The organism is Streptomyces sp. NPDC033845 (assembly GCF_055576225.1).
Genome location: NZ_JBVIRI010000011.1, coordinates 1 through 55,492, shown reverse-complemented (window position 1 = coordinate 55,492; position 55,492 = coordinate 1). Strand labels below are relative to the sequence as shown.

Annotated in this window: 55 protein-coding genes (1 of these 55 cut by a window edge); 35 read left to right on the top strand and 20 right to left on the bottom strand. The window is 74.4% G+C overall.

All coding sequences use genetic code 11. The features are described 5' to 3' along the window. Together ACZ50K_RS23355 and ACZ50K_RS23350 are read left to right on the top strand one after the other, a co-directional pair. Positions 1–1,477: the 3' portion of an FAD-dependent monooxygenase gene (locus ACZ50K_RS23355; RefSeq protein ID WP_468906166.1), read on the top strand. The gene continues 323 nt to the left of window position 1, outside the view; 1,477 of the gene's 1,800 nt are visible here — the last part of the coding sequence; its start codon lies off the left edge, out of view; its stop codon occupies positions 1,475–1,477. 158 nt (positions 1,478–1,635) lie between these two features. After that, positions 1,636–2,307: an HAD family acid phosphatase gene (locus ACZ50K_RS23350; RefSeq protein WP_468906164.1), complete on the top strand. Its 672-nt coding sequence runs from the start codon at positions 1,636–1,638 to the stop codon at positions 2,305–2,307. A gap of 29 nt (positions 2,308–2,336) precedes the next feature. Here ACZ50K_RS23350 and ACZ50K_RS23345 read toward each other — a convergent pair whose 3' ends face one another. Further along, positions 2,337–2,735: a cupin domain-containing protein gene (locus ACZ50K_RS23345; RefSeq protein WP_468906162.1), complete on the bottom strand. Its 399-nt coding sequence runs from the start codon at positions 2,733–2,735 to the stop codon at positions 2,337–2,339. A gap of 103 nt (positions 2,736–2,838) precedes the next feature. Between ACZ50K_RS23345 and ACZ50K_RS23340 the strand changes: the two genes are divergently transcribed. After that, positions 2,839–3,477, top strand: coding sequence for an alpha-ketoglutarate-dependent dioxygenase AlkB (locus tag ACZ50K_RS23340; protein WP_468906160.1), 639 nt, complete (start codon positions 2,839–2,841; stop codon positions 3,475–3,477). 23 nt (positions 3,478–3,500) lie between these two features. Here ACZ50K_RS23340 and ACZ50K_RS23335 read toward each other — a convergent pair whose 3' ends face one another. The 3 genes from ACZ50K_RS23335 to ACZ50K_RS23325 all read right to left on the bottom strand — a co-directional run bounded on the left by ACZ50K_RS23335 (position 3,501) and on the right by ACZ50K_RS23325 (position 6,481). Continuing rightward, a complete protein-coding gene (locus tag ACZ50K_RS23335; protein ID WP_468906157.1) occupies positions 3,501–4,313 on the bottom strand; it encodes an SDR family NAD(P)-dependent oxidoreductase in 813 nt (270 codons plus the stop codon). A gap of 2 nt (positions 4,314–4,315) precedes the next feature. After that, positions 4,316–5,770: an MFS transporter gene (locus tag ACZ50K_RS23330; RefSeq protein WP_468906154.1), complete on the bottom strand. Its 1,455-nt coding sequence runs from the start codon at positions 5,768–5,770 to the stop codon at positions 4,316–4,318. 126 nt (positions 5,771–5,896) lie between these two features. Further along, positions 5,897–6,481, bottom strand: coding sequence for a TetR/AcrR family transcriptional regulator (locus ACZ50K_RS23325; protein ID WP_468906151.1), 585 nt, complete (start codon positions 6,479–6,481; stop codon positions 5,897–5,899). Between the two features lie 191 nt (positions 6,482–6,672). Here ACZ50K_RS23325 and ACZ50K_RS23320 point away from each other — a divergent pair, with 191 nt between their 5' ends. Beyond that, the gene (locus ACZ50K_RS23320; protein WP_468906148.1) at positions 6,673–7,500 is read left to right on the top strand and encodes an endonuclease I family protein; all 828 of its coding nucleotides are present in this window, start codon (positions 6,673–6,675) and stop codon (positions 7,498–7,500) included. Here the strand turns inward: ACZ50K_RS23320 and ACZ50K_RS23315 are convergent. Next, positions 7,484–7,828, bottom strand: coding sequence for a hypothetical protein (locus tag ACZ50K_RS23315; protein ID WP_468906146.1), 345 nt, complete (start codon positions 7,826–7,828; stop codon positions 7,484–7,486). The genes ACZ50K_RS23320 and ACZ50K_RS23315 overlap by 17 nt on opposite strands. 115 nt (positions 7,829–7,943) lie before the next feature. Then, positions 7,944–9,053 (bottom strand): glycerol dehydrogenase, encoded by a 1,110-nt coding sequence (locus ACZ50K_RS23310; protein WP_468906144.1) that lies wholly within the window; start codon positions 9,051–9,053, stop codon positions 7,944–7,946. Positions 9,054–9,281: 228 nt separating this feature from the next. Here ACZ50K_RS23310 and dhaK point away from each other — a divergent pair, with 228 nt between their 5' ends. The 8 genes from dhaK to ACZ50K_RS23270 all read left to right on the top strand — a co-directional run bounded on the left by dhaK (position 9,282) and on the right by ACZ50K_RS23270 (position 16,948). Continuing rightward, a complete protein-coding gene (dhaK, locus tag ACZ50K_RS23305; protein ID WP_468906141.1) occupies positions 9,282–10,277 on the top strand; it encodes a dihydroxyacetone kinase subunit DhaK in 996 nt (331 codons plus the stop codon). A gap of 48 nt (positions 10,278–10,325) precedes the next feature. Next, the gene (dhaL, locus tag ACZ50K_RS23300; protein WP_468906138.1) at positions 10,326–11,627 is read left to right on the top strand and encodes a dihydroxyacetone kinase subunit DhaL; all 1,302 of its coding nucleotides are present in this window, start codon (positions 10,326–10,328) and stop codon (positions 11,625–11,627) included. Positions 11,628–11,911: 284 nt separating this feature from the next. Beyond that, positions 11,912–12,925 (top strand): monodechloroaminopyrrolnitrin synthase PrnB family protein, encoded by a 1,014-nt coding sequence (locus tag ACZ50K_RS23295; RefSeq protein WP_468906136.1) that lies wholly within the window; start codon positions 11,912–11,914, stop codon positions 12,923–12,925. 27 nt (positions 12,926–12,952) lie between these two features. Further along, positions 12,953–14,350, top strand: a complete 1,398-nt coding sequence (locus ACZ50K_RS23290; RefSeq protein WP_468906133.1) for an FAD-dependent monooxygenase — start codon at positions 12,953–12,955, stop codon at positions 14,348–14,350. After that, complete coding sequence (locus tag ACZ50K_RS23285; protein WP_468906131.1) at positions 14,347–15,195, top strand: class I SAM-dependent methyltransferase; 849 nt, start codon at positions 14,347–14,349, stop codon at positions 15,193–15,195. The genes ACZ50K_RS23290 and ACZ50K_RS23285 overlap by 4 nt, the downstream gene beginning before the upstream one ends. 87 nt (positions 15,196–15,282) lie before the next feature. Then, entirely contained in the window at positions 15,283–15,552 is a 270-nt protein-coding gene (locus tag ACZ50K_RS23280; protein ID WP_468906129.1) for a hypothetical protein, read from the top strand. 81 nt (positions 15,553–15,633) lie between these two features. Next, positions 15,634–16,218 (top strand): PepSY domain-containing protein, encoded by a 585-nt coding sequence (locus tag ACZ50K_RS23275; RefSeq protein WP_468906126.1) that lies wholly within the window; start codon positions 15,634–15,636, stop codon positions 16,216–16,218. A gap of 37 nt (positions 16,219–16,255) precedes the next feature. Beyond that, positions 16,256–16,948 carry a pyridoxine/pyridoxamine 5'-phosphate oxidase gene (locus ACZ50K_RS23270; protein ID WP_468906124.1) on the top strand — a complete coding sequence of 231 codons (693 nt, stop codon included), beginning with the start codon at positions 16,256–16,258 and terminating at the stop codon, positions 16,946–16,948. 37 nt (positions 16,949–16,985) lie between these two features. On the opposite strand, the gene ACZ50K_RS23265 is transcribed toward ACZ50K_RS23270, so the two are convergent. After that, entirely contained in the window at positions 16,986–17,606 is a 621-nt protein-coding gene (locus ACZ50K_RS23265) for an L-threonylcarbamoyladenylate synthase (protein WP_468906121.1), read from the bottom strand. Between the two features lie 70 nt (positions 17,607–17,676). On the opposite strand from ACZ50K_RS23265, the gene ACZ50K_RS23260 reads away from it, so the two are divergent. After that, positions 17,677–18,390, top strand: coding sequence for a hypothetical protein (locus tag ACZ50K_RS23260; RefSeq protein ID WP_468906119.1), 714 nt, complete (start codon positions 17,677–17,679; stop codon positions 18,388–18,390). A gap of 52 nt (positions 18,391–18,442) precedes the next feature. Here the strand turns inward: ACZ50K_RS23260 and ACZ50K_RS23255 are convergent, their stop codons facing one another. Then, entirely contained in the window at positions 18,443–19,351 is a 909-nt protein-coding gene (locus ACZ50K_RS23255) for a glycoside hydrolase family 19 protein (RefSeq protein WP_468906116.1), read from the bottom strand. Positions 19,352–19,518: 167 nt separating this feature from the next. On the opposite strand from ACZ50K_RS23255, the gene ACZ50K_RS23250 reads away from it, so the two are divergent. The 4 genes from ACZ50K_RS23250 to ACZ50K_RS23235 all read left to right on the top strand — a co-directional run bounded on the left by ACZ50K_RS23250 (position 19,519) and on the right by ACZ50K_RS23235 (position 23,269). Further along, a complete protein-coding gene (locus tag ACZ50K_RS23250; protein WP_468906114.1) occupies positions 19,519–20,229 on the top strand; it encodes a hypothetical protein in 711 nt (236 codons plus the stop codon). Between the two features lie 125 nt (positions 20,230–20,354). Then, positions 20,355–20,597, top strand: a complete 243-nt coding sequence (locus ACZ50K_RS23245) for a ferredoxin (RefSeq protein ID WP_468906657.1) — start codon at positions 20,355–20,357, stop codon at positions 20,595–20,597. Beyond that, a complete protein-coding gene (locus ACZ50K_RS23240) occupies positions 20,590–21,984 on the top strand; it encodes an NAD(P)/FAD-dependent oxidoreductase (RefSeq protein WP_468906112.1) in 1,395 nt (464 codons plus the stop codon). Before ACZ50K_RS23245 ends, ACZ50K_RS23240 begins: the two co-directional genes overlap by 8 nt. A gap of 40 nt (positions 21,985–22,024) precedes the next feature. Further along, positions 22,025–23,269: a cytochrome P450 gene (locus tag ACZ50K_RS23235; RefSeq protein ID WP_468906110.1), complete on the top strand. Its 1,245-nt coding sequence runs from the start codon at positions 22,025–22,027 to the stop codon at positions 23,267–23,269. On the opposite strand, the gene ACZ50K_RS23230 is transcribed toward ACZ50K_RS23235, so the two are convergent. Together ACZ50K_RS23230 and ACZ50K_RS23225 are read right to left on the bottom strand one after the other, a co-directional pair. Beyond that, positions 23,239–24,120 carry an SGNH/GDSL hydrolase family protein gene (locus ACZ50K_RS23230; RefSeq protein WP_468906108.1) on the bottom strand — a complete coding sequence of 294 codons (882 nt, stop codon included), beginning with the start codon at positions 24,118–24,120 and terminating at the stop codon, positions 23,239–23,241. The genes ACZ50K_RS23235 and ACZ50K_RS23230 overlap by 31 nt on opposite strands. Before the next feature lie 5 nt (positions 24,121–24,125). Beyond that, a complete protein-coding gene (locus tag ACZ50K_RS23225; RefSeq protein ID WP_468906106.1) occupies positions 24,126–24,695 on the bottom strand; it encodes a PadR family transcriptional regulator in 570 nt (189 codons plus the stop codon). Between the two features lie 110 nt (positions 24,696–24,805). Between ACZ50K_RS23225 and ACZ50K_RS23220 the strand changes: the two genes are divergently transcribed. The 4 genes from ACZ50K_RS23220 to ACZ50K_RS23205 all read left to right on the top strand — a co-directional run bounded on the left by ACZ50K_RS23220 (position 24,806) and on the right by ACZ50K_RS23205 (position 28,741). Then, positions 24,806–25,228 (top strand): nuclear transport factor 2 family protein, encoded by a 423-nt coding sequence (locus ACZ50K_RS23220; RefSeq protein ID WP_468906104.1) that lies wholly within the window; start codon positions 24,806–24,808, stop codon positions 25,226–25,228. A 2-nt stretch (positions 25,229–25,230) separates the two neighbouring features. Further along, positions 25,231–25,803: a GNAT family N-acetyltransferase gene (locus ACZ50K_RS23215; protein ID WP_468906102.1), complete on the top strand. Its 573-nt coding sequence runs from the start codon at positions 25,231–25,233 to the stop codon at positions 25,801–25,803. Next, complete coding sequence (locus tag ACZ50K_RS23210; RefSeq protein WP_468906100.1) at positions 25,800–26,990, top strand: winged helix DNA-binding domain-containing protein; 1,191 nt, start codon at positions 25,800–25,802, stop codon at positions 26,988–26,990. The genes ACZ50K_RS23215 and ACZ50K_RS23210 overlap by 4 nt, the downstream gene beginning before the upstream one ends. Before the next feature lie 254 nt (positions 26,991–27,244). After that, positions 27,245–28,741, top strand: coding sequence for an MFS transporter (locus ACZ50K_RS23205; RefSeq protein ID WP_468906098.1), 1,497 nt, complete (start codon positions 27,245–27,247; stop codon positions 28,739–28,741). 31 nt (positions 28,742–28,772) lie between these two features. Here ACZ50K_RS23205 and ACZ50K_RS23200 read toward each other — a convergent pair whose 3' ends face one another. Then, on the bottom strand, positions 28,773–32,255 hold the full coding sequence (locus ACZ50K_RS23200; RefSeq protein WP_468906096.1) for a molybdopterin-dependent oxidoreductase: 3,483 nt from the start codon (positions 32,253–32,255) through the stop codon (positions 28,773–28,775). Between the two features lie 195 nt (positions 32,256–32,450). On the opposite strand from ACZ50K_RS23200, the gene ACZ50K_RS23195 reads away from it, so the two are divergent. Further along, positions 32,451–33,623, top strand: coding sequence for an FUSC family protein (locus tag ACZ50K_RS23195; protein WP_468906094.1), 1,173 nt, complete (start codon positions 32,451–32,453; stop codon positions 33,621–33,623). 32 nt (positions 33,624–33,655) lie between these two features. Here the strand turns inward: ACZ50K_RS23195 and ACZ50K_RS23190 are convergent, their stop codons facing one another. Continuing rightward, entirely contained in the window at positions 33,656–34,705 is a 1,050-nt protein-coding gene (locus ACZ50K_RS23190; RefSeq protein ID WP_468906092.1) for a phosphotransferase family protein, read from the bottom strand. 188 nt (positions 34,706–34,893) lie between these two features. Here ACZ50K_RS23190 and ACZ50K_RS23185 point away from each other — a divergent pair, with 188 nt between their 5' ends. Further along, entirely contained in the window at positions 34,894–35,460 is a 567-nt protein-coding gene (locus tag ACZ50K_RS23185; RefSeq protein ID WP_468906089.1) for a hypothetical protein, read from the top strand. An 88-nt stretch (positions 35,461–35,548) separates the two neighbouring features. On the opposite strand, the gene ACZ50K_RS23180 is transcribed toward ACZ50K_RS23185, so the two are convergent. Together ACZ50K_RS23180 and ACZ50K_RS23175 are read right to left on the bottom strand one after the other, a co-directional pair. Next, positions 35,549–36,208: a DUF4232 domain-containing protein gene (locus ACZ50K_RS23180; protein WP_468906086.1), complete on the bottom strand. Its 660-nt coding sequence runs from the start codon at positions 36,206–36,208 to the stop codon at positions 35,549–35,551. 136 nt (positions 36,209–36,344) lie between these two features. Beyond that, entirely contained in the window at positions 36,345–36,821 is a 477-nt protein-coding gene (locus ACZ50K_RS23175) for a hypothetical protein (RefSeq protein ID WP_468906083.1), read from the bottom strand. A 242-nt stretch (positions 36,822–37,063) separates the two neighbouring features. On the opposite strand from ACZ50K_RS23175, the gene ACZ50K_RS23170 reads away from it, so the two are divergent. After that, positions 37,064–37,561: a peroxiredoxin gene (locus ACZ50K_RS23170; RefSeq protein ID WP_468906081.1), complete on the top strand. Its 498-nt coding sequence runs from the start codon at positions 37,064–37,066 to the stop codon at positions 37,559–37,561. 43 nt (positions 37,562–37,604) lie between these two features. Here ACZ50K_RS23170 and thpR read toward each other — a convergent pair whose 3' ends face one another. Both thpR and ACZ50K_RS23160 read right to left on the bottom strand, forming a co-directional pair. Next, on the bottom strand, positions 37,605–38,204 hold the full coding sequence (thpR, locus tag ACZ50K_RS23165; protein WP_468906078.1) for an RNA 2',3'-cyclic phosphodiesterase: 600 nt from the start codon (positions 38,202–38,204) through the stop codon (positions 37,605–37,607). Between the two features lie 83 nt (positions 38,205–38,287). Continuing rightward, positions 38,288–38,803, bottom strand: a complete 516-nt coding sequence (locus ACZ50K_RS23160; RefSeq protein WP_468906655.1) for a DUF6328 family protein — start codon at positions 38,801–38,803, stop codon at positions 38,288–38,290. A 168-nt stretch (positions 38,804–38,971) separates the two neighbouring features. Here ACZ50K_RS23160 and ACZ50K_RS23155 point away from each other — a divergent pair, with 168 nt between their 5' ends. The 7 genes from ACZ50K_RS23155 to ACZ50K_RS23125 all read left to right on the top strand — a co-directional run bounded on the left by ACZ50K_RS23155 (position 38,972) and on the right by ACZ50K_RS23125 (position 46,938). Next, on the top strand, positions 38,972–39,733 hold the full coding sequence (locus tag ACZ50K_RS23155; protein WP_468906076.1) for a hypothetical protein: 762 nt from the start codon (positions 38,972–38,974) through the stop codon (positions 39,731–39,733). Positions 39,734–39,858: 125 nt separating this feature from the next. Continuing rightward, entirely contained in the window at positions 39,859–40,374 is a 516-nt protein-coding gene (locus tag ACZ50K_RS23150; RefSeq protein ID WP_468906074.1) for a toxin-antitoxin system, toxin component, read from the top strand. A gap of 7 nt (positions 40,375–40,381) precedes the next feature. Beyond that, a complete protein-coding gene (locus tag ACZ50K_RS23145; protein WP_468906071.1) occupies positions 40,382–41,596 on the top strand; it encodes a DUF6545 domain-containing protein in 1,215 nt (404 codons plus the stop codon). A gap of 480 nt (positions 41,597–42,076) precedes the next feature. Next, entirely contained in the window at positions 42,077–42,913 is an 837-nt protein-coding gene (locus ACZ50K_RS23140; RefSeq protein ID WP_468906068.1) for a polysaccharide deacetylase family protein, read from the top strand. Positions 42,914–43,027: 114 nt separating this feature from the next. Next, complete coding sequence (locus ACZ50K_RS23135; protein WP_468906067.1) at positions 43,028–43,999, top strand: zinc-binding dehydrogenase; 972 nt, start codon at positions 43,028–43,030, stop codon at positions 43,997–43,999. 106 nt (positions 44,000–44,105) lie between these two features. Then, positions 44,106–45,488 carry an MFS transporter gene (locus tag ACZ50K_RS23130; RefSeq protein ID WP_468906065.1) on the top strand — a complete coding sequence of 461 codons (1,383 nt, stop codon included), beginning with the start codon at positions 44,106–44,108 and terminating at the stop codon, positions 45,486–45,488. Between the two features lie 130 nt (positions 45,489–45,618). Continuing rightward, positions 45,619–46,938 carry an anhydro-N-acetylmuramic acid kinase gene (locus ACZ50K_RS23125; RefSeq protein ID WP_468906652.1) on the top strand — a complete coding sequence of 440 codons (1,320 nt, stop codon included), beginning with the start codon at positions 45,619–45,621 and terminating at the stop codon, positions 46,936–46,938. Here ACZ50K_RS23125 and ACZ50K_RS23120 read toward each other — a convergent pair. Both ACZ50K_RS23120 and ACZ50K_RS23115 read right to left on the bottom strand, forming a co-directional pair. After that, positions 46,919–47,425 (bottom strand): carboxymuconolactone decarboxylase family protein, encoded by a 507-nt coding sequence (locus tag ACZ50K_RS23120; RefSeq protein ID WP_468906063.1) that lies wholly within the window; start codon positions 47,423–47,425, stop codon positions 46,919–46,921. The two genes, ACZ50K_RS23125 and ACZ50K_RS23120, sit on opposite strands and share 20 nt — an antisense overlap. Before the next feature lie 123 nt (positions 47,426–47,548). Next, entirely contained in the window at positions 47,549–48,091 is a 543-nt protein-coding gene (locus ACZ50K_RS23115; RefSeq protein WP_468906061.1) for a heme-binding beta-barrel domain-containing protein, read from the bottom strand. Between the two features lie 209 nt (positions 48,092–48,300). Between ACZ50K_RS23115 and ACZ50K_RS23110 the strand changes: the two genes are divergently transcribed. After that, on the top strand, positions 48,301–49,134 hold the full coding sequence (locus tag ACZ50K_RS23110; protein ID WP_468906059.1) for an SDR family oxidoreductase: 834 nt from the start codon (positions 48,301–48,303) through the stop codon (positions 49,132–49,134). A 34-nt stretch (positions 49,135–49,168) separates the two neighbouring features. Here ACZ50K_RS23110 and ACZ50K_RS23105 read toward each other — a convergent pair whose 3' ends face one another. Beyond that, complete coding sequence (locus tag ACZ50K_RS23105; protein WP_468906056.1) at positions 49,169–50,524, bottom strand: NHL repeat-containing protein; 1,356 nt, start codon at positions 50,522–50,524, stop codon at positions 49,169–49,171. A gap of 279 nt (positions 50,525–50,803) precedes the next feature. Here ACZ50K_RS23105 and ACZ50K_RS23100 point away from each other — a divergent pair, with 279 nt between their 5' ends. Continuing rightward, positions 50,804–51,700 carry an alpha/beta fold hydrolase gene (locus ACZ50K_RS23100; RefSeq protein WP_468906053.1) on the top strand — a complete coding sequence of 299 codons (897 nt, stop codon included), beginning with the start codon at positions 50,804–50,806 and terminating at the stop codon, positions 51,698–51,700. A 35-nt stretch (positions 51,701–51,735) separates the two neighbouring features. Here ACZ50K_RS23100 and ACZ50K_RS23095 read toward each other — a convergent pair whose 3' ends face one another. Beyond that, entirely contained in the window at positions 51,736–53,352 is a 1,617-nt protein-coding gene (locus ACZ50K_RS23095; protein WP_468906051.1) for an FAD-binding oxidoreductase, read from the bottom strand. Between the two features lie 64 nt (positions 53,353–53,416). On the opposite strand from ACZ50K_RS23095, the gene ACZ50K_RS23090 reads away from it, so the two are divergent. After that, complete coding sequence (locus ACZ50K_RS23090) at positions 53,417–54,067, top strand: TetR/AcrR family transcriptional regulator (protein WP_468906049.1); 651 nt, start codon at positions 53,417–53,419, stop codon at positions 54,065–54,067. Between the two features lie 460 nt (positions 54,068–54,527). Further along, the gene (locus tag ACZ50K_RS23085; RefSeq protein WP_468906047.1) at positions 54,528–55,295 is read left to right on the top strand and encodes an NPP1 family protein; all 768 of its coding nucleotides are present in this window, start codon (positions 54,528–54,530) and stop codon (positions 55,293–55,295) included. Positions 55,296–55,492 lie beyond the last annotated feature (197 nt).

Below are 55,492 nucleotides of genomic sequence, written 5' to 3'. Positions count from 1 at the left end.
GCTGGCCCTGCCGCCCGAGGTGCCGTACGCCTTCGCCGCGCTCCCGCAGTACGAGACCGAGCGCGTCCTGGAGGAGTTCCTGGCCCGCTTCGGCACCCGGATCGAACGCGGCACCGAACTGCGGTCCTTCACCCAGGACGCCGACGGGGTCACCGCCCGGCTGGCCCCGGTGGACGGCGGGCCCGAGGAGGAGGTCCGGGCCCGCTATCTGGTGGGCTGCGACGGCGCCCACAGCAGCGTCCGCAAGGAGCTGGGCCTCGCCTTCGGGGGCGGGGCCTTCCCGGAGGAGTACATGCTGGCCGACGTGGAGCTCGACTGGGACCTCCCGCCCGGCTACGGGGTCCGCTCGATGCACCGGGACGGCGGGGGGCGGGTGGACGACGTGCTGGTCTGCATCCCGCTGCCCGGCCGGGGCCGCTACCGGGTGTCCATGCTGGTGCCGCCCGAACTGTCCGCGGCCCGCTCCGGGGCCGGAGCCGGGGCCGGAGCAGGGTCAGGGTCCGGGTCCGGCGATGGCGGGGGTGCGGCGGCGGACGCGGCGGCGGACGGGGTGGCCCATGGGCTGGAGGGCGGCCGCAGACCCGGACTCCCGCACATCCAGAGCGTCCTCGACCGGCTCTCGCCCCGTCCGGCCACGGCCTCCGCGATGCGCTGGTCCTCGGTGTTCCGGATCAGCCACCGGATCGTGGACCGCTACGCGGCGGGACGGGTCTTCGTCGCCGGGGACGCCGCGCACATCCACCCGCCCACCGGCGCCCAGGGCATGAACACCGGGATCCAGGACGCCTACAACCTGGCCTGGAAGCTGGCCCTGGCGGTGCGGGGGGCAGCCGCGCCCGGTCTGCTGGAGAGCTATGACGCGGAGCGCCGGCCGATCGGTGAGGAGGTGGTGGGCCGCACGGTCCGGAACGCGGCCGAGGGGGTCCACGCCGATCCGGACGACCCGGAGGCGGTGCTGCTGCGCGAGGCCCAGCTGCTGGTGCACTACCGGGACAGCCCGCTGCTGGCCGCCGGTCCGGCGGCGGACCCGGGCCTCTCGGAGCCTGCGGGCGGTCCGGGTCCGGGGGAGCGGGCCCCGGACTGCGCCGGCCTGACCGAACAGATCGCCACCTATCCGCTGCGGCTGTTCGACCTGCTCCGGCAGCAGGACCACGTCCTGCTGCTGCACCGGACCGCGCACACCGGACCGGACGATGCCGGTCTGGTGGAACTGGCCGCGCTGGCCGCGGAGATGTCCCAGGGGCTGGTGGTGACCCGGGTGGTGCTCGGGGAGGGGGCGGAGGTGCCGGCGGGGCTGCCGGTGCCGGTCTGCCGGGACACCGCCGGGGAGTTCGCCCGGCTCTACCGGTCCCGGGGCGGAACGGCCTTCCTGATCCGCCCGGACGGCTACCTGGGCGCCCGCCTCCACCCGCCCACCGGACCCGCGCTGGCGGCCGCGCTCGCCCGGGTGTTCACCGCCCGGCGGCGCCCGGCCTGAGCCGCCGGACGGGCCGGCCGATCCGCCCGCGGGCACGGGACGATCCGTGGGGTGTCACCGGAGATCCACCAAAAGTTTCCTACCGGCCAGTAGACATCCGGCCCCTTCATGCCGAGGCTTGGCCATGTCCATGCCACCGCATGTCATTGGAGACACCCATGCGCACCCTCCGCATCCGGATGCCCCGACCCGCCGCCACCGCCGCCACCGCGGTCGCCGCAGCGGCGGTCCTCGCCCTCCTCCCGACGGCCGCCGCCGAGGCCGCCCCCGCGCCGACCGCCGCCCCCGCGGCCAAGGCCTCGGCCCCGGGCGGCAACGCCGCCATCCTGGGCATCGACTACGGAGCCTGGCAGCGCGACGTGTCCGCGGTGGTGGACGTGGCCCGCCCGTACGTCGAACAGCGCATCGCCGCCTCGCCCGCGGGCGAGAGGCCGGCCATCGTCCTCGACATCGACAACTCCTCGCTGGAGACGGACTTCCACTACTTCTGGACGTTCCCGACCCCGGCCATCGCCAAGATCCGCGACCTGACCCGCTACGCGCACGACCGCGGTGTGGCGATCTTCTTCGTCACCGCCCGCCCCGGCATCATCCAGTCGCTGACGAACTACAACCTCAAGGCGGTGGGCTACCCGGTCTCCGGTCTGTACGTCCGCGACCTGCCCGACCTCTTCGAGGAGGTCAGTGCCTACAAGACGGCCAAGCGCGCGGAGATCGAGGCCCGCGGATACACGATCATCGCGAACATCGGCAACAAGCAGAGCGACCTGGTCGGCGGCCACGCCGAGCGCACCTTCAAGCTGCCGGACTACGACGGCAAGCTCTCCTAGCACCTGCTCCGGGGGGGCAGGACCTGCTCTCAGGGGTCGACGGGGTCGACGGGGTCGATGGGGTTGACGGAGGTGAGCAGCACCGCCGTATCCGTCAGCGCCGTCACCGAGTGGCGGGTGTCCGGCAGCAGGAACAGCGCTCCCTCCGGCAGGTCCACCGCCTCCCCGTCCGTGGTCACCCGGGCCGATCCCCGCAACACCTGGAGCGATGCCGCGGGCGGTCCGGTGTGCTCGCCGAGCCGGGTGCCGGCGGCGAGCCCGATCACCGACTGGCGCAGTGGGGCCTCCCGCAGGATCAGCCGGGCGCTGCGCCCGTGGCCGTCGGCCCGGGCGGCGGAGATCCGTTCCTCGGCGAGTTCGCCGAGGCCGAGCCGTTCACCGGCCGCGCGCTGGGCCGTGCTGCTGTGCGGCCGGATGCGTCCGTCCATCGTCCGCTCCACTCGCTCGGGAGTTCACTGACGCGCGGCTGCCCGGGGCGCCCCCGCCCAAACCTATTCGTGCACGCGTTCGAATGAGGCGTACGCTGGGAGCATGCACGCACCGCACGCACCGCTGCAGGGCTCCCTGTTCGACCAGACCGACGCGCCGGCCCTCGGCCCGCTGACCGGGACGGTCCGCCGGGAGCTGGGCCGGGGCGCCTGGCTGGACCGGCTCCCGGGCTGGCTCGACGGCTCGGACGGGCTGTTCGAACAGCTGGCCGCCGAGGTGCCGTGGCGGGCGGAACGCCGCCGGATGTACGACCAGGACGTGGACGTGCCGAGGCTGCTCGCCTTCTACGGCGCCGACGACCACCTGCCGCACCCCGTCCTGACCGAGGCCCGCGACGCACTCTCCGCGCACTACGCCGCCGAACTCGGGGAGCCCTTCGTGACCGCCGGCCTCTGCTTCTACCGGGACGGCCGCGACAGCGTCGCCTGGCACGGCGACCGCACCGGCCGCTCCTCCACCGAGGACACCATGGTGGCCATCCTCTCCGTCGGAGACCCCCGGGACCTGGCCCTGCGCCCCCGGGGCGGCGGCCCGGCCGCCCTCCGGCTGCCGCTGGGCCACGGGGACCTCGTCGTGATGGGCGGCTCCTGCCAGCGCACCTGGGAACACGCCGTCCCCAAGTCCGGCCGCGCCGTCGGCCCGCGCATCAGCATCCAGTTCCGCCCCCACGGCGTCCGCTGACCCACCCGGCCCCGGGCGCACGCTCAGGCCGAGGCCCCGCCGTCGATGACCAGGTCGGTGCCGACCACCGAACCGGCGGCGTCCGAGGCGAGGTAGAGGACGGCCGCCGCGACCTCGGCGCCGGAGGAGATCCGGCCCAGCGGGGACTCGTCCTTGATCCGCTCCGCGCGGTCGGCCTCGGTCTCGCCGGGCCGCAGGGACATCGAGGACTCGGACGGGCCGGGGCTGACCGCGTTGATCCGGACGCCGTCGCCGATGTGGTCGATCGCGGCCGCCCGGGTCAGCGCGGACACCGCCGCCTTGGTGACCGCGTACCCGGCCACGCCCGGGATCCGCAGGTGCGCGCCCAGGTTGGAGGAGATGTTGACGATGGCGCCGCCGCCGTGCGCCCGCATGTGCGCCACCTGGGCCTGAAGGGACAGCAGGACGCCGGTCACATTGGTGTCGAGGAGGGTCCGCCAGTCCTCCTCGGCGAGGTCGGCGACCGGACCGCCGCCCCGGAACACCCCGGCGTTGTTGACGGCGATGTCGAGCCGGCCGAACCGCTCCACGGCCGCCCGGACGAGCTCCCGTACGTCCTCGGCGCGGCTCACGTCGGCGGTACGGGCCGCCGCGGTGCCCCCGGACCGTTCGATCAGGGCCGCGGTCTCCGCCAGCGGCTCGGCGCTCCGGCCGGCCACCAGGACGTTCGCCCCCTCGGCGGCGAACGCGAGGGCGATCGCCCGGCCGAGCCCGGACCCGCCTCCGGTGACCAGGGCGGTACGCCCGGCGAAGCGGGGAGCGGCGGCAATGGCAGTGGTGGCAGAGGCGGCAGTGGTGGTTGTGGTGGTGGTCATGGTCACTCCTCGGAGTAGGACGGGACGGACGGGACGGACGGGACGGGGGAAGGGCGGTGGGACAGGGCCCGGGACGGCGCGGGCGCCGGCGCCGGCGCCGGTGGGTAGGGGCGGGTGCGGGTGGCCAGTGAGACGGCGGCGAGGGCGGTGAAGAGCAGGGCGGCCCCGGCCAGTGCGGCGGTGTCGCCGCCCAGGGCCAGCAGCAGGGCGAACAGCACCGTGGCCCCGGCCTCCATGGCCGTGTTGAGCACCCCGCCGGCCAGCCCGGACTGCCGCCCCGGCACCCCGGCGGTGGCCAGGACCGCGGCCCCGGCGAAGGCCAGGGCGCCCCCGGCGGGCAGCAGCACCAGTCCGGGCAGCAGCGAGGAGGCGTAGGGCAGTCCGGGATCGAAGCCGGTGGCCGCCAGCAGTCCCAGGCCCACCGCGCCCAGGGCGAACCCGGCGCCGGTGGTCCGGGCGGGGCCGAAGCGGCCGATCAGCCGGGGTGCCGCCCGGCCCGCGCCCAGCAGGGCGACGGCGAACGGCAGGAAGGCGGCGGAGGTGACCAGGGCCGAGTAGCCGCGCTGCTGCTGGAGGGCCAGCGAGAGCAGGACGAACACGGTGGCGGTCCCCGCCGCGGCGCAGGCGATCGAGGCCAGGCCGAGACCGCGCCGACGGTCGGTGAGGAAGCCCGGCGGGAGCAGCGGGTCGGGCCGCCGTCGTTCCACCGCGGGGAACACTGCCAGCAGGACGGTGCCGGCCAGCAGCGGTACCAGGACCGCGGTCGAGGCCCAGGAGCGGTCCTCGGTGAGGACCAGTCCGGTGCCGGTCAGGGTGATTCCGGCGGTGGCGAGCAGGGCGCCCGGCAGGTCCGGGGCGCGGCCCGGGTCCGGGGGAGCGGGGGGCAGCAGCCGGTGTCCGAGCGGTAGTGCCAGCGCCGCCACGAGCACCGGTACGGCGAAGGTCCAACGCCAGGACAGCAGGGCGGAGATGACCCCGGACAGCAGGTTCCCGGCGGTGGCGCCGAGCACCGACAGTCCGCCCCAGGTGGCCATGGCCCGCGCATGGTCGGCCGGTCCGGGGTAGAGGGTCCGCAGGATCGCCATCGCGGCCGGGGCGACCGCGGCCGCGCCGATGCCCTGGGCGAACCGGGCGGCGAGCAGCGCCTCGTAGGCGGGGGCGAGGGCGGCGAGCAGGGAGGCGGTGCCGAACAGCGCCAGTCCGGCGCCGAGGGCGGGGCGGCCGCCGTACCGGTCGGCGAGTCGTCCGCCGTAGAGCAGCAGTCCGGCGAAGGACAGGCCGTAGGCGGCCGTCAGCAGGATCAACTCGGTGCGGTCCAGGCTGAATTCGGCGCCGATCCGGGGCAGCGGCACGGCCACCGAGGCCAGGGTGAAGATCAGTACCACCTGCACGGTGCCCAGCAGCGCGAATCCGGCCCCGGGCCCCCGGAGGGTCTTCCGGGTCGTCACTTTCCTCATCCCCCGTTCGTTTGCTTCGAGATTTGATTCGAGACTGAACATTCCAGAATCAAGGCACGGCCCGGTCCGCCCCCGGATGCCGGCCGGCCGGGCGGGCCCGGCACGGCCGCCGTCGCCGGATTCCGGTCAGTCCAGCAGGGCGAGGGCCTGTTCGGCCGCGTCCCGGACCCTTGCCGGGTCGGCCGAGGACTTGCCGACCACCCGGATCCCCTGGAGCAGTACCAGCAGCATCCGGGCCAGCGCCCGCGGGTCGCGGTCCGCCGGGATCTCGCCCTGTGCCCGGGCCCGGACCAGCGCCGAGTGCAGCGGGGTCTCCAGCGCGTCCCAACTGCGTTCCACCATCCGGTTGGCGGCCGGATCGTGCGGTCCCAGCTCGGCCGCCGTGTTGGTGACCAGGCAGCCGAGCAGTCTGGTCCCGTCGGTGCTCGCCTCGGCGGCGAACCGCCGGACCAGCTCGCGCACGGCGGGCAGGGCCGGTCCCGGCTGGGAGAGTTCGGCGACCAGGGGCGGGTTGCGGTCCTCGCCGTAGCGGTCGAGGGCCTTCAGGTACAGATCGTGCTTGCTGCCGAAGGTGGCGTAGAGGCTGGCCCGTCCGATCCCCAGGTGTTCGACCAGGTCCGCGAGGCTCGTCTCGGCGTAGCCGCGCCGCCAGAACAGCTCCAGTGCCGCCAGCAGTACCGCGTCCGGGTCGAATTCCTTGGTCCTGGCCATGAGGTGAATCCTAGATCGTTCTGGAACGGTCGGTCAAGTATGGATCTCGGTTACCTCTCGGGGGTTTCAGGATCCGCGTGTTCGACATGTGGTCTTCATCTGTACGGCACATGACAATGTGAGCCTCGCTCTGCCACCTGACATCCCGCCAACTCCACTGGTGGGAGCGGTGCGTGTGTAGGGACCCCCACATGAAGAGAATCCCCCGCCGGACGCCCTGGGCCGTCGGCGTGGCGGCGACCGCCGCCCTCCTGCTCCTCCTCCCGGTGTCCGCCGAGGCGACCCCGGCCGACTCCGGCGCCCCCACCGCCGCGGCCGGCGCCCGGGCCGCGGCCCTCGACACGTACTACGCGCCGGCCGAGGGCAAGACCGGCGCCGCGCTCAGGTCGGCGCTGCACGGCATCATCAAGAACCAGTCCCGGGTCAGCTACGACGGTGTCTGGAACGCGCTGAAGGTCACCGACCAGGACCCCGCGAACGCCAACAACGTCATCCTGCTCTACTCCGGCCGCTCCCAGTCCAAGTCCACCAACGGCGGCGGGGTCAACGACTGGAACCGCGAGCACGTGTGGGCGAAGAGCCACGGCGACTTCGGCACCGCCACCGGCCCGGGCACCGACCTGCACCACCTGCGCCCCGAGGACGTCACGGTCAACAGCACGCGCGGCAACAAGGACTTCGACAACGGCGGCTCCGCCGTCTCCGAGGCCCCCGGAAGCCGCACCGACGCCGACTCCTTCGAGCCCAGGAACGCGGTCAAGGGAGATGTGGCCCGGATGCTGCTCTACATGGCCGTCCGCTACGAGGGCGGCGACGGCTTCGCGAACCTGGAGATGAACGACCGGGTCAACAACGGCTCGGCGCCCACCCACGGCCGGATCAGCGTGCTGAAGCAGTGGCATCTGCAGGACCCGCCGGACGCCTTCGAGCAGCGCCGCAACCAGGTCATATTCGACAGCTACCAGCACAACCGGAACCCGTTCATCGACCACCCGGAGTGGGTCAGCTCCATCTGGTAGCCGTCGCGGCGAGCACCGTGCCGACCGAGCCCACCAGGAACGCCGTACGCAGCCCCGGCCGACCGGAGTCCACCAGCGCGTCCTGGAGCCGCCCCGCCCAGCGGGCGGTGGCGGCCGGCCCGGCCGGCCGGGCGGCGGGCTCCTCCGGCCCGGCCGCCCGCCCCTCGGACCGCCCCTCCGCCGCCGCCGCCGACTCCGCCGACTCCACCGACTCCACCGAATCCGCCGGTGGCTCCGCCACCCGGGCCGGGGCGCAGCGAGGGCAGTCCTCGTCGTGGGGCGAGTTCCAGTAGGCGCCGTCCAGTACGGCGTATCTCACGTTGTCCACGCCCCGTCCAACCCGCCGCCGGGGCCTCCGGCAACGGCCCGCCCCGGGATGTGACCGGACCGGTATCCGAGGGCGGGCCGGCGGGTGCCGGGCCGACAGGGCGCGGGGCGCCGGGTCAGCGGGCGGTGGCCCGCGCGTAGGAGTCCCCGGCGATCAGCGCGTCCGCCACCATCTCCGGGCTCACCGCGAACGGCATGTTGTGCGTGGTCTCGCCCTCGACCGTGGCGGCCCGCCCGATGGCGAGCAGTTCCTCCCGGCCCGCGTCGCCCAGCCCCACCTCGGCCAGGGTGGTGGGCAGTCCGACCGCCCGGCTGAACTTCAGATAGGTGTCCAGCTCCTCCGTGGGGGCGCCCTCCAGGACCAGCTGGGCGAGGGTCCCGATGTTGACCTTCTCGCCGTGCATCATTCCGTGCGTGCGGTGCGACACCGTCAGCCCGTTGTGGATGCCGTGCGCGGCCGCCAGCCCGCAGGACTCGAAACCGAGCCCGGACAGCAGGGTGTTGGCCTCGGTCACCTTCTCCAGCGCCGGGGTGACCACATGGGCCTCGGCGGCCAGCCGGGCCTGCGGCCCGTACTCCATCAGCGTCTCCCAGCACAGCCGCGCCAGGCTCAGCGAGGCCCCGGTGGCCAGTCCGCCCGCCATCGCGGTCCGGTTCGCCGCCACGCACACCCGCGCCTCGTACCAGGTGGCCAGTGCGTCACCCATCCCGGACACCAGGAACCGGCTCGGGGCGGCGGCCACCAGCGCCGTGTCCACCAGCACCAGGTTCGGGTTCCGGCGGAAGAAGGAGTACCGCTCGAAGGCGCCCTCCTCCGTGTAGATGACGGCCAGGGCGCTGGTCGGGGCGTCCGTGGAGGCCACCGTGGGGGCACTCACCACGGCGATGTCCCCGAGGGCGTGCCCGACCGCCTTGGCCGTGTCGATCGCCGTGCCGCCGCCGATCCCGATCACCACGTCCGCACCGGCGGCCGAGGCCGCCGCCGCGACCCGGTCGATCTCCTTCCGGGTGCACAGCCCGCCGAAGACCTCCTTGGTCAGCTTCACCGCCGAGCCGGCCAGGGAGTCGCTCACCGCGCCGTCCACGAATCCCCAGACTCCGGAGTCCGCCAGGACCAGGGCGTTCTGCCCCAGCGGGGCCACGTGCTCACCGAGATCGTGCATGGCGCCCGCCCCCTGCACGTACTTCGGCGGGCTGATCATCATTCGCGTTCCGGTGCTCTTCACGACGGATCCTCAATTCCCAAGCGCTTCGCATTCGGGCGCCGAACCGGTCGGTCCGGCATCCCGATTCATACCTATCACGCGGAATCGGGAAATAGGGCGACCCGGCGGGTCCCCTCCTGAACAGGCCTTTCCGCGCCTGGATACGGGACCAACGGCCCGCTCCGGCCCCCACCCGGAGCGGCGTAGTTTTCAAGCCACAGGTCCGCATTCCACATTCAGGAGACCCGCGTGAAGAAGCTCATCAATTCCCCGGAAAGCGTCGTGGTGGACGCCCTGCGCGGAATGGCCGCGGCGCATGCGGGTCTGGTCGTCGACGCCGAGGCGGGCATCGTCACGCGGGCGGGCGGGACCCCGGCCGGGAAGGTCGCCCTGCTGTCCGGCGGCGGCAGTGGGCACGAGCCGCTGCACGCCGGGTTCGTCGGCCCCGGCATGCTGGCCGGCGCGGTCGCCGGACCGGTGTTCACCTCCCCGGTCCCGGACACCATCGCGCGCGCCACCGCCGCGGTGGACGCCGGGGCGGGCGTCCTGCACATCGTCAAGAACTACACCGGGGACATCCTCAACTTCACGATGGCCGCCGAGGACGCCGAGGACGAGGGCATCACGGTGGAGCAGGTGGTCGTGGACGACGACGTGGCCGTCGCCGCGGACGCCGGCGGACCCGGCCGGCGCGGCACCGGCGCCACCCTGTTCGTGGAGAAGATCGCGGGCGCGCTCGCCGAGGAGGGCGCCCCGCTCGCCGCGGTGGCCGCGGTGGCCCGCAAGGTCAACGCGAACTCCCGGAGCTTCGGAGTGGCCCTCAGCTCCTGCACCACCCCGGCCAAGGGCAGCCCCAACTTCGCGCTCGGCGCCGACGAGATCGAGCTGGGCATCGGCATCCACGGCGAACCGGGACGCGAGCGCCGCCCCCTGATGAGCGCCGCGGACACCTGCGGGGCGATGCTCGACGCCATCCTGGAAGACCTCCCGGAGGCCGCCGGCGCACCGGTGATCGCCCTGGTCAACGGCCTGGGCGGAACCCCGCCGATCGAGCTGTACGTGATGCGGGCCGAGCTGGAGCGCCAGCTCGCCGCCCGGGGCGTCACCGTGGCCCGGTCCCTGGTCGGCTCCTACGTCACCAGCCTGGACATGGCCGGCTGCACCCTCACCCTCTGCCGGGCCGACGAGGAACTCCTCCGGCTGTGGGACGCGCCGGTGGACACGCCCGCCCTCCACCGGTCCTGACCGGTCCCCCCACCGCCCCCCGGCCCCGCCCGTTCAGAGGAGTACCCCGTGGACACCAGCACGATCCCCGCCCAGCCCCGCCCCCAGGCCCCCGCCGAAGCGGCCCCGGCCGCCGACCCCGCCCGGGCCCTCGCCGAACCCGCCCTGGACACCGCCTGCTTCCGGCGCTGGCTCGCCGAGTCCACCCGCCTGGTCCGCCGCGACGCCGCCCGGCTCACCGAGCTCGACGCCGTGATCGGCGACGGCGACCACGGCGCGAACCTGGTACGGGGCTTCGGCGCGGCCGCCGAAGCGGTGGCGGCCCAGCGGCCCGCCACCCCCGGCGCCCTGCTCACGCTGGCCGGGTCCACCCTCACCAACACGGTGGGCGGCGCCTCCGGCCCGCTGTTCGGCACCGCACTGCGCCGGGCCGGCAAGACCCTCGGGGAGACCGGTGTACCGACCGCCGCGGAACTGGGCCGGGCCCTGGAGGCCGGGCTCCGTTCCGTACGCAAGCTCGGCGGGGCCGAACCCGGAGACGCGACCATGGTGGACGCGCTGGACCCGGCGGTGGCCGCGCTGCTCGGCGCCGCCGAGGCGGGCCGCCCGCTCCCCGAGGCGCTGGCGGAGGCGGCTCGGGCGGCCCGCGAGGGCGCCGACCGGACCGCCGGACTCCAGGCCCGCAAGGGCCGCGCCTCCTATCTCGGCGCCCGCAGCATCGGCCACCAGGACGCGGGGGCCAACTCGATCGCCCTGCTGATGGAGGCCCTGAGCACGGCCGCCGACCCGGCGGCCGCCGTCGAAGACCTCCTGGAGGCCGTGGTCGAGGCCGGTTCCGAGGCCGGTTCCGAGGCCGGTTCCGAGGCCGGTTCCGAGGTTGAGGCCGAGACTGCGGGACCGGCCGCCGCCCGCACCGAACCCGCCGCCCCCGCAGAGCCGGCCGGCGCGACCGCCACCGCGACCGCCACCGGCCGGGTCGGCGTCGTCCTCGTCTCGCACAGCCGCGCGGTCGCCGAGTCCGTCGCCGATCTGGCCCGTACCCTCCTCGGAGCGCTCGACCCGGGCCCGCTGGCGTTGGCCGGCGGCACCCGCGACGGGGGCATCGGCACCAGCGCCGAACTGGTCCTGGCCGCCGCCCGGAAGGTGGACGAGGGCGCGGGCGTGGCCGTGCTGTGCGACATGGGCAGCGCGGTCCTCACCCTGAAGTCCCTGCTGGCCGACCCCGCCTCGGGGCTGCCCGCCGACACCCGCATCGTGGACGCCCCCTTCCTGGAGGGTGCCGTGGCCATCACCCTGACCGCCGCCCTGGGTTCGGCCCTGCCGGACGTCCTCCTCGCCGCCGAGGACGCCCGCACCTACCGCAAGGCATAACGGCCCGGGAGCGTCCCCGGTCCGTTTCATACAGAACCGAACGGAAGGAATTGTCGGGCCCGGCCAAAACCCGGCATTGCGGCTGCTTGTCAATAGGAAAAATGCACGGTGAGGAATGCGGAGTGAATCTTTTTCGAGGAGTCCGCCGACTGCTAGCTTCGCAGGCGTGCCGGGAATGAAACCGATCCTCACCGGAAGAGTTGGTTCACATGCACCGCAGGGCGGACATCGACATCACTTCCGAGGAGCGAAATGAGAGAGTCAGACGGCTGGATCCGCTCCGGTTGGACGACGAACTCCGCACCCTGTACAAGATGAACGAATCCGCCGATGTTCCCGCGCTCGCGCGCGTCCTCGGCGAGGCCCTCCCCTCCGACGAGGAGGTGGCCGCCTTCACCCTCCCCGAATGCCTGGCCGCGATGCGCGACCTCGGCATGTACCTGGGAAGCCTCAAGCGGCACGAGGTGTCCGCCTTCGACGTGATACCCGGTGCGACCCGCCCGTTCGAACTGCTCGGGCGGCGCACCGGGATGATCCCCCGGGACACCGTCTACCACTACACCTGCTGGAATCCGCCGGGCGAACGCGAGCGGCTCTACAGCGGGGACCCGATGGAACGCAGCCTCATCGACGCGGTCCGCGGCTGCGTGCCGGACCTCGCGAAGGCGGTGGAGGCCGGCCGCGCGGTCCGGGAGGAAACCCCGGGAACCCCCGCCCACGCCGACCGCATGGCCTGTCTGGCCCTGCATGTCACGGCCGCGGACCGGGCCATGGGGACCGTCGTCGAGACGGTCACCCCCGAATTCTTCGCCCAGGTGCTCAGGCCCTACTTCGAGGACGTCCACATATCCGGCCGGAAATACATGGGTCCGGCCGCCGCCCACATTCCGCTGTTCCTCGTCGACATCCTCTTGTGGGCGTCCGACCGCGGCAGCCCGGAATACCTGAAGTTCTGCGACGAGGTCGCCTTCCACACCCTTCCGCACTGGCGCGCCCAGCATGCCGAGGAGAAGGAGCGGCCCTCCCTCGTGTCGAGCATGGCCGCGGCGCTCGGCGGCCCCGGCCCGGTATCCGACGCGGACTGTCTCCAGTCAAGCGCGCGAAGCCTGCGACAGGCCCTCAGATCACTCACCGTGTTCCGCGGAAAGCATCTGGTGATGGCCCGCCGCGCCTATCACACGGAAGTCCGGCTCTACGAACTCGGCAGCGGCGGCGGCAGCGTGGGGCTGCTGGAGGAGATCCTCGCCCTCACCCGGCAGAACGGGTCCATGATGGGCCCGCCGGCCGTGCGGTCATGACCCCCGGAGCGAAGCGCAGGTGACCTGATGACCCCGATGACACGGCCGCTGACGTTCACGATCGTCGGCTCCGGAATAGCCGGACTGGCCTCCGCGATCGCCCTCCACGACGCCGGATTCGAGGACATCACCGTCTTCGAGGCCGACCCCCGCATCCGCTCGCTCGGCCTGGGGCTGAACATCCTCCCCAACGCCGTCCGCGAGCTCGCCGAGCTCGGACTGCTGGACACCCTGCTCCGGCGCTCGGTCCCCACCCGCGAACTGGCCATGTACAGCCCGCGCGGCGAGCTGGTCTGGCGGGAGGACCGCGGACGGTCGGCCGGCTACGCCTGGCCCCAGCTCTCCATATCCCGGTCGGTCCTCGTCCTGGCCCTGGCCGCCGAGGTCCGCCGCAGACTGGGCGACCGGGCCCTGGTCACCGACGCCCGGCTCACCGCCCTGGGCCCCGGGCCCGGCGGCCGGACCCGCGCCGTCCTCACCGCGCGCGACGGCTCCCGCCGGACCGCGGACTCCGACCTCCTGCTCGGCGCCGACGGCATCCACTCGGCCGTTCGCGCCACCCTGCACCCCGGCGAGGGACCGCCCCCCGGCAACGGGACCACCCTCTACCGGGGCACCGCCTGGGGCGAACCCTTCCTCACCGGAAGCTCGATGGCCGTCCTGGGCGACGACCGCCGCAGGCTCGTCCTCTACCCGATCGACCGCGACCCGGCCACCGGCCGCACCCTGATCAACTGGGTCGCCGCGTTACCGGACTCGGAGCTCCCGGAGGTCCCGGAAGTCCCGGACGTCACGGAAGCGGCCGGAGCCACGGACGGCACGTACGGATCGGATGCCGCACCCGCCGCCTCCGGCCCCGAGCGGGACCGGGCCGGACGGGCGGCGGTCCTCGGCCGGTTCGGCGACTGGACGCCCCCGGGAGTCGACCTGCCCGGGCTGCTCGACGCCACGACCGGCATCCAGCGGTACCCCATGACCGACCGGGACCCGCTGCCCTGGTGGACCCGCGGCGGGACCACCCTCCTGGGCGACGCCGCCCACGCCATGTACCCGGCCGGATCCAACGGCGCCACCCAGTCCGTCATCGACGCCCGGGTGCTCGCCTGGCACCTCGCCCGGCACTCCGACCCGGCCGCCGCCCTGCGCGCGTACGAGGACGAACGCCGCCCGCAGATGACCGAACTCCAGCACAGCAACCGCTCCATGGGACCGGAGCGGGTGCTCACCCTCGCCCACCAGCGGGCCCCCGGGGGGTTCGACCGGATCGAGGAGGTCTTCAGCGAGGAGGAACTCGCCGAGATCTCCCACAGCTATGCCACGACGGGGAAGTTCGACCAGGCCTGGGTGAACACCCGGCCCACGCTGTCCGTCGGTCAACGCCAGCAGTCCGCCATCGGGCGACGCGACACCAGGAGCGCACAGTGACGGAGACCGCCCGCCGGGACGACAGGTCCGCGGCCGTCAAGGAGACCAGCTTCATCACCGCCGTCATCAGGGCGATGGAGACCGAGCGCCCCGACGCCTATCTGGTGGACCGGCACGCCGCCCTGCTGAGCACCCCCGGCTCCCGGGCGATGGCCCGGGAGGCCCTGGACGCCGGCGGCACCATCGGATCCGTCATCGTCCGGGGCCGGTTCGGGGACATCGCGCTCCGCCGGGCGGTGGCCGAGGGCATCACCCAGGTGGTGTGTCTCGCGGCGGGCGGCGACACCCGCGCCTGGCGCCTGGACCTGCCCGCCACGACCCGGTTCTACGAGATGGACCTACCGGGCCAGTCGGCCGCCAAGGAGGCGCTGCTGGCACCCGTCGAGGAACAGCTGAGCTGCCGCCGGATCTCCCTCAGCGGGGACCTGAGGCAGGACGGCTGGCCGGAGCGGCTGGCGGCGGCCGGCCACGATCCGGCACTGCCCACCGTCTGGATCGTCGAGGGGCTGCTGCCCTACCTGGAGCGGGAGCACTTCACCCGGCTGGTCGAGAACCTCGGGAAGGCCTCCGGGCGCGGCTCGCAGCTGCTCGTGGACGCACCGCACGCCGCGTTCTACCGGGACCCCGCCAACGCCCGCTTCCTGGAGTTCATGAGGTCCCGGGGCTCCGCCTTCCAACTGGGGCTGGAGGACTTCGGCGGGTTCCTCGCCGACCACGGCTGGCGGGCCGAGGCCTACACCCTGCGGCAGTTGGCCGCGGGGGAGTGCGCCTGGCTGCCCGCGCCCCCCGCCCGTCTCTGCCCGCCCCACGACCACCACTGGGTGGCCCGCGCCGAGCTCGCCTGAGTCCGCCGCCGACAGCCCGCACCGACAGCCGCCTCCCGCGGCCGACGGCCGACGCCGACTGTCAGTGCCGGCTGGCATGGTGGCGGCATGGACGAGCAGATCATGCGCGGGCGCGTCTACGGCGCCGACCACGAAGACCCCGACCCGGGCCCCCGCCCCGGACACGACTACGCCGAGCTGGTCGGCGGCCCCCTCGACGGCCTGCTCCTGGACGTGACCGGGTGGACCCCCGGCGAGCGCGCGGAGGGAGCCCTGCTGATGACGGAGATCGGCCGCTACGGCCCGGGCGGCCGGGCCCAGTACAGGGCGCGCCCCGGCGACCCCGGCCGGTTCGACTGGCACGGCGACGCCCGCTGACGGGACAATGGCCGGTAACGCCCGCTGCCGGCCGAACCCCGGGCAACCGCCGGAGTGCCGGCCGGCCGGAGGAGGTCAGCCATGCATCGCAGCGGATACGTCTCGGCGGCCGCGGCCGCGGTCCTGCTGGCGGGAGGCCCGGTGGCGGCAGCCGCGGCGGCCACCGCCGACACGACCAGGTCCCCGGCCGCGGCCACCGCCGCCGCCCGTGCCGACATCACCGCCGAGGCGGCGGTGGCGGCAGCGCTCAAGCACTACCCCGGAGCCGTGGAGTCCCTGGACCGGGACGGTTCCGTCTGGCACGTGGACGTGATCGGGAAGAACGGCGGCCACGCCGAACTCCTGGTGAACGCGGGCAACGGCAAGGTCACCACCGAGAACACCGACCGGGACGGCGACAGCGGCGAGTACAAGGCCCTGACCTCGGCCAAGGTGAACGCGGCCCAGGCCATGAAGGCGGCCCTCGCCGCCCAGGCCGGCCAGGTGGTCTCGGTGGACTGGGACGATGACGACGACAACGACCCGGGCACCAACTACTGGGACGTGGAGATCAGGACCTCCGACGGCCGCACCCAGCACGTCCATGTCGACCCCACCAGCGGCAAGGCCACCCTCTCCACGGACTCCGACGACGACGGCGAGGACGACGACAGCGACAACAACTGACTCCGGGGACCGCGGGCGGATGGTGTTCGATGTCCCCATGAGCACCAGTGCGTTCCACGCCACCCTGCGCTCCCTGCGCGTCTGGGACACCGAACTGCCCCGGTTCGAGGCCGCCTCGGCGCCCGCCGACCCGCTGCCCCTGTTCCGGGAGTGGTTCGTGCACGCCGCCGGGGCGGGCCAGACCGAGCCGCACACCATGACCCTGGCCACCGCCGGCCCCGAAGGACGGCCGGACGCGCGGATCGTGATGCTGCACGAGGCGGACGACCGGGGATTCCACTTCGCCACCCACTCCACCAGCGCCAAGGGCCGCCAGCTGGCGGCCCGGCCGGAGGCCGCCCTGGTCTTCTACTGGCCCGCCGTGGCCCGGCAGGTCCGGGTCCGCGGCCGGGTGGAGGCCGCCGGGCCCGCCGAGAGCCGGGCCGATCTGGCGGTCCGCTCGCGCGGTGCCCTGGCGGCGGCGATCACCGGCCGCCAGAGCGAAGTGCTCTCCTCCGCCGAGGAGTTGGCGAGGGCTGCGGACGCCGCCTGGGAGCGGGCGGGACGGGAGCCCGGGGCGCCGGCGCCCACCTGGACCCGCTATGCGCTTTGGCCCGAGGAGGTCGAGTTCTTCCAGGGCGACGCCGCGCGCCGGCACGTCCGCCTCCGCTACCGCCGTCCGGCCGCCCCCGCCCAGGCCGCCGCCCCCGTCCCCGGGGAGGAGTGGACCCGGGAGCTCCTCTGGCCGTAGCGAACGGGGCGTGCCGGGGCCGCGAGGGCCGGTCCGGCTACTCGAACCGGGAGGTGTCCCCGGCGCCCCGCCGGACGATCTCGGCCTCGCCCTCGGAGAAGTCGATCACCGTGGTGGGTTTGGTGCCGCAGTCCCCGGAGTCGATCACGGCGTCGACCACGTGGTCCAGCCGCTCCTTGATCTCCCAGCCCTGGGTGAGCGGCTCCTCCTCGTCGGGCAGCAGCAGGGTGCTGGAGAGCAGCGGCTCGCCGAGTTCGGCGAGCAGCGCCTGGGTCACCACGTGCTCGGGGATCCGCACGCCCACCGTCTTCTTCTTCGGGTGGAGCAGCTGCTTGGGCACCTCGCCGGTGGCCTTCAGGATGAAGGTGTAGGCGCCGGGGGTGGCGCCCTTGACCGCCCGGAACACGTCGTTGTCGATGTGCACGAACCGGCCCAGCTGGGCGAAGTTCTGGCACACCAGGGTGAAGTGGTGGCGGTCGTCCAGGTTGCGGATGGACCGGATCCGGTTGATCCCCTCACGGTTGCCGAGCTGGCATCCCAGCGCGAAACAGGAGTCCGTGGGGTATGCGATCAGCCCTCCGGAGCGGATCGTCTCGGCCACGCTGCTGAGGGTGCGCGGCTGCGGGTTCTCGGGGTGCACGTCAAAGTACTTCGCCATCCGCCGAGCGTACGCCCTGCCGGGCACCCCGGCGGCCCCGCCGGTCCAGCCACTGGCTAACGTTCCGTCCATGAGGAACACCGAAGCGAACACCCCGGCCGCCCCGGCCACCTCGGCTGCCCCGGCCGCCCCGCGGGCCGCGCACCCGCTGCTCGGCCACCTGCTCGCGGCCGCCGACGGCCGGTTCCCGGAGATCGACGGCGGGGTGACCGTGCTGCCGCCGTTCGCGGGCGGGCTGGAGTGCTCCTTCGCGTTCACCGGCCACGCCTACGTGGCCACCCGGCTGCCCGCCGAGGAGGTGCTGGCGCAGGGGCCCGACGGGTTCGGCCTCTCGCATGCCCCCGACTTCCTGCGCCATCTGGCCGGGCCCGCCGGCTGGGTCGGTGTGACCGACTGCAGTCTGGTCGCCCGCGGCTCGGGTGCCGCCGACGGATCCGACGCCGCGCTGGGGCTCCGGGACGACCGGGACGACCACCCCCGGGTCCGGCACGCCCGCTCGGTCCGCGCCGACGTGCGGGTGCACGGTGACGAACGGGGCTTCGTCACCGTGGGCCGCGGGCTCGCCGGGCGGCGGGAGATCGGGATCGCCCTCGACGAGGAGACCGGGCAGAAGGCCGGCCGGGGCATCGGCCGGTCCCTGCTGCTCGACGCGCTCACCCTGGTCCCGGCCGGGGAGCCGGTCTTCGCGGCCGTCTCCCCGGGGAACTCGCGTTCGCTGCGGGCCTTCCTCGCCGTCGGGTTCACCCCGGTCGGCAGCGAGGTGCTGATCCGCCCGCAGCCCTGATCACACGATCACTCGGTCGCGGGACCAGTCGGTCACCCGGCCGGTCCTCCGGTCAGCAGGTCAGGTTGGAGCCCGGGGTCGTGCCCAGGAGCTGGGTGAACTGCTGGTACTTGTTGACCCGGCTCTGCACCTGGGCGGGGTTGCCGCCGTTGCATTCCAGCGCCCCGTTGATGGAGCGGATGGTCTCGCCGAAGCCGGCGCCGTTGACCATGGCCGCGTGCCCGGTCATGGTGCCGGGGCCGTTCTGGGTGTTCCAGTACCAGAGGGCGGTCTTCATGGCGATGGCCGGGTCCTGCTCGACCAGGTAGGGGTTGGCCAGCAGGTTGATGCCGAGGGCGTCGCCCGCGGCCTTGTAGTTGAAGTTCCAGCTGAGCTGGATCGGGCCGCGGCCGTAGTAGGCGGCCTGGCCGGCCGGGCAGCCGTAGGGCTGGTTGCGGTCGCAGTAGTGGGGGTAGTTGGCGGTGTTCTGCTCGACGATGTGCACCAGGCCGCCGGTCTCGTGCGAGACGTTGGCGAGGAAGGCCGCGGCCTCCCGGCGCTTGGTGGTCTCGTCGCCGGTCTTGGCGAAGGCGGGGTAGGCGGAGAGGGCGTTGACCAGCCCCTGGTACGTGTAGAAGGGGTTCCGGTTCGGGAACATCTGGTCGAACTGGGCCTGGCTGACCACGAATCCGGACGGGTCGGGGTCGGGGTCCTGGCCGCCCCCGCCCCCACAGCTGCCCTGGTCGGCCCAGACGCCCCACTGTCCGGTGGTGCCCGGGGTCTCGCCCTGGGTCCACCACTTGGCCTGCCAGTTGTGGCCGCCGTGGGAGATCGTCATGCCGCCGGTGTAGACGGCGGAGGTGGACCAGGGGGAGGCGCAGGCCGCTGCCGCCGCGGGGGTGGCGGGCAGGGCGACGGACAGTCCGATGACGGCGGCTGCGGTGGCGGCCAGCGAGAGGGCGCGTCGGCTGAGTGCACGCATCACGTAACTACTCCTTGGGTGGGGGGAGTTGCCGTGGCGGAGGCAACTCCTCCACTCAACCGCTATTGGTCTGGACCTGTCAAGGTCCAGACCAATAGCCCGTACGGTCGTCACCCGGGCGAGCGCCCCCGCTGGCACCCGGGAGCCCGCTTCGGCTTGCTGGACGAATGAGGACGAGACGCACCCCGAAGCCGCACGAGCCCCATCCGTTGCGCACCCCCCGGGCCGCCGGCATCGCCGGCATCGCCTTCGCCGTGCTGCTCGCCACGGCGATCGTGCTCGTCCGGACCGCCCTGCCCGCCGACGCGGCCGACGGCGACACCCCGCTCGACGCCTCCCAGCGCGACGCCGTCACCTGGGCACTCCAGCTGGTGCCCTTCGCCGGGATCGCCTTCCTCTGGTTCATGGGCGCCCTGCGCGAGCACACCGGGGAGGCCGAGGACCGTTTCGTCGTCACCGTGTTCCTGGGCAGCGGACTGGTCTTCGTGGCCACCCTCTACGGGTCCGCCGCCGCGGCCGGCACCGTCCTCGGCTCCGACCGGAGCTCCGAGTTCGGCCGGCACTACGCGTACACGCTGCTGATGACCTACGCGATGCGGATGGCGGCCGTCTTCGTCTTCTCCACCTCCACCATCGGCCGGCGGCTCGGGGTCCTCCCGCGCCCGCTGACCGCCCTCGGCTTCCTGGTCGGGCTGGTCCTGCTGACCGTGGGCTCCGCCGCCCCCTGGTTCGAGCTGGTCTTCCCGGCCTGGGCGCTGGTCGTCAGCCTGTACATCCTGCGCGCGGCCCGGACCACCCCCGCCCCGTCGCCGCCCGGCGCCGCGGGGGATCCGGGGTCCCCCGCATCCCCGGGCACCCCCGGGACGCTCGCCCCCTGACCCCCTCCGGCCCGCACGGACTCCTCCGCGTTCACTCCGACGGCCCTCCCGGACGGGCCGCGGCGGGCCCCACCCCCCACGCTGGGCCCGTGGGGAGCCGGGGCTCACGAAAGGATTCCACCTTGCTGAGACTTGTCGTCGATCTCAACCGCTGTCAGGGATACGCGCAGTGCGCCTTCCTCGCGCCGGACGTCTTCGCCATGCACGGGGAAGAGGGACTGCTCTACGACCCGGAGGCCGAGGAGGCCCAGCGGGCCCGGGTGGCCCAGGCCGTCGCGGCCTGCCCCGTCCAGGCCATCCTGGTGGACGAGCTGGACATGGCCGCGGCCGCCGCCCGCGCCGGTGGCTCGGAGGCCCGCGATGCCTGAATCCGCCGCCCTGGAACACCTCAAGCGCGAGGGCCGGATCGTGGTGGTCGGCGCCTCGCTGGCCGGCCTGCGGGCCGCCGAGACCCTGCGCGAGAAGGGCTTCGCCGGAACCCTCACCATGGTCGGCGACGAGCCGTACGAGCCGTACGACCGGCCGCCGCTCTCCAAGCAGGTCCTGCTCGGCCGGGCCACCGCCGAGCACACCGCGCTGCCCCGCCGCCGGGACATCGCCGCCGAATGGCGGCTCGGCGTCGCGGCGGCCGGCCTGGACATGGCCGCCCGCCGGGTCCGGCTGGCCGACGGCGACGAGATCCCGTACGACCGGCTGCTGATCGCCACCGGGGTGCGGGCCCGCCCGTGGCCGCACCCGGCGGAGGCCGACCTCGACGGGGTGTTCGTCCTGCGGACCCGCGACGACGGCGCCGCCCTGGCCCGCCGGCTCGACCAGGGCCCGCGCCGGGTCCTGGTCATCGGCGCCGGGTTCACCGGCTCCGAGATCGCCTCCGCCTGCCGGGAGCGCGGGATCGACGTCACCGTGGCCGAACGCGGGGCCGCCCCCCTGGTCGGTGCCCTCGGCGGGGTGATCGGCGAGGTCGCGGCCGAACTCCACCGGGAGAACGGCGTCGACCTGCGCACCGGGGTCATGGTCACCGGTCTGGAGGGCGACAGCACCGGCCGGGTCCGTGCCGCCCACCTCTCCGACGGCAGCACCATCGAGGCGGAGGTGGTCATCGTCTCGCTCGGCGCGATGCGGAACACCGAATGGCTGGCCGGCTCCGGTCTGGGCGCCGGCCCCCGGGGCATCGCCTGCGACGCCGGCTGCCGGGCCTTCGACATCCGGGGCATCGTCACCGACGACATCTACACGGCGGGCGACGTCGCCCGCTCCCCGCACCCGCTGTTCGGCTACCAGTTCCTGTCTCTGGAGCACTGGGGCAACGCGGTCTCCCAGGCGGAGACCGCCGCCCACAACATGCTCAGCGAGAGCACCGACCGCCGCCCGCACATCTGGGTGCCGGCCTTCTGGTCCTCGCAGTTCGGCATCAACATCAAATCCGTCGGAGTGCCCTCGATGGGCACCGAGATCATGATCTCCCAGGGCTCCACCAGGGAACGCCGGTTCAGCGCGGTCTACGGCTACCAGGGCCGGGTCATCGGGGCGGTCACCTTCGACAACTGCCGCTGGCTGCAGTTCTACCAGCAGCAGATCGAGAGCACCGCCCCCTTCCCGCCGCCGTTCGACAACGTGGACCGGCGGCCCGAGGGCCGGCACCCGATGCCCGCCGACTTCCCCGACCCGTCCGTGCCCACGCACGGCCCCACCGTGACCCTCAGCGGGTACTCCCCGGCGGACCGCCGGCTCACCTTCACCCCCGCCGGCCACTGACCGTCGCCGACCGTCACCGAGGCCCCCGGAGGAGCCGCACATGACCGAGCCCGAGTCCATCCTGCGCAGGATCCTGGACCCCGCGAACCGCCCGAACCCCTACCCGCTGTACGCGGAGCTCCGCCGGACGCCCGTCCACCACGAGCCCGACGGCCCGTACGTCATCAGCAGCTACCACGACATCCAGGCGCTGCTGCACGATCCCCGGATCAGCTCCGACGCCCGCAACCTGACCACCAAGGACGCGGACCCGCTGGCCTCCGAGGAGCAGGAGGAGTCCTCGGCCCTGCCGCCCGCCTTCCTGCGGCTGGACCCGCCCGAACACGACCGGCTGCGCCGGATCACCAACCGGCCCTTCGGCCCGCCGCACTCCCCGCACCGGGTCGAGGACATGCGCGGCGAGCTCGGCGAGATCGTCACCGGGCTGATCGACGGGATCGGCGCCACCGACCGGATCGACCTGGTGGACCAGGTCGCCTACCCGTTCCCGGTCACGGTGATCTGCCGGCTGCTGGGCGTCCCCCGCGAGGACGAGGCCCGCTTCCACGTCTGGGCCGACACCCTGGCCGCCAGCCTGGACCCCGATCCGGACGCCGACCAGGAGGCCCGGGCGAAGGTCACCCACGACGCCCGGATGGAACTGGGCATGTACCTGGCCGGGCTGATCGAGGAGCGCCGCAAGAGCCCGCGCAACGACATGCTGTCCCAACTGGCCGCCGGACAGGGCCAGGACGAGACCATGACCACCATGGAGCTGCTCAGCACCTCCGCCCTGCTGCTGATCGCCGGCCACGAGACCACGGTCAACCTGATCACCAACGGGATGCTGACCCTGCTGCGCCACCCGGAGGTGCTCGCCGACCTCCGGGAGAACCCCGGGCTGGCCGTGCCGCTGGTGGAGGAACTGCTGCGCTACGAGCCCCCGGTCCAGCTGGTGCCGCAGCGCACCTCACTGGCCGACATCGAGCTGCGCGGGGTCACCATTCCCAAGGGGTCCTCGATCTGGCTGGTGCTGGCCTCCGGCAACCGGGACCCGGAGATGTTCGAGGATCCGGACCGCTTCGACCCGTACCGCAAGGACATCCAGCACCTGGGGCTGGGCAGCGGGATCCACAGCTGCTTCGGCGCCCCGCTGGCCCGGCTGGAGGCCCAGCTCGCGCTCACCGAGATGGCCCGCCGGCTGGAGAACCCGCGGCTGCTGGAGGACCCGCCGCCCTACCGGCAGAACGCCGTGCTGCGCGGGCCCCGCCACCTCTACATCGCCTGCGACGGCATCCGCCCCTGATCCGGGCGCCCCGGCCCCGGAGGCTGCCCACCCGGGAGCCGCCCACCCGGGGGCAGTTCACCCGGTGCCGCCCGGAAGGGCGGCACCGGCCGCAGTTCCAGCCGCTTCGCCGTCCGGTCGTCCCCGGAGGAGCGGCCGCGCAGCCGCCGCCCCAGCCACGGGCCCAGGAAGGTTCCGGCCCAGCGCACCTCGCCCGCCACCACCCGCCAGCCGGTGGCGGCGGGTCCCTCCGGCGGCGGCAGCGGCCGGGTCCAGTCGTTCCCGCTGCCCGGCAGCCCCAGCGCCTCGGCCAGAGCCGCCGCGATCCGCTCGTGCCCCAGCGCGGAGGCGTGCAGCCGGTCCACGCTCCACATCCGGGGATCCGTCACCGCCGCCGGGGCGGCCGTGTCCGCGACCAGCACCCCGTACCGGTCGGCGGCCGCGCGCACCCGCCGGTTGAGCGCGTGCACCCGGCCGCTCACCGGCCGGGCCACCGGAATGACCCGCCCCAGATCGGGGAAGGTCACCGTCGCCACCCGGGCCCCCTGGGCGGTCAGCGCCCCGAACATGGCCGCCAGTTCGGCGGCCACCTCGTCGGGGTCGAACCTCGGCCGCAGCAGGTCGTTCACCCCCGCCACCACCGTCGCCAGATCGGGCCGCAGCGCGAGCGCCGCGTCCAGCTGCCCGGCCCGGACCTCCCCGGCCCGGCGCCCCCGCACCGCGAGGTTCGCGTACTCGACCACCTCCGGGCCGTGCTGCGCCGCCAACTGCTCCGCCAGCCGGTCGGCGAACCCGCGCAGCCCGCCCGGCGCGCCCTCGTCCGGGTCGCCCAGCCCCTCGGTCTGGCTGTCGCCCAGAGCCACGTACCGCATGGTCCTCATCCCTCCGCACGCGCCGCCCGCCGTGCCCTGAGCACGGCAGCGGTCCGTTCGCACCAGTCCAGATTCCCCCGCTCGAAGGCCAGCCCCCGAAGACAGGTCAGATAGGGGCCGATCCGCTCGCCCTCCCGGAGGAACTCCTCCTCGGGGCGGCCCCCGCGCAGCTTCACCAGCAGCCCGGTGAACAGCTCCACCTTCGCCGCGGCGAACTCCGCCCGCTCGGTCAGCCGGGCGATCACCGCCCCGGCGTCCACCAGGTCGGCGGCCTGCACCATCACCACCAGGTCGTCCCGCATGAACGAGGGCTTCGCCGAGCCGGCCACGAACCTCTCCAGCTCGCGGACCCCCGCCCCGGTCACCCGGAACAGCCGCTTGTTGGGCCGGCTGTCCTGGACCACCTCGCGCCCCTCGACCAGCCCGTCCGCCTCCAGCCGGGCCAGCTCCACGTACAGCTGCTGGGGGAGCGCGTGCCAGAAGTTGGCCACGCCCAGGTCGAAGGACTTGGCCAGCTGGTAGCCGCTCAGCTCCTCGTCCAGCAGCGCCGCCAGCACGGCATGCCGCAGGGCCATCGGAACGCCCTCCTCCTCTGTCGGTCGCACCCGCACCCGTGATAGTCAGTATGGATACTCAAAAAACTGATTAATCAAATTCCCGACCATCATCACCGCAGAGGAGCCCCATGACAACCACCGACCGGTTCCGCGCCGCCGTCGAGGCCCGCGACCTCACCGCGCTGGAAGACCTCCTGACCGAGGACGTGCGCCTCTTCAGCCCGGTGAAGTTCCGCCCCTTCGAAGGCCGCCCGGCGGTGCTGGGCCTCTTCGGGGTCCTCCTCGACACCTTCGAGGACTTCCGCTACCTCGGGCGGCTCGACGGAGCCGCCGAGATGACCTCGGGCGCCCCGGAGGCACCGTCCGCGGTGCTGCTGTTCCGGGCCACCGTGGCCGGCAAGGAGGTGCACGGCATGGACCTGCTCCAGTTCGACGAGAGCGGCCGGATCAAGGAGTTCACGGTGATGGTCCGCCCGCACTCCGCCGTCCGGGCCCTCGGCGAGGCCGTCCTCGCCGGTCTGGTCGCCGCCGGCCTCGCCCCCGGGAACTGACCTTGCCCCCCACCCTCCCCGCCCCGGCCCCCGGCGGTCCCCGGGTCCGGCCGGCCGAGCCCGGCGACGCCCGCGCCATCGCCGGGATCCAGGTGGCCGGCTGGCGCGCCGCCTATGCGCACATCCTCCCGGCCGGGGAGCTGGCCGGCCTGGACGCCGACCGCAGGGCCGAGTTCTGGCGGACCCTGATCGCCGGGCCGGCCGCCCCGGACGCCCACACCCTGGTCGCCGAGACGGACGGCCGGGTCCTCGGCTTCGCCTCCCTGGGCCCGGCCCGCGAGGAGGACCTGCGGGACGGACCCGTCCAGGAGCTCTACGCCCTCTACACCGACCCCCTCCACTGGGGCGCCGGAACCGGCCACGCCCTGATGACCGAGGCCCTCCGCATCTGGTCCCGCACCGGCACCGGCACCGTGGACGCCGTCCTCCGGGTCTTCGAACGCAACGACCGGGGCCGCGCCTTCTACGAGCGCGCCGGCTGGACCCCGGACCCCGCCGCCGCACCGGTCGGCGAGGACCCGGCCGCCCTGGAACTCCGCTACCGGCTCCACCGGCCCGGCGGCGGCGCCCGGTGAGGATCACCGCGACGGAACTGGGCCGGGCCACCCTCGCCCGCCAGCTGCTGCTGGAACGCGTGCCCCTGGACCCGGCCGAGGCCGTACGCCGGGTGGTCGCCCTCCAGGCCCAGGAGCCCGCGTCCCCCTATCTGGCCCTCCGGAACCGGCTCGCCGGCTTCGACCCCGCCGCACTGGACACCGCCTTCGCCGACGGGACCGTGCTCAAGGCCACCCTGATGCGGATCACCCTGCACGCCGTGCACGCCGAGGACCATCCGGTGTTCCGCTCCGCCGTGCACCCCACCATCCGCGCCGCCCGGCTCGGCAGCCGCTTCACCGCCTCCGGGCTGACCGCCGAGGACGCCGACGCCCTGGTCCCCGAGGTGCTGGCCTTCACGGCCCGGCCCCGCGGCAACGCGGAATGCGAGGCATGGCTGGCCGACCGGCTGTCCGCCGCCAGCACCAGCGCCAGTGCCGAGGCCCGCCCGGACGCCCCCGCCCACCCGGGGGCCTGGTGGGGCCTGCGCCACCACACCCCGCTGGTCCACGCCCCCACCGCCGGCCCCTGGTCCTTCGGCCACCGGCCCGCCTACCGGGCCCCCGCCGTGCTTCCGGCCACCGACCCCGAGGCCTCCCGGGCCGCCCTGCGGACCTTGGCGCTGCGCCATCTCGAAGGCTTCGGGCCCGCCTCGGCCGCCGACCTCGCCCAGTTCGCCACGGTCCGGGTGGGCGACGCCCGGCAGGCCCTGAAGGACCTCGCCGACCGGCTCGTCCGGCTGACCGGCCCGGACGGCACCGAGCTGTACGACCTCCCGGACGCCCCCCGACCGGACCCCGGGATCCCGGCACCGCCCCGGCTGATGGCCATGTGGGACAGCGTGCTGCTGGCCCACGCCGACCGCACCCGCGTCCTGCCCGACGCCTACCGGCCCCTGGTCATCCGCCGCAACGGCGATGTCCTGCCGACCCTGCTGGTCGACGGGCGGGTGGCCGGAGTCTGGCGCCCGGCCCCCGAGGGCACCGGCATCGAGGCCACCGCCTTCCACCCGCTCCCGGACCGCACCTGGGAGGCCCTCGCGGCCGAGGCCCGGGACCTGACGGCCTTCCTGGCGCCCCGGGACCCCGCCGTCTACGGCCGCTACGCCCACTGGTGGTCCAAGCTCCCGCCCGCCCACTCCCGGCTGCTGGGCGCGGAGGGCCCGTAACCCGACGCGGGACGCGGGACGCGAGAGGCCCCGGGACCACGACGTCCCGGGGCCTCTCCATGCCGCACTTCACTTGACCGACGGGTTCAACGACCGGCCCCGCCCGAGGTCACGGCCCACCCGCCCCCGGTTCTCCGCGGCGGCCCTCCGGTTGCGGGCCGACACCCCGGCTCCTATATCTGGACGAACCCCGCACATAAGGGTCATCCGCCGCTGCGCCCCTCCCGGGGCCCACCCGAAGGATCGGACCTCCCGTGGCCCGTGCCCCCGGTTCCGGACGCTGGGCGATGCTGGCCGTGCTCTGCGCCAGCCTGCTGCTGGTCGCGATGGACGCCACCATCCTCAACGTGGCGCTGCCCTCCCTCATCGACGACATGCGCCCCACCGCCCTGCAACAGCTGTGGATCATCGACATCTACGGCCTGGTCCTCGGCGGGCTCCTCGTCACCACCGGAGCCGTCGGCGACCGCTACGGCCGCAAACGCCTCTTCCTCGTCGGCTTCGTGCTCTTCGGCCTGGCCTCCGTGGTCGCCGCCACCGCCACCAGCCCCGCCGCGCTCATCGCCGGCCGGGTGCTGCTCGGGGTCGGCGGGGCCATGGTCATGCCCTCGACCCTGTCGCTGATCCGGAACATCTTCACCGATCCGCACGAACGCACCATCGCGATCGGCATCTGGGCCGCCGTCGCCGGCGCCGGCGCGGCCATCGGCCCGCTCATCGGCGGATTCCTCGTCGAACGCCACGGCTGGTCCGCCGCCTTCTGGGTCAACGTGCCCGTCGTCCTGGTCACCGTACTGGCCGGGATCCGGCTGCTCCCCGAGTTCAAGGCGGCCGGCGCGCACGGCCTCGACTGGCCCAGCGCCCTGCTGTCCGTCACCGGGATCGTGGCGCTCGCCTGGGGCATCAAACACGTGGCCAAGGGCGCCCCCACCGCCGCCGACCTGGCCGTGCTGGCCATCGGACTGCTGCTGCTCGCCGCGTTCGCCCGCCGCCAGCTGCGGCTGCCCGACCCGCTGCTGGACGTACGGCTCTTCCGGAACCGGCCGTTCACCGCCGCCGCCCTGGTCACCCTGATGGCCATGCTGGCGGCCGGCGCCGCCCTGTTCCTGGTCTCGCTGTGGTTCCAGTACGTCCACGGGTACTCGCCCTTCGAGGCGGGCCTGCGCACCCTCCCGGTGGCCGTGGCCATGCTCCTCGGCTCGCTCCTGGCACCCCGGCTGCTGCACCGTCTCGGGGTCCGCGCGGTGATGGGCATCGGCCTGCTGGGCCTGCTGGCCGGCTTCCTGCTGCTCGCCCTGGCCCCACAGCCCACCTCGTACGGCTATGTCGCCGTGTTCCTTGCCTCCCTCGGCCTCGGCGACGGACTGGCCGTCACCTCCGCGGCCGCCGTCCTGGTGTCCGCGGTCCCGGCGGACCGGGCGGGCCAGGCCGGGGCCGTCTCGGAGACCTCGTACGAACTCGGGGTCGGGCTCGGCGTGGCCCTGCTCGGCTCGGTGCACGCGGCCGTCTACGCGGCCCGGATGCCGGCCGCCGCCCCGGCGCACGCCCGGGAGTCGATCGGCGGGGCCAAGGAGGTCGCCGAGACCCTGCCGGGCCCGACCGGGGAACGCCTCCTGGACGCGGCCCGCACCGCCTTCGACACCGCGCTGACCAGCACCTCCTATGTTTCGGCGGGCATTGTCGCCGCCGTGACCCTGCTGGTCCTGTGGCTGGTCCCGAGCGGTTTCCGGGCCACCGGCGGAGGCCACTGACCGTCCTACCGGGGCCGCGCCCGGCGGCCGTTCAGGCGTCCAGGGTGAGATCGGAGACGGGCACCGACTGGCAGGTCAGCACCTCACCGGCCGGAAGGTCCTCCGGGACGGCGGTCAGATGGGCCGCCTCGCCCGCGAGGACGGTGCGGGCGCAGCTCTCGCACTGCCCGACCCGGCAGCCCGAGGGCATCGCCACCCCGGCCGCCTCGCCCAGGGCCAGCAGGGGGCCGTCGCCCTTGGTCCAGCGGGCGGTCCGCCCGCTGCGGGCGAAGGTCACGGTGAACTCGGCCCCGTCCGGCACCGCCACCTCCCGCCGGGCCGGCCGGAAGGTCTCGCTGAACACCTCGAACCGGGGGACCCCCTGCTGCCGCAGCCCCCGGGTGAGGGACTCCAGCATGGGCGCGGGGCCGCACAGGTAGAAGCGGGCCCGGGCGGCGATCAGGGCGGGGGCGATCCCGTCCGGGGTGATGAACCCGGCCCGCGCGCCCCCGGTGTCGCCGCCGGTGCCCTCGGTGTCGCCGGGCAGCGGGTCGGCGTGGTGGTCGATCACGGTCAGCTGCGGGAGGGCCTCGGCCAGCGCCCGGATCCGGTCCCGGAAGGGGTGGTCCAGGGAGTTCCGGTTGCCGTGGTGCAGGACCACCTCGGGGACCGTGCCGCCGGTGGCGGCGAGGGTCTCCAGATAGCCGAGGAAGGGGGTGATCCCGATACCGCCGGCCAGCAGCACCACCGGGTGGCCGGTATGCGTCGGCAAGGCGAACACCCCGCGCGGGGAGGTCAGGTGCAGCCGGTCCCCGGGCTTCAGCTCCCGGTGCACCAGGGTGGAGAACAGCCCGTCCGGGACGTGCCGTACGGCGATCCGGTACGCGGTGCGGCCGGGGTCCAGGGCCGGGCCGGTCAGGGAGTAGCTGCGGGCGGTGGCGTGGCCGTCGGTGCCGGGGGCGCCGTGGTGCACGGTGACGTGCTGTCCGGGCCGGTAGTCGGGGAGCGGCCCTCCGTCGGCGGGGGACAGGACGAGTTCGCGCACCCCCGCGCCGATGTCGGTGACCTCGGTGACGGTGAAGGGGCGGGTGCCGGTCCAGGAGCCGTCGTCGGCGGCCGGCCGGATCTGGCACACCGCAGACCGCAGGGCCACCGAACCGCTCAGCGGGTCGCTGTCGCCGTGGTCGACCAGCCGGTTGAAGTTGGATCCGCCCGGGCCCGTCGGGTCGGCGCCGGGCAGGGCCAGGTCGGTGGCCTCCTGCCACCACCCGTACTCGCCGACGACCACACCGGGGTGCAGCGAGTCGTCGAACCGGGCCCGCAGCCGGATGGAGCCCAGCCGGGTGGAGAGTTCCACCCACTGACCCTCGCCGATGCCGCGGGCGGCGGCGGTCCGCGGGTGCAGGTCCACGGACGGGTCGGCGGCCCGCCGCCGCAGCGAACTCAGCGACCGCTGCTGGCTGTGCACGAAGTAGCCGTGCTTGGCGCAGGTCAGGACCAGCGGGAAGGCGGTGTCCGGGTCGGCCGGCCCGCGGTGTTCGGGCACGGCCGGGTAGCCGTGCTCCAGCAGGCGCTCCGAGTACAGCTCCACCCGGCGGGTGGGCGTGCCGAAGCCCCGTACGCCGTCCCCTCCGTTCCCGTCGGCCGCCGCGTAGCCCCGGTACGTCCGCTCGCGCGGCACCCGCACCCCGCCCGGCCGCTCCCGCAACCCGGCCACGGTCAGCCCGAGCGGCTCCAACTGCCAGTTCCAGGCGGCCTCGACGTCCCCGTCGAAGAACTCCCCGCCCAGACCGAACCGCCGGGCGAGCGCGAACACCACCTCGGTGTCGGAGCGGGACAGCCCCTGCGGCTCCACCATCCGCGGCCGCAACTGCACCTGCTCCTGGGCCCGGTGGCCGATCTCGAAGCCGAAGCGGAGGGCCTCGTGCTCGTAGGCGCTGTTGACCGGCAGCACGATGTCCGCGCTGGCACTGGTCGGGTTGTGGAAGAGGTCCAGATGGACCTGGAAGTCCAGGGAGCGCAGGGCGGCGGCGGTCCGGTCCGATCCGGGCTGGGACACCACCAGGTTGGATCCGAAGCCGATCAGCGCCCGCACCCGGTAGGGCCGTCCGGTCTCGATCGCGGTGCACAGGTCGCCCGCGTTGACGTATCCGGAGGCGGGCGGGCCCAGCGGGTGCTTGTCCCGCCCGAGGGCCTTGGCCAGCTGGGCCGGCGCGAACTGGGCCGGGGAGGCGGCCGGCCGGTAGCCGGGCGGCGGGGCGAGCTTGTTGCCGCCGCGGGTGTCGTAGCAGCCGGTCAGCGCGTAGAGGGTGGCCATCGCCCGCTCGGTCTGCGCGGCGTTCGCGCTCTGCCCCACCCCGGTCCACCCGTAGTACGCCACCGAGGGCGCGGCGGCGATCTCCGCCGCGAGGGCCCGCACCTGGGCGGCGGGGATCCAGGTGGTGGCCGCGACCCGCTCCGGGGGCCACAGGGCGCAGGCGCGCGCGTACCGCTCGAAGGCCGGCTCGCACTCCACGGTGCCGGTGCGGGTCCGGACCGGCCGGGAGCCGCGCAGCGCGAACCGGTCGGGGCGGACGGCGGCGCGGCCCGTGTCGTACGCCTCGGGCCGCCCGGCCCGCTCGTCCCAGACGACGAACCGCTCCGGCCCTTCCCGGCCCTCCTCCTCCGGGAGGAGCGGGCCGGCGCCGGGCGGGCACTCCAGATCGGCGGCGCGCAGGAACCGGCCGGTGTCGGCACGGACCAGCAGCGGGCCGTTGGTCCAGGACCGGACGAACCCCTCGTCGAAGCCGCCGCCCTCGATCAGTAGATGGGCCAGGCCCAGGGCCAGCGCGGCATCCGTACCGGGCCGGACCCGCAGCCAGTGGTCGGCGCCCAGCGCACTGGTGGAGCGGCGCGGGTCGACCACCGCGAGCCGCATCCCGCGGCCCCGGGCCGCCGACAGGGCGGCCGACTGGGACAGCCAGGTCTTCGCAGGGTTGAAACCCCACAGCAGGGTGAGACCGGCGTGCTCGTAGTCGGGCGGCGGGAGAGGGGAGCCGAAGGTGAAGGCGTGCGCGAAGTCCTTGTGCCAGTTGCAGATCTCCGCGCTGTAGACGGTGTTCGGGCTGCCGAACAGCCGGACGAACCGCTCGATCCACTCGGTGGCGTCCGACACCGAGGTGCCGGACGGGGTCGCCACCCCGAAGGCCACCGCCTCCGGCCCGTCCTCGGCCGCGATCGCGCCGATCCGCGCCGTGATCTCGTCGAGGGCCTCGTCCCAGGAGATCTCCTCCCAGCCCGGGTCCGGGTCCGACTTGGGCCGGGTGCGGCGCAGCGGCACGGTGAGCCGGCCGGTGCTGTGCGCGAGCTCGGGCGCGGACCGGCCCTTGGGGCACATGGCGGCGCCGGTGGGGTGCTCCGGATCGGGCCGGACCCCGGTCAGCCGGCCGTCCTCGATGGTGAAGACCGCGCCGCAGCGCGATTTGCACAGGGTGCAGAACCCGCGCTTCTCCTCGACCGTCCGCTCCGCCGCCTCCGGTCCCGCGACCACACCCATCCCGTACCTCCTGTCGGCCCCGGCGGCCACACCGCCCCGTCCTCCCATCGGACACCCGGGAGGAGCCCCCTTCCAGCGGCCGAAGGCCCCGAGCCCGCCGCCGTACGTCCCGCCGCACCCCCGGGGCACGGCCGGCCAGGGCACCCACCGGCCCGCCTACCCGGCGGACGCGGGCCCCCTGGGTACGGTCGCAGGATGTCAGGGAGCCCCCCACCCAGTCCCGCCCCCGCCCGGCTGCTGGCGCTGCTCAGGGAACGGGCCGTGGCCGGGTTCGGCGACGGGATCACCATCCTCAAGACCGTGATCGCCGCCGCCCTCTCCTGGTGGATCGCCGCCGACCTGATCGGACTGCCCGAGCCGGTCCTGGCCCCCGTCGGCGCGATCCTGTGCGCCCAGGCCACCCCCTACGCCACGGCCCGCAAATCCCTCCAGCGGGCGGCCGGAATCGTCTTCGGCGTCCTCCTGGGAGCCGCCACCGGAGCGGTGGTGGGCGCGGGGCTGCCCACCATCGTCCTCGTCACGCTGGTCGGCATGTTCGCCGGACGGCTGCTCCGGCTGGGATCGCAGATGCACCAGATCGCCATGACCGCCGTCCTGGTCGTCGGCAGCAGCGAACAGCTCGGATACGGCACCGCCCGCATCGAGGAGAACATGCTGGGGATCCTCGTCGGAACCGCCGTGGCCCTGCTGGTGCCGTCCGCCGGGTTCACCCGGCGGGCCCGGGAGGAGACGGTCCGGCTCACCGGGGACATGGCCGGGCTGCTGGCCGCCATGGGAGAGGGCCTCGCGGACGGCTCCTGGACCGCCGCCGCCGGCGGCTGGGTGAGCCGGGCCAGGGAACTGACCGACCGGCTGGACCTGGTCCGGTCGGCGGTGCGGCAGGCCCAGGAGGCGGCCCGCTGGCGCACCCGGTCCAGCGCCGAGGCGGTCGCCCAGCTGGCCGAGGCCTCCGCCGCCCTCGAACACGTCAGCCACCAGCTGCGCGGCATCGCCCGCGGCCTGTACAACCTCACCTTCCGGGAGGGCCGGCCGCCGGCCGTCCACTGGGATCAGCGGGACCCGGCGCTCCGGCCGGAACGGGCCCCGGCCCCGGAGGGCCTGGACCTGCTCCTCGGCGATGTCGCCCGACTGGTCGCGGAGGTCGCCGCCCACCACATCGCCGCCGAACGCCCGTCCGAGGAACGGCGGGACCGGCTCGGGGAACTCCAGGGCCGGGCCGAGACCCGCTTCCTGGCCACCGCGGTCGCGCACTCGCCCTCGTACGGCCACTGGCGGGTGCTCTGCACGGCGGGAATCCTGGAGGACGCCCGCAAGGTGCTGCACGAACTCGACCCGGAGCACGGCCCCCACCCGTCGGCGTTCCGCTAGTCCGTCTCCTCCGCGTGCGTGCCGCAGGGGGCTCACGGCCGGCGGGCGGGCAGCGGTCGCAGGGCCGGCCAGCGGAGCAGCATCCGCCGGCGGGTCTCCTCGGCCAGCAGCCCGAACCCGCCCAGCGGGCCCACCGGACCGCCGCCGGGCCCGGCGGCCGTCATCCGGGCGATCACGCCCAGGCGGTGGGCGAGCCGCCGACGGGCCGTCGCGGTGCCCCACTCCCAGTCCTCGGCCGGCACCCGGGCCAGATGGTCCCGGCCGTTCCGCTCGGCCCGCGGGACCAGCGCGTCGCCCCGGAGCAGCCAGCCGGCGCAGGCGTCGGTGAGGTCGCCGCCCGCCTCGGAGCCGGTGGCGGCCAGCCATTCCGCGCGGTAGGCCCGCTCCGCCCGGTCCAGCAGCGGGGCCGCCGCCGAGGTGGCGCACCAGCAGGTGGGGAACCCCATCCGCAGATAGGCCAGTTCCATCAGACCGCTGCCGAGCGAGGCCTGCTCGAAATCGACGAACCGGATACCGGCGGCCGTGTGCAGGTCGTTCCCGGGGCAGGGGTCCCCGTGGAGCAGGGCGTGCCCGGGGGCCCGGTCGAGCCGCTCCACCAGGGCTTCGAGCTCCCCGGCGACCCCGGGCACGGCGGCCCCGGCCCCGAGGGCGGTGGCCAGCCGGAGGAAGGAGTCGGTGTCGGAGCGGTCCGGTCCGCGCCAGCGCGGGAGGGCCTCCGTGTCCTCCGGGCGTCCGGCGGCATGCAGCCGGGCCAGGGCGGCGGCATAGCCGACGATCCAGTCCGCGGGCGGGGGAAGGTGGTCGAGGTGTTCCAGCACCAGCACCCGTTCGGTCGGATCGGTGTCCAACAGGGCTGCCGTTACGGGCTGTTCGGTCCGGGCGGCGAGCCGTAGGGCGGTGATCTCGCGGGCGTACCGCTCGTCGGCGTCCGCGCCCGCCACGAGCTGCTTCAGCACCACCCATCCCGAGGGCAGCCGCACCCGCCACACCCGTGACCGGGGGCTGCTGGAGAGCCGGTGCGAGCGGCCGGGAGCGCCCAGCCGGGCCCGCAGGTCTTCACCGAACGGCAGTCGTGACCACATCCGCGCATCCTCGCAGGCGGAGTCCGGAGGGCGCCGGGATTTTCCGGGCGCCCGATCATGATCGACCCGGTCATAAAATCGTGATAAATCCATCCAATCCGGGTGGTGGGCTGCTGCGAATCCCCTGTGTCGTTCCGGCTTGGGGCGGCGGAGGAGAGAAACCGACTGGGTGAAGGAGGTGGGACGCGATGGCCACTGCTCCGCGTCTCAGGAACCTGATCGCCGCCACCGCGGCCACCGGGCTGCTCGCCGGTGGCGCCCTGCTGGGCGGGGCCGGCGCGGCCACGGCGGCACCGGCCGCCACGGCGGGCGCCGCGACCTCGGCGAGTTCCGCGATCGGCGGTGACCGCGACCAGCGGCACGACCAGTGCCGATGGGTCAAGGGCCACTGGGAGAAGAAGTGGGTCAAGGGGTACTGGAAGAAGGTGTGGCACCACGGCGGGAACGGCTCGTGGTACTCCAACTACCGCTCCGTCGCGGTGGGCGGCGACAACGGCCGCGGTGACAACGGCCGCGGTGACAACGGCCGTGGCGACAACGGCCGCGGTGACAACGGCCGCGGTGACAACGGACGTTACGACGGGGGCGGCTACGACAAGGGCGGTCACGGCAAGGGCGGCTACGACAAGGGCCGCGGTGGCGACGACCGCAACGACAAGCGCTGGAACAAGGGCTACTGGACCTACAAGTGGGTGCCGGGCCATATGCAGGCCGAGTGGGTGCCCGGACACTGGAAGTGCCACTACAAGTGGTAGCGCCCGGCGTCCCAGGACCGCGGGTGGCGGCCGCCGACCGCCGCCACCCGCACCGCCGTGCCCTCTCCCGTGATGACCTCTGGGCCGCCTAGAGGCTCAGCGCGTCCTCGGCGTTGTCGACCCACGGGGTCACCGAGTTCTTGTCCGGGGAGACATGGAGTCCGGGGGTCTTCGCCGTCAGCGGGGTCTGCTCCAGATCGGACTCGGTGTTCATCGTCATCGCGATCGAGCCGACCGTCTTGCCCCCGCCCGTGTCGAGACCGCCCATCAGCCCCGCGTACGCCGAACCGCCCGGAGCGAGCCGGACGGCCTCCTCGATGGCCGGGGCCTTGCCCCGCTCGGTGGCCGCGCCGTCCAGGTCGCCGAAGGTGACCACGGGGTGCCCCAGTGCCCGGCAGGCCTTGGACCCCTTGTTGGTGATCTTCAGCAGATAGCTGCCGGTGGTGGGTTCGGCCAGGGTCGCGGTGAACGTGAGGTCGGCGGTGCCGCAGGGGAAGACGTCGAAGTCGGGGTCGGTGGAAGGGGCCGTGGAGGGCTCCGTGGAGGGGACGGAATCCGCCGGGGTGCTCGGTGACGGGGTCTTCGCCGGGGTGGTCACCGGGGTGGTCACCGGAGCGGACGGCCCGGTGGGGCCGCCCGCCGCATCGTCCTCGGCGGGCCCGCAGGCGGTCAGGACCAGCGCGGACAGGGCGGCGAGGGCGAGGGTGGTGGCGGCTCTGCGTACGGTGCTCGTGCCTACGGTGCTCATGCGGGTGCTCCCCTGACTGGACTGCCGGCTGGACGACGCGGAATGCGCCGGGCTGAACTCCCAGAGTGGCGGCGTACCTTCACAGCTTGGCGACGGTCCGTCGCCGACTCGACCACGGTTCCCGCGACGGCGGGATTCAGCCATCGGCCGCCCGCCGCGCCCGCGCGGCCCGCACGGCCCGACCGAGCAGCGGGGCCAGCGCTCCCGCGGCCAGCGCGAGCACGGCGGTCAGCGCGATGCCGGCCCCCACCCCGCCGGCCTCCCGCCAGTCGGTCCGGTCCAGATTGGCGCGGATCACGCTGATCTGGCTGCCCGCCAGGAACAAGCCGCCGGAGAGCAGGACGCCGGCGGCCCACCGGCGTACGGGGGAGTCCTCGCGCCGGCACAGCAGGGCCAGGGTTCCCACCAGCCCCAGCCACATCAGGGAGGGCAGCAGGGCCACCCCCCATACCGGGGTCGATCCGTCCGGAGTGCCGCCGTCCCAGTGGGTGGCCAGGGCCGGTGGCAGGGCGCCGCTCATGGCCGGCGGCAGGACGGTCAGCAGTGTCAGTACGGCCAGCACCCAGCCGGTGGCCGCCCGTCGGCCGGTGTCGGATCCCCGGTCGTTCGCCATGGTTTTCCCCGTTTCCCCCGTCGTCCCCTGCGGTTTCCGCCCGTTCAGGATGGCCGATCCTGGTCTCCCGGGGCACCCCGAGCTACCGCCGAGTACACCGGTGGGACCAGAATCGGCCCCAGCGCCTCCCGATCCACCGGCAACTCCCGATCCACGCGCACCACCCGATCCCCCCGCACCGCCCGCCCCGCGCATCCCGCCCCCTGCCCCCGCCGTCTGGGGGCCCTCGCAAAGGAACGCCCATGGCCTCGGCCCCCGCCGTCGGAAACCCGATCGCCGATTTCACCCTCCCCGGAGGACAGCTCCGCGGAGAGGACTTCCACCGCGCCGACTACACCCTGTCCGAGCACCGGGACGGGCCCGTGGTGCTGGCGTTCTACCCCGGTGACGACACGCCGGTCTGCTCCGCGCAGCTGTGCGCGTACTCGGACGGCCTCGACCGGCTGGAGTCGGCGGGCGCCACCGTCTGGGGCATCAGCCCGCAGGGGGTGGACAGCCACGAACGGTTCGCCCGCTCCCGGAACCTGCGGATGCCGCTGCTGGCCGACACCGACCGGGCCGTGGCCCGGGCCTTTGGCATCACGGCCCCGCTGATCGGCCTGCGCCGCGCGGTGTTCATCGTGACGCCGGAGGGTCGGCTGCACTGGAAGCACGTGACCATGGTCGGCGCCACCTTCCCCGCCGCCGAGGTGATCGCGGGACGGCTCGCCGAACTGAAGGCCACCGACACCCCCGGCTGACCGCCGCCCCCACCCGGCCGACGGCCCAGCCGCCGGCCGGGGCTCAGGCCCGGCCGGTGAAGGCCCAGGACTCGATGTCCCGGTAGTGGATCGGCCCGGGGCCGCGGCCGATGTTGCTGCCCACCAGGTGCAGCCGCTCGGCGTGCCAGCGGCGGCCGGTGAACCCGGCGAGGCCCTCGGCGGTCCGCAGGATGCCTGCCGGGTCGTTCCGCCGGGCCCGGGCGAGGGTCAGATGGGGGCGCAGCGGCCGGTCCGGGAACGGGAGGGTGATCCCGCAGTCCTTGACCACCGTGCGCACCTCGGTGGCGAGCAGGTGCAGTTTTTCGAGCTGCCCGTCGATACCGGTCCACAGGACCCGCTCGTCGAACTGCCCGCCGCCGCGCAGCCCCAGCTCCAGGGCGCGGCGGGCCGCGGCGAGCTCCGCCAGCGGCGGCCTGAGCAGCGGGACCGCCGATACCGGCAGCTCGCCGAGGAAGGCCAGGGTGATGTGCCAGTCCTCGACGCGGTTCCACCGCAGGCGCGGGTACGCCTGGTAGGCGGTCCGCAGTTCCCGCACCAGCTCCTCCTTCGCCTGGTCGGGCGGGGCGAGCGCGATGAATATCCGGACCGTCGCGGGGGAGGGCAGGGGGATCTCTTCCGTCACGGGGAATTCGTACCGTGCGAGGACCCCCGAAGTCATCTTCGCGATCCTCGGGGCCTTCGTATCCCGGGGCCTCCCGGCGTCCCTCAGTCCTCGCGGCGGTTCTCGGTGTGGCGCCGCACCCACAGGGGGATGGCGAACCACCACAGCGCGAACCAGACGGCCATGGCCACCATCAGCCACAGGGCGAGCACGTTGTGCAGCACCACCCGCATGATCAACAGGAACGCGGAGGCCGTGGTGCAGTAGAGCAGCACCAGGCCCACCACGGTGAGGCGGGAGGCCCACTTCACCGTCTCGGGTTTCAGGCGCCGACCGGCCACCAGCCGGTGGAAGGACACCGGGCCGATCAGGGCGCCCACGGCGGCGGCGCCGAGCACGACCGTGACCACGTAGATGCCCCGGTCGAGGTCGCCGAGCTCGGCGAACCGCGGCTGGAACACCACGGCGAGCAGGAAGCCGAAGAGGATCTGCACCCCGGTCTGGGCGACCCGGAGTTCCTGGAGGATCTCGTTCCACCGGCGGTCGGCCCGCTCCAGGGCCGTCTCGTCGCGCTCGGGGTCGGATCCGGGACCCCGCGGCCCTGCCCGCTCGCGGTCCATGCGGGGCGTCTGCCCGGCGGCGGGCCGGATACGCATGCCCCGGATTGGCGGGGAATGACCGGCCGCACCGCACTGCGGACGGGAGCCGGTTGCCTTCCGGCGGAGCGGGTCATACTGTCTCGCTCGCAGGACATTTCGAATCGCCCACAGCGTTCAGCGGGAGTACGTGTGAATGAGAAGCTCGTCGCGGACCCGTCCGCGACGGCCGGACGCATCACCGCACTGCTGGAACGCGCGGGGCTGGAGCGCTCGGACGTGCTGCGCGTGGAGGGGCCGGGCGGGCTGTCGTACGCCTCCGGCCTGCCCCCGGAGGACGTCGAGACGCTGCTCCGCACCGGCTCCCTGGGCCACGACCCCTGCGAGGGGAAGGGCTACGACGGGAACCGCCCCGACTGCGTGGAGGCGCGCCACCGCCGGGTGGTGGAGCGGATCCTCTTCCTGCGCCGGACGCGTCTGAAGGTGTCCGCGGACGGCCAGCGCCGTGCCTACCCGCTGGCGGAGATCGCGGCCGGGGCGGGTACCAGCGCGCAGTGGCTGGACAAGATGATCAAAACGGGCAAGGCGCCCAACCTCGACCATGCCGCCGGGATCGCCGCCTTCTTCGGCGAGAGCATCGAGTTCCTGGTGGCCCCGCCCGCCGAGGCCCTGGAACGGGTCCTCCAGCAGATCCACAAGGAGCTGCTGGAGCGGACCGTGGAGCGGCAGGCGGAAGACCTCCAGCGGCTCAAGGACACCGGTCCGGCCGCCGGCCTCGACTCCGAACTGGGCGTCCTGGGCTATGCCGCACGCGCCCTCGCGGACGTGCCCGACGACACCGCACAGCCCCTGATCGCGCTGATCGAGTCCGTCGCCAGACGCTCGCGCGAGGAGCGGGAACGGGAACGGCTCGCGGCGTCCGGAGGAGCGGCGCCGGCGGCGACGGCGGACTGAACAGCGCGGTCGCCGTGTTCGGGGGAGTGCGGTGACAGGTTCGAGGAGCGGTAAGTGACACACCGGGGGCTCCGGTGCGTCCGGTCGGAGAGACGGGTGGGGACGCGGTGGGTATCTCCCGCGAGATGAGACGGCATCGTGACGAGCTGTTCAAAGGAGTCGGCAGCTCCATTCCGGAGGATCCCCGTGAGCTCTTCCGGGCGATCTGCGCCTATCTGACCGAGAGCAGCGGCCGGGAGGTCCGGCTGATGTTCGAGTCGTTCCCGTCGGGGACGGTCAGCGGACTCTGGCTGGACATGGGCGACTACGACCTGATCGCGGTGGAGGCGGACACCTCCCCGCTGCACCAGATGGTCATCGTGGGGCACGAGTTGTGGCACCGGAAGGAAGGCCGCTGCGGGCACCACGGCAGTGCGGCCGGCGCGGCGGCCGCGGCCCGGATGCTCGGCGACCGGTGGAGCGTGAGCGACGCCGTCGCCCATGTCGCGGCGCGCACCGAACCCGACCTCGAAGAGGAGCGGCGCGCCGAGAAGTTCGGCCGGCTGCTGGCGGCCCGGTTCCTCCCGCATCTGGAGGGTGCCCGCAACAGCCGGCCCGAGGGTGGCGTGGCGGGCCGTATCTGGGCTTCGCTGGAGGGCTGAACGGACCGTGGACCAGGGCGCCAACTACTACGTACCGGCCATGGCCCTCGCCACCGCGCTGCTGGTGAAGCTGCCCGGACTGATCCGGAACTGGCGGGTGCCGATGGTGCGTTCCGTCAACGCACTGCTGCTGATGGCCAGCGCCGGCTTCGCGTTCTCCGCACCGCCGACCATCGTGGTCGTCAACCGGATCACCGGGGTCGCCAACTTCTCGGCACCGCTGGTGTACTGCCTGGTCTGCGCCTACTCCTGCGCCGCCCTGGTGCTGGTGGAGAACTGGCGGGAGGACTCCCGTCTCCAGCCCCGCACCCGCCGCCGGATCCGGGTCTGGCTGGTGAGCTACGGGCTGGTCATCGCCGCCCTGATCACCCTGTTCGTGGTGGGCGAGGCACCGGACGAACGGCTCCGCGACTTCGACACGTACTACGCGCGGACCCCGTACATCGGGCCGATGATCCTCCTCTACCTGCTGGCGCACATGGTGGCCTCGATCGCCACGACCAAGCTGTGCTGGAAGTGGATGCTGGAGATCAACCGCGAGGCCCGGGCCGGCGGGGTCCGGATCACCGGCACCGCCCTGCCGGTCGCCCTGGTGGTCCTCGTCGCCGGATACGGCATCAACTTCGTCTTCGGGGTGATCAAGCTCACGGGCGTGCTCATCGGATCCGAACGGCTCAACGAGGGCGTGGCGCCGCTGATCTCGCTCGGCGGGCTGGTGGTCACCTTCGGATACCTCTACCCGGTCTTCGGCCCCTGGTTCCACCAGCGGGTCTGGCGGCCGTGGCGGACCTTCGCCGCCCTCGGCCCGCTGCGCCGGGTGGTCCTGCCGCCGCCGTCCGCGGGCGGCGGCAAGGGGGTGCTGAGGGCCCCCTGGTACTCCGGTCCGGAACGGAGGCTGCTCTACCGGATGACCCACATCCACGACTGGATCCTGGAACTCCGCGACCACTGTTCCGACCAGCTGCGTGCCGCCGTGTGCCGGGAGGCCCGGGAGCACGGGGCCGGGGAGGCGGAGGCGGTGGCCGCCGGCTTCGCCGCCATGCTGAGCGCCGCGGCCGAGGCCCGGAGCCTGGACCGGGAGCCGGCGGAGCCCGAAGCGGGCGCCCGGGCCCTTCAGTCGCTGCGGGCGGCCGAGTCCGAGCACCGGGACCTGATGGTGCGGATCTCCCGCGCGCTGGAATCCGGTCGCGGTCCGGCGGCGGCCGTGCCGGCGTCCGTCTGACGGGGTTTCCGCCGGCGGACGCGGGACGACGGCGCGTGGCCGTCGGCTCCCCCGTGCCCGACGGCGGCGTTGCGAACGCGCGCTGGAGCGTCCCCGTCCGCCGGCGGAAGATCAGGATCGCGGACGGGGCTTCCGCCCGGTCCGCGGTACGTCACCACGTCCACGTGCCGCCCGCCAGATCGGCGGACGGCACGTGGACGGGTCAGTGCGCGCATGCCGGACGATGAGTCCGTCACCCGCGCATCCCCCGTGACCCGTGTGGTTCCGTGCTTTCCGGACAGACACTAACCCCTCCGCACCCAGAGATCAACCAGGGTTGATCGCCATCAACGATGGTTGAATCACGGGCGATTCGCCGGTTCCGCGGACGGTCCTCCGGCCCCCGCCCGGCCCGCCGACCGGCCCGGCCCCGGCCGCCGAGGGTCCCGATCCGGACCCCGATGGTCCAGGCCGCTGATGGCTGTACATAGCATCTTCGCCATGACCACCCAAGACCTCCCGCCTTCCTCCACCCTGTCCGGCCGGGCCCCGAAGGGCGCCCGCCGCGCCCGCCGCGGGGCCGCAGCCGCGGCGGCCGGGCTGCTGCTCGCCGCCCTGACCGCCTGCAGTTCGCTCACCGGGGTGGTCTCCCCTGCCGACGCCCGGGGGGAGGCGGCCTCCCGGGGACAGGCCGCGCTCACCGACTCCAAGCCGGCCGGCGGGACCGTCGACTGCCGCACCGCCCACTGCGTGGCACTCACCTTCGACGGCGGGCCCAGCGCCCCGACGCCGAAACTGCTGGATCTGCTGAAGCGCGAGAAGGTGCCCGCCACCTTCTTCGTGCAGGGGAAGGGCCACACCGACACCTATCCGGCGATCACCCGCAGGATGGCCGACGAGGGCCACGAGATAGCGAACCACACCTGGTCGCACAAGAACCTCACCGAACTCGACGCGGACGGGATACGCGCCGAGATCGAACCGGTGCAGCGGGACATAGCCAAGGCCACCGGCCGGACCCCCACCCTGATGCGCCCGCCGGGCGGCAACACCGACGACGAGGTCTCGAAGGTCATGAAGGACCTCGGCCTCGCCCAGATCCTGTGGAGCGTCACCGCGAAGGACTACCAGACCACCGACACCGCCCTGATCAAGCAGCGGGTCCTGGACGGGGCCGAGCGCGACGGCATCATCCTGCTCCACGAGCGCTACGCCGGCACCATCCCCGCCGTGCCCGGCATCATCACCGAACTCCGCGCCCGGGGACTGACCTTCGTGACCGTCTCCCAGCTCCTGGCCCCCGCCGAGGCCGAGCCCGGCAAGGTCTACCGCCCGTAGCACCCGTATCCGCATGACCCGTGTGCGGGCGCGCTTGACCTCAACCGAGGTTGAGGACGGAGGCTCATGGCACGGGCACCGGAGAAGCCGGGGCCCCACGGAGGGGTGGATGTCATGCGTGTGACGAGGGCGATCGAATTCGGCGGTCCGGAGGTGCTGGTCCCGGGAGAGCTGCCCGAACCGGTGGCGGGTCCCGGGGAGGTGCTGGTCGCCGTCTCGGCCGTGGACACCATCTTCGTGGAGACCCAGATCCGGGCCGGCTGGGGCCGCGAGTACTTCCCCGTCACCCCGCCCTACGTCCCCGGCGGCGGCATCACGGGCACCGTCCGCGCCACCGGCGAGGGCGTGGACCCCGGGTGGAACGGCCGCCGGGTCGCCGCCTCCCTCGGCACCGGCGGCGGATACGCCGAACTGGCGGTCGCCCCGGCCGACGCGCTCGCCGCGATACCGGACGAGGTCTCCTTCACGGACGCGGCGGCCCTGGTGCACGACGGGGTGACCGCCGGCCGACTCCTGGACGTCACCGGGATCGCCCCCGGCGAGCGGGTACTGATCGTCGGCGCCTCCGGCGGCATGGGCACCGTACTGGTCCAGCTCGTCCGGGCGGCCGGAGCCCGGGTGGTGGGCCTGGCCCGGGGCGCGGCCAAGACCGCCCTGGTCGGTGAACTGGGCGCGACCGCCGCCATCGACACGGCACTCCCGGACTGGGCCGACCGGGCCCGGGAGGCACTCGGCGGCCCGGGCGCGGACGTGGTCCTGGACGGGGTCGGCGGCAAGCTCGGCCTGGCCGCCTACGCGCTGGTCGCGGACGGCGGCCGGTTCTCCGCCCACGGCGCCCCCACCGGCGGCTTCACCGCCGTGGACCCGGCCGACGCCGAAGCCCGCGGGATCAGACTGCTGGGCATCGGCGACGTCCAGATCCCCCCGGCCCAGCGGGCGGAGCTCCTCGCGGAGACCCTGGCCGCCGCGGCAAAGGGCGCCCTGCGCCCGGTCGTCGGCGGCACCTTCCCGCTGGACCGCGCGGCCGACGCCCACCGGGCGATCGAGTCCCGCGAACTCCTCGGCAAGGTGGTCATCACCGTATGACCCGCTGACGCCCGGCCACGCCCTTCCCCGATCCGGGGTGGGGCCGGGCGGAGGATATTCGGGCGCCGGGCGGGGGCGGGCCGGTACCGGCGGGCAGGCTCGCGGAGTGAGCCACTCCGCCCCGCCGCCCCCGCCCGCCGCGCCGGTACCCCGGCCGCCCTCGGCCACCGCCGGAACGGCCGGGGCCGGGGCGGCGGCGGGGCACGGAAGCGGGCCCGGCCCGCGGCGCGGAGTGCTGCTCGCCGGGGCGGTCGGCAACTTCGCCGAATGGTACGAGTTCGGGGTCTACGGCTACTTCGCCACCGTCCTGGCGGCCGTGTTCTTCTCCCCGGCCGGGGTGACCGACACCCCCTCCCTCCTCGCCACCTACGCCGCCTTCGCCCTGGCCTTCTTCTTCCGGCCGCTCGGCGCGCTGCTGTTCGGCCGCCTCGGCGACCGGCTCGGCCGCCGGCCCGCCCTGATCGCCTCCATCACCCTGATGACCGGCGCCACCACCGCCATCGGACTGCTGCCCGGCCATGCCTCCGCCGGCGCGGCCGCCCCCGTCCTGCTCACCGTGCTGCGGGTGCTCCAGGGCATCTCGGCCGGCGGGGAGTTCGGCGGGGCCGCCGCCCTCCTCACCGAAAGCGCCCCGCCCGGCCGCCGCGGCCGGTACGGCGCCTGGCAGTCCTGCACCGTCGCCCTCGGCCTGCTGGCCGGTGCCGGCGTGGCGGCCGGTCTGGCCACGGCCCTGCCCGAGCCGGCCCTCACCGCCTGGGGCTGGCGGATCGCCTTCCTGCTCACCCTGCCGCTGGGCCTCGCCGCCCTGGCCCTCCGCCTCCGGCTCCCCGAACTCCCGGCCCCGGCAGCCCCCTCGAACACGGCGGCCCACCCCACCGCCGCCCGCCACTCCCGCCGGGAGACCGCCGCGGCCGTCGGCCTCGGCGCCGGGCGGATCATCGGCTGGTCCGGTGCCGGGTACGCCCTGCTGGTGGTGCTGCCCTCCCACCTCCAGACCGCCCTCGGCGCCTCCTACCGCGACGCGCTGCTGGCCACCGTCCTCGCCAACCTCGGCTTCGCCGCCGCCATCCTGCCCGCCGGTGCGCTCAGCGACCGGGTGGGCCGCCGGGCCGTGATGCTCACCGGGACCCTCCTGGTCGTCCTGCTCGCCGTCCCGCTGTTCGCGCTGCTCCGGGAACCCGCGGTGCCGCTGGCCGGCAAGGCGGCCGCGGTGACACTGGCGGGTGCCCTCGTCGGCCTCCTCGCCGGACCCGGCCCCGCGATGCTCGCCGAGATGTTCCCCGCCCGGGTCCGCTGCACCGGCCTCGGACTCGCCTACGCCCTGGCCAACGCCCTGTTCGCGGGCTGCGCCGGTCTGGTCATCACCCGCCTGACCGAGTCCACCGGGCGTACGGACATCCCGGCGCTCTACGCGGTCGCCGCCTGCGCGCTCAGCCTGCCCGCCCTGTGGACCCTCCGCCCGGACGACCACCACCGCCCGCTCACCTGACCCGCGCCCCACCGACCACCGACCACCACCGACCACTGACCACCGGCAGGAAGTCATGACCACGAGCCCGGCGCCGTCCTCCCCGCCCTCGCCCCCGCCCCCGCCCCCGCCTCCGCAGGGCAGCACCCGGGTGGTCGGGCTCATGTCGGGGACCTCCCACGACGCCATCGACGCGGCGGCGGCCGATCTCAGCCTCCGGCCCGACGGCACCCTCCGGCTGGTCCCGCTCGGCTCGCTGTCCCGCCCCTATCCGGCCGACCTCCGCGAGGCCCTGGCCGCCGCCCTCCCGCCCGCCGCCACCACCCTGGCGCAGGTGTGCCGGCTGGACACCCGGATCGGTCAGGCCTTCGGGGCGGCCGCCGCACTCGCCGTACGCGAACTCTGCGGCGGCACCGCCCATCTGATCGCCTCGCACGGCCAGACCGTCTTCCACTGGGCCGAGGACGGCCGGGTGCACGGCACCCTCCAGCTCGGCCAGCCCGCCTGGATCGCCGAGGCCACCGGCCTCCCGGTGGCGGCGGACTTCCGGCCCCGGGACATCGCCGCCGGCGGGCAGGGCGCACCCCTGGTCAGCCTCGTCGACCTGATGTGGCTGCACGGCCGCCCGGGCAGCCCGGCCGCCCTCAACCTCGGCGGCATCGCCAACCTCACCGCCGTCCGGCCCGGCGGCAGCCCGGTGGCCTTCGACACCGGACCGGGCAACGCCCTGATGGACGCCGCCGTGACCCGGCTGACCGGCGGCCGGGAGACCCATGACACCGACGGCCGGCGCGCCGCCGCCGGCCGGGTGGACGAGGCCCTGCTGCGGAGGCTGCTCGCCGAGCCCTACTACCGGCTCCCCCCGCCCAAGACCACCGGGAAGGAGCTGTTCAACGAGGCCCATCTGCGCGCCGCCCTCGGCCCGGCCGCGGACCCGCACACCGTGGACTCGCACACCGCGACCTCCCGCACCGCCGCCTCCGGCCACGGGGACGCCGGGCCGGTGTCCGCGGAGGACCTGCTGGCCACCCTCGCGCTGCTCACCGCGCGGACCGTCGTGGAGGCCGTACGCCCGCTCGCCGTGACCGAGCTGGTCGTCTCCGGCGGCGGCACCCGCAACCCGGTGCTGATGGAGCTGATCCGTCGCGAACTGGGCCAGGGGACCCCGGTCCGCACCTCCGACGGGCTCGGGCTGCCCTCCCAGGCCAAGGAGGCGTACGCCTTCGCCGTCCTCGGCTACCTCACGGCCCGCGGGCTTCCCGGCAACGCGCCCGACTGCACCGGGGCGGCGGGCCCCCGGGTGCTGGGCTCGCTCACGCCCGGCCGGCTTCCGCTGCGGCTGCCGCCGGGCCCGCCGGCCGTCCCGCCGCACGCCCTGCTGATCGACCCGCCCGGCCGTCTCCGGGGGCCCGCGGCCGCCGAACCCGCGGCGGCGGGCCCCGGAGCCGGGGTCAGGCCCAGGGGTCGGTGAAGGACTTCCCCGGGACCGGCTTGGCGATCAGGGCCAGCGGGATGAAGAAGTTGACCTGCCCGATCGCCATGATCAGGGTGGTGAGCTCCTTCGGGGCGTAGTGCTCGGCGGCCTCCGCGTACAGCGCGTCGGACACCCGCTCGCCCTCCGCGGACGGCTGGAGCACCGCCTCCACCAGGGCGAGGGCGGCCCGTTCGGCCCCGGTGAAGTACGGGGCGTCCTGCCAGGAGGACACGGCGGTGATCCGCTCCTCCCGCTCCCGGCCCTGCCGCAGGAATCCGGTGTGCAGCACCGTCAGATAGGTGTTCCCCACGATCTGCCCAGCCCGCAGCTGGACCAGGCTGATCGTGCTCTGCGGTATGGAGCCGTTGCCGGCGGCCTTGAACAGCGCCGAGGACACCTCGGCCAGCTCCGGTACGAGCTCCAGCGGATCGGTGGCGAGCCGGGGGCCGGCCGGTACGGTCGCGGTGATCGAACGCGTGGTCATCGCGCACTCCTTCGAAAGCGGAATCAGTGACACGCTCCTGACGGATCCCGAGGGGCGGATGTGACGGCCGGACGCGGCGCCCGGACAGAATTCCCGAACGTGACCGAAAACCGGTGGTCCGGGTCAGTCCGCCAGTCGCTCAAGTTCCGCCGCGAGATGGTGGTGCAGGGGCAGGCCCATCGCGGCCATCTCCTGCCGGATCGTCAGCCGCCCGTCGCCGAAGGTGTACCGGCGGCGCATCCCGGTGACCTCCTTGGCCCGGGGCGTGCCCGCCACCCGGTCGGTGACCAGCTCGATCCCGCCGTCCGACAGCTGCCCGGTGTACGTCTCCACGATGCCCGTCGGATGCGCCAGCACCACCTCCAGGGAGGCGTCCGGCAGCACCCGCCACCAGCCGCTCTCCCGCCCCGACGGGCGCAGCGCCGCCCCCTCGCCGTCGACCAGCCAGGCCCGGGACTCGTAGCGGAGGAAGGGCCGGCCGTCATGGCCGAAGGTGATCTCCTGCTCGTACCGGAACCCCTCCTCCAGGGTGGGGTACTCGCCCAGGCCCCGCCCGCGCCACCGGCCGAGCAGGTCCAGGACCGGCTTCAGCTGGGGATGCGGTTCCGGCCCGCGGCCCGGGTCGGAGCTGTCGGGATACGGGTTCTGCTGCACCGGTGCGGGCACGGCGGTCCTTCCTCCTCGCGACGGCCCCGACGGGGCCGGTCCACCGCCCCATTGTCCCGCCGGTGTCCCGGCGGGCCCGCCCGCGCGGTCGCGCGCCGGGTCGTGCACCGCGCGCGCTCTCGCACGCCCCCGCACGGGGGCTGACCGGGACCGCCGGGCACCGCACCATGGGGGCCGGTGTGCGGTACCGGCTGGAAACAGGGGGTTCGATGGCGCGACGCTGGCTGGTGACGGGATGTTCCTCGGGTCTGGGACGGGCACTGGCCGCCGAGGCCGCCCGGGCCGGCGACCATGTGGCGGCCACCGCGCGCAAGACGGCGGCCCTGGACGAGCTGGTGGCCGCCTGGCCCGGCCGGATCACCCCGATCGCCCTGGAGGTCCGTGACCCGGAGCAGTGCGAGGAGGCCGTCCGCACGGCCGCCGACCGGCTCGGCGGCATCGACGTCCTGGTCAACAACGCCGGGGCCGGACTCCTCGGCGCGGTCGAGGAGGTCTCCGACGGGGAACTGCGCGACCAGCTGGAGACCCTGGTCGTCGGTCCCTGGCGGCTGGCCCGGCTGGTGCTGCCGCTGATGCGGGCCCAGGGCGGCGGCCACATCGTCAACGTCTCCTCGCTGGCCGGCCGGATGGCCTTCCCCGGGCTCGGCGCGTACGTGGCCGGGAAGTACGCCCTGGAGGGCATGACCCAGGCCCTGGCCGTCGAGGCCGCCGCCTTCGGCATCCGGGTCTCCGCCGTGGAACCGGGCTCCTTCGACACCCGCTACGGCAGCTCCATCGCCCGCACCGGCCGCCGGATGCCCGAGTACGCCGAATCGGCCGAGGCCATCCGCACCGCCTTCCGCGAGCTCGCCGAGGACCCCGCCACCGGCCGGGCCGAGACCTTCGCCGCCCGGGTCCTGGACATCGTCGGCGCCGAGGCCCCCACCCCGCTGCGGATCCCGATCGGGGACGACGCGTACGCCTATGTGGACGCGGCCGAGCACGCGGCCCGCGAGGAACTCGCCGCGGCCCGCGTACTGGCCCAGGGCCCGCCCCAGGTCTGACCGGCCGGCAGGGCAGTCGGGGAGACCAGGGAGGTCAGGGCCGCCTCGGCGCACCCAGCAGCGGGGTGCGGACCGGGGCGGCCAGCCCGATGAACACCACCATCTCGTGGCCGCCCGGGTTGGTCTGCTGAGGCTGCTCCTGCCAGTTGTTCGTCAGCCACACGTTTCCCGAAGGGTCCACCTGGACACCGGTGTTGCGCTCCAGCCCGTCGCTGGGATAGCCGGTGGCGGCCGGCGAGATCGGGTCGCCCGTCCGGACGCCGGGCGGGCAGGACGCCTGCCGCGCACCGCAGAGGTGGGCCAGCCGCTGCCCGCCGAAGTTCGCCACCCACACCGTGTCCGCGCCGTCCACGGCGATACCCCACGGCAGGAACAGGCCGCCGTTGACGAACGGCCGGGCCGGGGTGCTGCCGTCGGGGCGGACCATCGTCACCGAGGCGTCGATGTGCCCGGTCTCCACCGCCAGCACCGTCTCGGCCAGCATCTCGGGAGTGGTCCCCTCACAAGGGGCCACCACCGCGCCCCCGTTGGACACCCACACATTGCCCAGGCTGTCGGAGGCGATGCCCATCGGCCGCCGGATCCCGCCCCCGGTGACCGTGCGCAGCGGCCGGCCCCCCGGGGACATCAGGGTCACGGTGTCACTGCCGTTCGCCGTGACCCAGGCCCGGCCCCGGGTGTCGACCGCGATGTCGAACGGCTTCACCAGCGAGTCGCCCGCGGGCGCGATGGTGTGCGCCTCCTCCGGCCGGCCGTGCGGGATCCGGGTGACGCTGCGGCCGCCGCAGTTGGCGACCCAGATGGTGCCCTCCCGGTCGGAGACCACCCCTTGCGGCTGGGTGATCCGGCCCTGCCGCCAGCCGCCGCGCGGGGAAAGCGGCCGTCCGTCCGGGGTGAACTGCGAGACGGACCGGTAGAAGCGGCTCGCATCCAGCTCGCAACCCGTGCCCTGGAAGCCGAAGTTGCCGACCCAGACGCTGCCGCCCGGGTCCACGGCCGCCCCGAACCCGGCCCCGTAGAGCCCGCCCCCGCTGTAGGGGGCGCCGGGTGCGCTGCGCCCGGTGGGGGTGAACTTGGAGAGCATCCGCGAGCCGCAGGCCGGACGGCTCGGATCCGGGTCGTACGCGTAGTTGTTGGGGATCCAGGCGTTGCCCGCCGCGTCACTGCGGGCCCGGGCCAGCCGGCGCGGGGCGGCTCCCTCGCCCCGGCCCGCCTGGTAGAGGGTCACCTCGGCGGCCGGCAGGGAGTCCGCCCCGCTGCGGACGGTCCCGGCCTGCCGGACCGGACCGTCCCCTCGCGGGTCCCCGCCCGAGGTGTCGGCGAGCGAGAGGCCCGCGGGCAGGGACAGCAGGGCCGTGACGGCCGCGAGGGTGAGGGTGCGACGGCGCAAGACCACTCCGTTCCCGGACGGGACCGGACCGCCGCACCGCCGTGCGGGGCCCCGGTCCCGCGGGTGCCCCCACCCTCCCGCCGGCCCGCCGCCCACCGGCCCGCGACACCGCGGCGGGTGCGCCCCACGGGTGACGGGACCCCGGCGACCGGAGTACGGGCCGACCGGGCGGCGGAAATCGAGGTGCTCGCGGGCGATGAGTTCCGGACCCGGGGGCGGTCTGTACTTCCGACAGCACGAAGGGCCGGTCCCGCCGGCCCGTACCTTCGGGAGGACCCCATGACCGAGCCCGTCAGCCACACCCTGGAATCGGCCGGTGCCACGATCGCCTACGACGTCCGGGAGGCGGACGGCGGCTCCGGGCACCCGGCGCTGCTCCTGGTCGGCTCGCCGATGGACGCCTCCGGGTTCACCACCCTCGCCTCCCACTTCCCCGACCGGACCGTCATCACCTACGACCCGCGCGGCGCCGGCCGCAGCGTACTGACCGACGGCTCCCCGGAGAGCGTCCCCGCCGAACACGCCGAGGACCTCCGGCGGGTCGTCGAGGCCGCCTCGGGCGGCCGTCCGGTCGACGTGTTCGCCAGCAGCGGGGGAGCGGTCAACGCGCTCGCGCTGGTCGCCCGCCACCCCGCACTCCTCGGCGTCCTCGTCGCCCACGAGCCGCCGACCGCCCAGGTCCTGCCGGACCGGGAGGCCGCGCTGGCGGCCTGCGCCCGGGTCCGCGAGAGCTATCTGCGGGACGGCTGGGGCGCCGGGATGGCCAGGTTCCTGGCCCTGGCGGGCCGGCGCGGCCCCTTCCCGGCCGACCCCTCCGCCGAACCCGCACCCGACCCGGCGGCCTTCGGCCTGCCCACCGTCGACGACGGCAGCCGCGAGGACCCGCTGCTGGGCCGCAACATGCGCGGCTGCACCTCCTACCGGCCCGAGTTCGAGGCACTGCGCGCCGCCCCCACCCGGATCGTGATCGCCGCCGGGGAGGAGTCCGAGGGCCAGTTCCCGGCCCGCGCGGCGGCGGCCGTCGCCGAGGAGCTCGGCATCGGGCTCACCCTCTTCCCCAGCGACCACGGAGGTTTCCTCGGCGGCGAGTTCGGGCAGCACGGCAAGCCGGAGGAGTTCGCCCGGGCCCTCCGCGAGACCCTGGACGGCGCGGACCGCCCGGACCACACCGGCTGACGGGCCCCGGGGCGCCGACGGGCCGGCGCCCCGGTTCAGTCCACGAGGACGCCGGGGTTCAGGATCCCGTACGGGTCCAGCGCCCCCTTCGCGGCCCGCAGCGCGAGCGCGAACGGCTCGGGCCGCTGCCGGTCATAGGCCGGCCGGTGGTCCCGGCCGACGGCGTGGTGATGGGTGATGGTGGCCCGGTGCCGGTGCAGCACCTCGCTCGCGACGGCCTTCAGCTCGTCCCAGAGGGCCACCTCCTCCCCGGGCCGGCCGGCCGCCAGGACGGTGAAATAGGGTGCCGCCCCGTCCGGATAGACATGGGTCAGACGGCAGTTGACGGTCGCCGGATATCCGGTGGCCTTCAGCGCCGCCGCGCCCACCTCGGTGCGCACCGCCTCGATCAGCCCGGGCACCCGGTCCCAGGTGGCCGCCGTCTCGAAGGTCTCCGCGACGGCCCCCATCCGGGCCAGGCCGTCCCGCAGGTACGGCATCCGCAGGAAGGCCGAGCGCCAGGCGCCGACCGCCGCGTCCCCGCCGGAGCCGCCGTCCGGCCCGCCGGTCCCGCCCTCCCCGCCCCCGTACCGGCCGCCGTACCCCCGGGCCAGCTCGACGGCCCGGTCCAGCAGCGCACCGACCGGCTCCTCCGCCGACTCGAACCCCAGCACCAGCACCGCCGAACCGTCCCCGGAAGCGCCCGACAGCGCCGCCTCCCCGGAGTCCAGCAGCCGGCAGTTCGCGGGGGAGAGACCGGACTGCGCCAGCGCGCGCACCGCCCGCAGCGCGTCCGCGAACCGGGTGAAGGCCACCGCCGCCGAGGCCTTGTGCACCGGCCGCGCCTGGAGCCGTACCCAGGCCTCGGTGATCACCCCGAGGGCGCCCTCCGAACCGAGGAACAGCCGGTCGGGGGAGGGGCCGGCCCCGGAGGCGGGCAGCCGCCAGGAGCGGCTGGTCCCGGCCGGGGTGACCACGGCCGTCGACTGCACGAACTCGTCGATGTGGGTGCGCCCGGTGGCGTAGTGGCCGCCGGCCCGGGTGGCCAGCCAGCCGCCCAGGGTGGAGAACTCGAAGCTCTGCGGGAAGTGCCGCAGGGTGAGGCCGTGCGGCCGCAGCTGGTCCTCCAGGCTCGGCCCGAGGGTGCCCGCCTGGATCCGGGCGGCCCGCCCCTCCCGGTCGACCTCCAGCACCCGGCCCATGGCGGTCAGGTCCAGGGACAGCACCGCCCGGTGCGCGTCCCCCCGGTACTCCACGCCCCCGGTCACCGAGGACCCCCCGCCGTACGGCACCACGGCCACCCGCCGCTCGCCGGCCCACTCCAGCAGCTCCGCCACCCCCCGGTCGTCCACCGGCCGGGCGACCAGGTCGGGTATCCGGCCGGGCCGCCCGCGCAGGGCCCGCACCACGTCCCGGTACGCCTTCCCCATGGCATGGGCGGCCCGGTCCCCGGGATCCTCGGAGACCAGGTGCGCGAGGCTCGCCGGAGGCTGCACGGCGGGAGCGCCGATGCCCAGGTCGCGGACCCGGGGCACCGGGAGCGGGCGGGCGAGCGTGCCGGGCAGCAGGTCGCCCATCGCGAGGCACTCCGCCTCGCCGGGATGCGCGTCCGCCCAGCCCCAGCCCCACCAGGAACGGACGCGTGCGGTCTGCTGCGGGGTGGTGCGGGCCATGGGGGCGCTCCGGGGATCGCAGGAATTTACCAAGGGGTAAATTACCTACTGATAATATCGGCGGATGGCAACCCCCCCGACCCGAGCCGGCACCAAGGGAGTCCCCCGCGAGCACCGCCGGAGGCAACTGCTGGAGGCCGCCACCGAGGAGTTCGGCACCCGCGGCTACGCGGCCGCCTCGCTCCCCGCCATCGCCGGGCGGGTGGGCGTCACCAAGACGCTGCTGCACCAGTACCTCGGCAGCAAGGAGGACCTGTACATCGCCTGCCTGGTCCCGGTCGGGGACCGGCTGCTGGACGTCATACGGACCGCCATCGGCCCCGACGGCGCCGCACCGCACACCCCGCTGCGGGTGCTGCACGCCGTCTTCACCGCCCTGGAGGGCGGCCGGGAGGCCTGGTTCGTGCTCTACGACACCACCCTGCCGCCCGGCGGCGAGGCCGCCCGCCGGGCCGCCGAGTACTGGACGGCCATCGACGCGCTCGCCGCCGGCGGCGCCGCGGACCTCCTGGCCGCCACCGTGTCGGCGGATCCCGGATCCAGCGGTGCCGGATCCGTCGACCCGCTGGACGCCGACGTCCTGCGCTACGTCTGGCGGGATCTGGTCGCCGCCGTCGTCCGCTGGTGGGTCAAACACCCGGAGGAGACCCCGGAGGCCATGACCCGCCGCTGCGCCCGGCTGTTCGCGGCCGCCGCCACCCTGACCACGCCCTGACGGCTCCCCGACCAGCGCCTGACCACCTCCGGCCGGCGTCCCGCCTGCGCCCCGCCGCCGCCCCGGCCGCCCGCCCGGCCCGTCCCGGACTGTGCTCCGCGCCGATCGGGGTGATGATGGCCGGAGGCCGGCGAAACCGCTGGTCGGAGCCCGGAGGTGGGTGGTACCCGTGGACGAGTCGCGCAAGGCCTGGCTGATGCTCGGCACCGTCGTTGCGGTGATCCTGCTGAACCTCCTGGCCATCATCCTGATGAACACCGTCGGAGTCTGAAGACGGCCGATTCCGGCCCACGGGCGGCATCCGGACCACGCGTCCGGGTGCCGCTCCGTCATGAACGGTTCATGTTCGACCCCTTGCTGTGCCGACCCGGTTCGCGAATGATGCGCCCGGGCGGGTCGGCCGTCGGTGGCCGCGATCCGCCCGCGACCGCTCGTACCCGACCGGCCAGGAGGCCCCGCAGTGCGGACGAACCGTCATATCCGGAGCACGTCAGTGGTGATCGGCGCCGCGCTCGCGCTGGTGATCGGCGTCCCCCAGGCGGCCTTCGCGGCACCGCCGCCCGCCCTGCCCTCCCAGGCCGAGGCGATCGAGCTGACCTTCCAGCCGGCCTACGACTACGACACCGACGGCTGCTACCCGACCCCCGCGATCGGCCCGACCGGAGTGCTCAACGGCGGGCTCAAGCCCACCGGAGCCCTCAACGGCAGCTGCCGGGACGCCTCCGACCTGGAGAACACCAACGGGTACTCCCGCTGGAAGTGCAACAACGGCTGGTGCGCGGTGATCTACGCGCTGTACTTCGAGAAGGACCAGGCCCTGCCCGGGATCAGCCTCGGCGGCCACCGCCACGACTGGGAGCACGTGGTGGTGTGGATCCAGAACAACGAGGCCAAGTACGTGGCCACTTCGGCCCACGGGGACTTCAACGTCCACACCCGTGACCAGATCCGCTGGGACGGCACCCACCCCAAGATCGTCTACCACAAGGACGGGGTGAGCACCCACTGCTTCCGTGCCGCCAACACCAATGACGAACCGCCCGAGAACCACCGCCGCGCCTGGCAGTTCCCGGCCCTGGTCGGCTGGTCGGGCTACCCCGCCACGCTCCGCGACAAACTCACCCAGGCCGACTTCGGCAGCGCGCACTTCGGGCTGAAGGACGGCTCCTTCGCCTCCCACCTCGCGGAGGCCAAGCCCGCGGGCATCCCCTTCGACCCGTACGCGTAGCGGGCCGGCGCCCGGCGGGTCCCGCCGGGCCGGCCGTTCCGGTGGTGGTCAGTCGGTGCCGGTTTCCATGGCGGCGCGGTCGAGGAGGGTGTCGTCCTCGGTGGTTTCGGTGCGGGCGGTGATGGCGTGGGCGCCGCCTTCGGGCATGGTGCCGATGAGTCCGGTGGCGGCGGCTTGGGCTGCGCCGATGGCGGGGT

Bases quoted from the DNA above. Each gene is read 5' to 3' on its own strand.
- ACZ50K_RS23100 (WP_468906053.1), top strand. From the start codon at position 50,804: ATGACCGAGCCCGTCAGCCACACCCTGGAATCGGCCGGTGCCACGATC.
- ACZ50K_RS23350 (WP_468906164.1), top strand. From the start codon at position 1,636: ATGCGCACCCTCCGCATCCGGATGCCCCGACCCGCCGCCACCGCCGCC.
- ACZ50K_RS23335 (WP_468906157.1), bottom strand. From the start codon at position 4,313: ATGACCACCACCACAACCACCACTGCCGCCTCTGCCACCACTGCCATT.
- ACZ50K_RS23275 (WP_468906126.1), top strand. From the start codon at position 15,634: ATGCATCGCAGCGGATACGTCTCGGCGGCCGCGGCCGCGGTCCTGCTG.
- ACZ50K_RS23265 (WP_468906121.1), bottom strand. From the start codon at position 17,606: ATGGCGAAGTACTTTGACGTGCACCCCGAGAACCCGCAGCCGCGCACC.
- ACZ50K_RS23225 (WP_468906106.1), bottom strand. From the start codon at position 24,695: ATGGCCCTGCGGCATGCCGTGCTGGCGGCGCTGCTGGACGAGGAGCTG.
- ACZ50K_RS23190 (WP_468906092.1), bottom strand. From the start codon at position 34,705: ATGTGGTCACGACTGCCGTTCGGTGAAGACCTGCGGGCCCGGCTGGGC.
- ACZ50K_RS23140 (WP_468906068.1), top strand. From the start codon at position 42,077: ATGACCACCCAAGACCTCCCGCCTTCCTCCACCCTGTCCGGCCGGGCC.
- ACZ50K_RS23095 (WP_468906051.1), bottom strand. From the start codon at position 53,352: ATGGCCCGCACCACCCCGCAGCAGACCGCACGCGTCCGTTCCTGGTGG.
- ACZ50K_RS23270 (WP_468906124.1), top strand. From the start codon at position 16,256: ATGAGCACCAGTGCGTTCCACGCCACCCTGCGCTCCCTGCGCGTCTGG.
- ACZ50K_RS23260 (WP_468906119.1), top strand. From the start codon at position 17,677: ATGAGGAACACCGAAGCGAACACCCCGGCCGCCCCGGCCACCTCGGCT.
- ACZ50K_RS23330 (WP_468906154.1), bottom strand. From the start codon at position 5,770: ATGAGGAAAGTGACGACCCGGAAGACCCTCCGGGGGCCCGGGGCCGGA.
- ACZ50K_RS23160 (WP_468906655.1), bottom strand. From the start codon at position 38,803: ATGGACCGCGAGCGGGCAGGGCCGCGGGGTCCCGGATCCGACCCCGAG.
- ACZ50K_RS23090 (WP_468906049.1), top strand. From the start codon at position 53,417: ATGGCAACCCCCCCGACCCGAGCCGGCACCAAGGGAGTCCCCCGCGAG.
- ACZ50K_RS23235 (WP_468906110.1), top strand. From the start codon at position 22,025: ATGACCGAGCCCGAGTCCATCCTGCGCAGGATCCTGGACCCCGCGAAC.
- ACZ50K_RS23120 (WP_468906063.1), bottom strand. From the start codon at position 47,425: ATGACCACGCGTTCGATCACCGCGACCGTACCGGCCGGCCCCCGGCTC.
- ACZ50K_RS23250 (WP_468906114.1), top strand. From the start codon at position 19,519: ATGAGGACGAGACGCACCCCGAAGCCGCACGAGCCCCATCCGTTGCGC.
- ACZ50K_RS23110 (WP_468906059.1), top strand. From the start codon at position 48,301: ATGGCGCGACGCTGGCTGGTGACGGGATGTTCCTCGGGTCTGGGACGG.
- ACZ50K_RS23325 (WP_468906151.1), bottom strand. From the start codon at position 6,481: ATGGCCAGGACCAAGGAATTCGACCCGGACGCGGTACTGCTGGCGGCA.
- ACZ50K_RS23320 (WP_468906148.1), top strand. From the start codon at position 6,673: ATGAAGAGAATCCCCCGCCGGACGCCCTGGGCCGTCGGCGTGGCGGCG.
- ACZ50K_RS23255 (WP_468906116.1), bottom strand. From the start codon at position 19,351: ATGCGTGCACTCAGCCGACGCGCCCTCTCGCTGGCCGCCACCGCAGCC.
- ACZ50K_RS23185 (WP_468906089.1), top strand. From the start codon at position 34,894: ATGGCCACTGCTCCGCGTCTCAGGAACCTGATCGCCGCCACCGCGGCC.
- ACZ50K_RS23195 (WP_468906094.1), top strand. From the start codon at position 32,451: ATGTCAGGGAGCCCCCCACCCAGTCCCGCCCCCGCCCGGCTGCTGGCG.
- ACZ50K_RS23135 (WP_468906067.1), top strand. From the start codon at position 43,028: ATGCGTGTGACGAGGGCGATCGAATTCGGCGGTCCGGAGGTGCTGGTC.
- ACZ50K_RS23240 (WP_468906112.1), top strand. From the start codon at position 20,590: ATGCCTGAATCCGCCGCCCTGGAACACCTCAAGCGCGAGGGCCGGATC.
- ACZ50K_RS23175 (WP_468906083.1), bottom strand. From the start codon at position 36,821: ATGGCGAACGACCGGGGATCCGACACCGGCCGACGGGCGGCCACCGGC.
- ACZ50K_RS23170 (WP_468906081.1), top strand. From the start codon at position 37,064: ATGGCCTCGGCCCCCGCCGTCGGAAACCCGATCGCCGATTTCACCCTC.
- ACZ50K_RS23220 (WP_468906104.1), top strand. From the start codon at position 24,806: ATGACAACCACCGACCGGTTCCGCGCCGCCGTCGAGGCCCGCGACCTC.
- ACZ50K_RS23280 (WP_468906129.1), top strand. From the start codon at position 15,283: ATGGACGAGCAGATCATGCGCGGGCGCGTCTACGGCGCCGACCACGAA.
- ACZ50K_RS23200 (WP_468906096.1), bottom strand. From the start codon at position 32,255: ATGGGTGTGGTCGCGGGACCGGAGGCGGCGGAGCGGACGGTCGAGGAG.
- ACZ50K_RS23230 (WP_468906108.1), bottom strand. From the start codon at position 24,120: ATGCGGTACGTGGCTCTGGGCGACAGCCAGACCGAGGGGCTGGGCGAC.
- ACZ50K_RS23180 (WP_468906086.1), bottom strand. From the start codon at position 36,208: ATGAGCACCGTAGGCACGAGCACCGTACGCAGAGCCGCCACCACCCTC.
- ACZ50K_RS23345 (WP_468906162.1), bottom strand. From the start codon at position 2,735: ATGGACGGACGCATCCGGCCGCACAGCAGCACGGCCCAGCGCGCGGCC.
- ACZ50K_RS23150 (WP_468906074.1), top strand. From the start codon at position 39,859: ATGAGACGGCATCGTGACGAGCTGTTCAAAGGAGTCGGCAGCTCCATT.
- ACZ50K_RS23340 (WP_468906160.1), top strand. From the start codon at position 2,839: ATGCACGCACCGCACGCACCGCTGCAGGGCTCCCTGTTCGACCAGACC.
- ACZ50K_RS23290 (WP_468906133.1), top strand. From the start codon at position 12,953: ATGACCCCGATGACACGGCCGCTGACGTTCACGATCGTCGGCTCCGGA.